The sequence below is a fragment of the Arsenophonus endosymbiont of Aphis craccivora genome (genome assembly GCF_013460135.1).
In the GTDB taxonomy this organism is placed as follows: domain Bacteria; phylum Pseudomonadota; class Gammaproteobacteria; order Enterobacterales; family Enterobacteriaceae; genus Arsenophonus; species Arsenophonus nilaparvatae.
In genome coordinates, this window is sequence record NZ_CP038155.1 from 2,302,242 (window position 1) to 2,359,912 (window position 57,671).

A 57,671-nucleotide genomic window follows, 5' to 3' on the forward strand; every position below is an offset into this window, starting at 1 on the left:
TCAATTAGCAGATAAACAGACACCCGATTCTGCTATAAATACTTCAATATCCATAGTTCCGCGCAATAAGCATCCTATTTCGCGAAGAGACATCAGTGACAATGCACTGAAAGTGCTTTATCGTCTAAATAATGCTGGCTATAAAGCCTATCTGGTCGGTGGTAGCGTCAGAGATTTACTATTAGGTAAAAAACCTAAAGACTTCGACGTTACTACAAATGCAACACCTGAACAAATTCGCAAATTATTTCGTAATTGTCGTCTAGTCGGACGCCGTTTTCGTTTAGCGCATATCATGTTTGGTTATGAAATCATCGAAGTTGCTACTTTTCGTGGTTCTCATGAGCAAACTGATACTAATAATAAGGATATGGCTCACCAGGCACAAAGTGGTATGTTACTGCGAGATAATATTTTTGGTAATATTGAAGACGATGCCATTCGACGCGACTTTACCATCAATAGCCTATATTACCGAATTAACGATTTTACCCTACGCGATTATGTTGGTGGATTTGAGGATCTAAAAAATGGCACTATTCGCCTAATAGGTGATCCAAAAATCCGTTATCGAGAAGATCCCGTTAGGATGCTACGCGCTATTCGGTTTGCCTGCAAACTGAATATGAAAATTGATGTTGAAACTGCCAAACCTATTCCACAACTGGCATTTTTATTAAAAGACATTCCATCAGCACGTCTATTTGAAGAGTCGCTCAAATTACTTCAGACTGGTCAAGGTTATCAAACCTATCAACAATTAAGGCGTTATAGTCTCTTTCAATCATTGTTTCCGTTAGTTGAACGACACTTCACCGCCAATGATGATTCACCGATGGAACTTATCATTAATCAGGTGCTGCAAAATACTGATTATCGAATAAAAAATAATAAACGCGTTAATCCTGCATTCTTATTTGCTACCATGTTATGGTATCCACTGGTAGAACATGCCGAAAGGCTTTCTGAGGAAAGTGGCTTACCCTATTACGAAGCCTTTACGATCGCAATGAATGATATCCTCGATGAACAATGCCGTTCTATCGCTATCCCTAAACGGCTTACTTCAACAATGCGCGATATCTGGCAGCTACAATTGCGACTACCACGGCGCCAAGGGAAAAAAGCAGATAAGCTACTTGAACATCCAAAATTTCGCGCAGCGTTTGATCTCCTGGAGCTACGCGCCAACGTGGAACAACGACGTGAATTAGAAGAACTGGCTCATTGGTGGGCTGAGTTTCAACCAGCCAATAATAACCTACAGCATGAAATGATCTCAGAGCTAGGAAGTATCCCGACTCATCGTCGTAACTGGACACTTCGTCGAAATCACACCAACCGTAAACCAATAAAAAACAACAGAGTTAATTAAATATGCAACGTGTTTATATCGCCATTGGCAGCAATCTAGATGACCCCTTACAACAAGTACAAAGTGCCATTAGAGAATTGCAGCAATTACCAAATACCAAACCAATTGCCGTTTCTTCTTTCTATCGCTCTAAACCGATGGGGCCACAAGATCAGCCTGACTATCTCAATGCCGTTATCGCGTTAGATACTGAGTTATTGCCCGAAACCCTACTTAAACATACTCAATCGATTGAATTAATGCATGCTAGAGTGCGTAAAGCCGATCGTTGGGGGCCAAGAACTCTCGATTTGGATATTATGTTATATGGCCAACAGGTTATTCAGACAACGCATTTAACTATCCCTCATTATGGCCTTAAAGAACGAGAATTTGTGCTTTATCCCTTAGCAGAAATTGCCCCTCAGCTACGCTTTCCGGATGGTGAATTACTCAGTGATAGATTGCATCAGGTTGCTAAAAATGAACTGACTTTATGGTAATTTAGCCAATGATTCAATTGGCTATGGGCAAGCTATATATCGATCGTAATATTTAATAATAAAATTTCATTAATAATGAAATTGTTACCGTAAATTAAACACTGCATAACTTAAAAAATAAACTTCCATTTTAAAATTGAACACGATTAGTAACCGTAGGTAATAAAATATTAGTTGTACACAACTAATATTGTCAGAAAAAATAAATAGATAACTAAAATGAGATTTAAATGAAAAAATTTTCAAAAACAAATGATTATTATCTGGTAACAGCAAAGGCATTAATGGTTGCCATTATACTATGCCGTTATTAAAAAAGAGTTGGAGTTAAATTATGTTGGTGTAACAATTTTAAATATTCACCAGCTGATAGGCTTTGTTGAATAAATCGAACTTTTAGGTGATTGGCGGAGCTGATCGCTAAATTCGTTTCAACATCAGGTCCCCATGGCAAAGCAAAAGTTTAAAATTACCAACTGGCCCGCGTACAACAAGGCACTCAGACAACGTGGTTCCCTGACGGTCTGGCTTGATGAGTCGGCCATCGCTGGATGGACTGACAGTTCTTCGCCTGAAGGTCGTGGCCGGCCGCTTTACTACAGCGATATGGCTGTTACCACTGTCCTGATGATGAAGCGTGTGTTTAACCTGTCGCTCCGGGCATTACAGGGCTTCGTTGATTCGATTTTTAAACTCATGTCTTTGCCGCTGTGCTGTCCGGACTACTCGCTGGTCAGCAGACGAGCAAAGAGCGTCAACATCAGCATAAAAACGCCAACGCGTGGTGAAATCTCGCATCTGGTCATCGACAGTACCGGTCTGAAGGTCTTTGGCGAAGGTGAATGGAAAGTCAGGCAGCATGGGGCTGACAGACGAAGAGTGTGGCGCAAGCTTCATCTGGCAGCAGACAGTGTGACTCATGAGATTATCTGTGCCGACTTATCGCTCAGCGGAACGACAGATGCGCAGGCACTGCCGGGCCTGATTAACCAAACCCACCGGAAAATCAGGGAAGTGTCAGCAGACGGTGCTTATGACGCCTGTTACTGCCACGATGCGTTGCTAAGAAAGAAAATCAGGCCCCTTATCCCGCCGCGAAGCGGAGCGAAATACTGGCCGGACAAGTACCATGAACGTAACCATGCGGTGGCGAATCAGCGTCTGAGCAGGAGTAATGATATGTGGAAAAAGAAAGTGGGTTATCACCGGCGTTCAGTGGCAGAAACAGCGATGTTCCGCATAAAAACTTTGCTGGGTGGCCATCTGAGGCTGCGTGACTATGAGGCTCAGGTAGGTGAAGCAATGGCGATGGTCAAAGCGCTGAACCGTATGACGTTGTTGGGTATGCCACACAGCGTCAGGATCGGATAACAGCTGTAGCAGAGGGAGCCATCCTGTCGGCTAATTCTGATTTATTCAACAAAGCCATTGGGATCATTACCATTACTTTTTTTATCTCAATTACCAAATAAATCATTACAATTATGGTTGTTTGTCATATTCTTTTTATTTTGGTTTATTCCATGTTATTTAACAAAATTTATTGCTATTTTAGCTATAAGTTTTTTGTGGGGATGTTGGCAGGGATATTATTTATTAGAAAAAATGAAATTATTAAGTCAGCCAGAACAACGTCATGTAGCCATTATTGAAGATAGTTTAGTTAATAGGGATAATAATATTCGAATAAAAGTAAGGTTGTTAATCAATAATAAAGAATCATTTCCGATATTGTATGCTTATCTTCAGTTTAAGCCTAATGCTCTAACTAAAAATAATTTTTTTGTGCCGGACAACAACTCATTTTTTCTAGTCGATTAAAGCCCGTTCATAGTTTATTAAATGAAGGTGGATTTGATTTACAACGTTATGCCATAAGTCAACGCTTGCTAGGTACGTTTAATGTTCAAAACTTTACTATATTGAATAAACACTGTTCTTTAAGGCAAAAGGTAATTGCAGCGTCGGTTAATGTTATCAGTAAATATCATAATCAGGCGGTGATTTATGCTTTAACGTTTGGGGAACGTGGATTATTAGAACCCGTATTAAGGCAACAATTGCAACGAACCGGTATTGCGCATTTGATGGCTATCTCAGGTTTACATATTGGCATGGCTTATTTTTTTGGTTTTTGGCTATATCGTTTGATTCAGTTTTTATTACCCATTTGTTTTATCGAGCTTCGTATACCGATGTTAGCGGGTTGGTGCTTTGCTTTAGGTTATGTTTGGTTGTCTGGTTGGGCGATACCTGCACTGCGGGCTATATTTGCCTTATCGTTATGGCTTTATATTCGGTAACAAAATTTTGTTTGTTTTCCCTGGCAATGGGCATTATGGAGTATTACTTTAATTTTAGTGTTTGAACCTCTTGCGATACTTTCTGATAGCTTTTGGCTTTCAAGTTTTGCGGTTGCGGCATTAATATTTTGGTTTTCGTTTGTCAAATTGAGTGTACAGTTTCCACACAGTTGGCTTAATTGGATATTTAAATTGGTTCATTTGCAATTAGGCATGCTGATTCTATTAATTCCTATTCAATTGGTTTTATTTCAAGGAGTTAATATTACTAGTATTTTTGCTAATTTATGGGCTGTGCCAATTATTTCATTTATAACCATACCGTTAATTATGGTTTCATATATTTGTATTTTTTGGTACGCAGGACAAAATTTATTATTTGGTATAATCGATAAAAGCATTATTTTAGCATTATGGCCCCTAGCTCATATTGAGCGTTACTGGCTTGATACTGGCCATCTTCCAATTATCATAACTGGGCTTAGTTGGCTTATTATTTTATGTTGGCAGTTTAGTTGGTTTGTGCAGTATAAATTGCTGATAATAGTGTTAATTTATTGGTTAATCACGACCATGAAACAAAACTATTTGGTTCTTTGGCGATTGATTATGTTAGATGTGGGGCATGGATTAGCAATTATTATTGAGCAACAGGGAAAAGTGTTAATTTATGACACTGGTATTTCATGGAAGAAAAAGAGTAGTGCTAATAGTACTATTTTGCCTTATTTACGATATCATCGTTTAACACCTGAAGGCATTATACTTAGTCATAATCATATCGATCACACTGGTGGGGTAGGGAGTTTATTATTAACCTATCCTGGATTAAAGATTAGAAGTCACTTTGATAAAAAAAATCATTTTCCATGCCATCGAGGTATTTATTGGCAATGGCAGAAATTATATTTTGAAGTATTATGGCCAATAATTGATCAAAAAAGATCACATAATAATGAATCGTGTGTAGTAAAAATTAGTGATGGCTATCATTCGGTTATTCTATCTGGCGATATTGAAAAAACAGCGGAGAAAGAACTCGTGCGTCTAGCAATAGCAAATTTGCCTGCTAATTTATTACAAGTTCCTCATCATGGTAGTAATACTTCGTCGACGATGGCGTTTATTCAAGCAATTAAACCGCAATATGCACTTACTTCTGTTGCACGTTATAGCCGTTGGCGTTTACCTTCTGATAAGTAGCCAACGATATGAGAATATAGGGGAAAATTGGCTGAGTACAGCGGAATCAGGGCAAATTATAGCGCAGTTCTATTTTGATAAAATTGAAATAATGCGTTATAGACAGGAAGTTTATCCTAGCTGGTATCATCAGCAGTTTGGTATTTATAGATTTCTCAAGTAAAATAAACGGCTTATTTTTATGGGTATTTAATAAGACAATGATAATGAATGATAAAGATCTTTCTACATGGCAAACATTTCGCCGACTATGGCCTATGATTTTGCCATTTAAACTGGGATTAAGTGTAGCTGCTGTTGCGTTAATTATTAACGCTGCCGGCGATGCATTCATGATCTCCTTATTAAAACCTTTGCTTGATGAAGGTTTCGGTAAAGCTGATAACAGCACACTAAAATGGTTACCCATTGCTATATTGGGGCTAATGCTGATAAGAGGGATATCGAGTTTTATCTCCAATTATTGTATTGCCTGGGTTTCTGGTAAAGTTGTAATGAATATGCGTAGGCGTTTGTTTGGCCATATGATGGGGATGCCTGTTTCTTTTTTTGATCAACAGTCGACAGGAACTTTACTTTCTCGCATAACGTATGATTCTGAGCAAGTCGCCTCATCTTCCTCTAGCGCTTTAATCACTATTGTTCGAGAAAGCGCTTACATTATCGGTCTGTTTGGGCTGATGTTTTATTACAGTTGGCATCTTTCACTAATATTAATTGTTATTGCTCCTATTGTTGCGTTAACCATTCGCTCGGTTTCTAAACACTTTAGGAATATTAGTAAAAGTATGCAAACTGGCATGGGACAAGTAACTGCTAGTGCGGAACAGATGTTAAAAGGCCATAAGGAAGTTTTGATTTTTGGGGGGCAAAAAGTTGAAACTGAGCGTTTTAGCAAAGTGAGTAATCATATGCGCCGGCAAACGATGAAAATGGTGACAGCATCTTCTATCTCTGATCCTATTATCCAACTGATAGCCTCTCTAGCATTAGCATTCACGCTTTATATCGCGAGTTTTCCTGAAGTTATGCAAACATTGACAGCAGGCACTATCGGTGTGGTTTTTTCATCCATGTTTGCATTAATGCGCCCATTAAAGTCATTAACAAATGTTAATGCACAATTTCAAAGAGGTATGGCCGCATGCCAGACATTGTTTACCATTTTAGATATGGATCAGGAAAAAGACGAGGGTAAATTAACCTTAAAAAAAGCGAAAGGTGAAATAGAGTTTAAACATGTTACCTTTAAGTATGCAACAAAAGAGCATCCTGCATTACATGATATCTGTTTTAAAATACCGGCAGGAAAATCCATTGCCTTAGTCGGACGATCAGGTTCAGGAAAATCAACTATTGCGAATCTAATTACCCGCTTTTATGAGGTTAATGAAGGTCAAATACTGCTTGATGATCATGATTTACGTGAATACACTTTAAGCTCTCTACGTAGCCAAGTCGCACTCGTTTCTCAACATGTCTATCTTTTTAACGATACTATTGCCAATAATATTGCTTACGCAACCGATGGTCGTTTCAGTCGAAAAGCGATCGAAAAAGCCGCTAAGATGGCTTATGCAATAGACTTTATTCAAAAACTGGATAATGGACTAGATACCGTTATTGGTGAAAATGGTGTAATGCTTTCTGGTGGGCAGCGGCAACGAATTGCGATTGCGCGTGCTTTATTACATAACTCATCTATATTAATTCTTGATGAAGCTACATCTGCACTTGATACTGAGTCAGAGAGAGCGATTCAGGCAGCATTGGACGAATTACAGAAAAATCGGACTTCGATTATTATTGCCCATCGTCTTTCGACAATAGAAAATGCAGATGAAATTTTAGTTATTCAAGATGGTAAAATGACTGAACGAGGTACCCATCAAACTCTACTTAAGTGCGATGGGGCATATGCTCAACTTTATAGCATGCAATTTAAACAATGATTGATAAAATATGGTTAGGTGGTTCGTGGCTATATCTTTTGCTACTACCGTTGTCGATATTATATGGCATGATTATTGGATTAAGACGCCTTGGCTATCATTTGGCAATTTTCTCTAGTTGGAAAGCGCCGATACCTATTATCGTTGTGGGTAATTTGACTGTCGGCGGTAATGGTAAAACTCCGGTTGTTATTTGGTTAGTTGAGCAGCTTTTATCACGGGGTTATAGTGTTGGTGTTGTATCCCGTGGATATGGCGGTAAAGCAACTTCTTATCCGCTATTAGTTAATGAAAGTATATCAATAAAAGAAACCGGCGATGAACCTGCGTTAATTTATCGGCGAACTGGTGTGCAAGTGGCAGTTGCTCCTAAACGAGTAGACGCAGTTAAGATGCTACTAAAGCAACAAAAACTGGATGTTATTATTGCTGATGATGGTCTTCAGCATTACGCACTACAAAGGGATTTTGAGATCGTTGTTATCGACGGTATCCGTCGTTTTGGCAATGGTTGGTTGCTGCCTGCTGGTCCATTACGAGAATGTCAATATCGTTTGAATACCGTTAATGCTGTTATTACTAATGGTGGTATGGCTAAGTATGGGGAGATTGCCATGCAGTTAACAGGCGATATTGCTATCAATATGTTGACCGGTGAAAAACGCTCAGGCTGTGAATTGGAGCAAGTTGTTGCCATTGCAGGAATTGGGCACCCAGCACGTTTTTTTTCAAGTCTTGAACAAAAAGGAGTGCCATTAATTGCAACACACGCTTTCGCTGATCACCAGTGTTATGAGTTTTCTAAACTAACAACCTTAGTGACTGAACATCAAACATTATTAATGACTGAAAAGGACGCAGTGAAATGTTTTCATTTTGCTCAATTAAATTGGTGGTATCTGTCAGTAAATGCCCAACTTGCACAGCCTGGTGCAGGAAAAACCCTTTCCGCCATTAGTGAATTGGTCAAGTCTGGTAAAAATGCTTGAAATAATAACATTGTCATGTTATATATAAGTCTATCCTAGTTAGGAATGTATTGACTTAATTTCAATTATACCACGCCAGCTATTATTTCATTAATAAAAAATCATTTAATTTTATTTAGTATCAAATCTGATTGATAAACTCTAGTAATGAATAATTTGGCATGTGTTATGTTGTTTGATGTTTAAACAGATCCTAAATAGCAACAGACACTACTGAGTTGGTGTTTTTTTAATATAATAATACTACTTTGACATTAAGGGTATTTGGTGAAAGAAAAAATGGGGTTTCTATCGAAAACTTAATAAAAGCGTAGGGAGCACTAGGAGAAAATGAAATTTTGTCAACTAGTGAACAAAAGGAGTTTTATTATGACATTACAATTACAAATGGGTCGCGTAAAATTGTTTGATGTAAAAGAAGGCTATGGATTTATCTCCCCAGTGAATGGCGGTCAAGATATCTATGTTAATCGTCGAGCTCTTGCGAACACTAAAAATAAATGGCTTAAAGAAGGCCAGTGTGTTGAATTTTCTGTTACGCGTAACGCTTATGGCATTGCTGCCGTTGATGTTATCGCTTATGAATTTTAACCTAATGTTAGCTGCCAATTTGTCAGATTACTGACAAATACATATTAGAGCAGATATTAAAGTTAACGGTGATGCATGCTTATGCTATTCTGGTTTCATCTTAAATTACGTTTTTGATGAGGAATATATGGATCACCGTCTACTTGATATCATTGCTTGTCCTATTTGTCATGGCAAACTAGTCTATGATAAACAAAATTTAGAGCTTATCTGTAAATTTGATCATCTTGCTTATCCTGTGCGTAATAACATACCGGTATTATTAAAAGAAGAAGCTCGTGAGTTGCCTTTAGATGAAGAAAAGTAACATGTTTACAGTCATTATTCCGGCCCGTTTTGCTTCTAATCGTTTACTGGGCAAGCCGTTAGCTGATATTCATGGCAAACCTATGATTATTAGAGTAATGGAAAGAGCGCTAATGTCAGATGCAACGCGAGTTATTGTGGCGACTGATCATCAGGCTGTATTTGATGTGGTGCATGCGGCCAATGGAGAGGTTTGCATGACCGACGTTGACCACCAATCAGGCACTGAAAGATTAGCGGAAGTTATTGAAAAATATAAATTCTCTGACGATGAAATTATTATCAATGTACAAGGTGACGAACCTTTAATCCCACCAGAAATAATTAATCAATTAGCTAGTAATCTGATGCTAAATAACGTCGGCATGGCAACATTAGCGGCACCGATAAACGATCCACAGGAAGTATTTGATCCGGCTATTGTAAAAGTTGTGACGGATAAACAGAGCAATGCCTTATATTTTTCCAGAGCGGCTATTCCCTGGGAACGTGATCGCTTTGCCGTCAGCAAAATGGAAATTGGCCAGCATTTTTTGCGTCATATCGGTATTTATGCTTATCGGGCCGGTTTTATTCGTCGTTATATCCAATGGTCGATAAGTCCGTTAGAGACGATAGAAATGCTTGAGCAGCTACGTGTACTGTGGTACGGCGAAAAAATTCATGTAGCCTTGGCAGTTAAAACACCAGGGCCTGGGGTTGATAATCAGCAGGATCTCGATGCTGTTCGGAAAGCATTTTTCCCTAGTTAAAATTATCCTGATGTCACCAATTATAAAAAGCTAACTATTCCACTACATTGGAACTGAGCATTAGAGGTTGGGTATTGTCAATTTTTATTGACTGCCATATTGAGCCAATAAATTCATACCAAGCGCATTCTGAGTGGGAAAAAAAGTAAATCGATGGGAAAAATTTTTCCCAGGGTTGTAATGGTGAGGTAATGGCAAGTTGATTGTCGGGTGCTGTAATGGGATGCATATTTCTAGCTATAAAGAAACGTTCAGCGCGTGCCATATGGTTAGCTGAAGTCACCAATAGAAAAGGTTGCTGGCCAACGATTTTTCTACTTCGAAGGCTTCTTCTTGGGTATCTCTGGGGGTGCTTAAGGTAATTATGGCTGTTTCTGCTACCCCTAACGATAGTGCTACTTTTGCTGCCACTTCAGTATTACTGATTAAATTGTTACCGCGCCCGCCAGTAAAAATTAATTTTGCCCTTGGATATTGAGAATAAAGGCGAATTCCTTCCGTCACTCTAGCCAGGCTATTATTAATAAGGTTAGCGCTTGGCGGCCAATAAGGGTTGTAAGTAAATCCCCCTCCAAGTACAACGATATATTGGATGTTTTCTTCTTTAGGGTGCAAAAGTTCATAGCGTTTGTTAAACACACCTTCTGACGATAGTAGTAATTTATCAGCAACAGGTTGTAGACTTAGTAACAAAATAGTTAACCAACTAAAAGAGACTAAACATTTGTCACTTTTTTGACAATGAGTGAACCAAAGTAGTAATAATCCTATAAAGCTAATTAAAATAAGAAGAGGTAATGGCATTAAAAGCGCACTAATGTATTTTTTTAATGTAAACAGCATGTTTCAATCCTAGTTAATCAATTTATCGAGTATAGTATAATTTAATCATATAGATAATAGTTAATAAATTGTTAATATAGAAATCATTTTCAATGAAAATATTATTGTTTTTTATTAACAATATGTAGGTTGAATAGATATTTTTATCGTCAATGGCGATTAAGTTTTATAATAGTGGTTATCGGGGTATTTTTTCATGGTAGATCGCAATTTTGATGATATTGCAGATAAGTTTACACAAAATATTTATGGTACAACCAAGGGAAAAATACGCGAAGCTGTTATTTGGCAGGATCTTAACTATTTGCTTGATTTATTACCCAATAAGCCGTTAAAAATATTAGACGCGGGTGGGGGAGAAGGTTTTTTTGCAAGCAAGCTGGCGGCCATGGTACATCAAGTTATTGTTTGTGACATTTCGGCAACGATGCTTGAACGCGCCAAATTATTGGCTAAAGAAAAAAAAGTAAGCCATAACATGCAATTCATTCACTCTTCCGTTCAAAATATTACTCAATATTTAACAGAAATGGGAGCAGTTGATTTAGTATTATTTCATGCAGTTATTGAATGGATCAGTGAACAAAAATCTGCAATAAAAACCCTAGCGGATATAATTAACCCAGGTGGCGCATTTTCTATCATGTTTTATAATGCGAATGGGTTGGTGATGAGAAATGCTGTATTAGGTAACTTCCATTTAGCGACACCTAATATTCAGCGACGCCGCAAACGTTCACTTACTCCTATAAATCCGTTATTACCAAAAACAGTATATCAATGGCTGGCAGAATTGTATTTTAGAATAGTTGGTAAAACAGGTGTAAGGGTTTTTCATGATTATCTACAAAGCCGTTAGTTACAAAATAAAGATTTTCCGGCATTGCTTGCTTTGGAGCAGCGTTATTGTCGACAACAACCCTATATTGATCTGGGGCGCTATATTCATGTTATGGCATGCAAGTCTATGTGAAAGGATGAATTATGGGTGAATTTTCCCAGACTGTTCCGGAATTGGTATCCTGGTCGCGTAAAAATGATTTTTCAATCTCATTACCTGCTGAGCGTCTGGCCTTTTTATTGGCTGTTGCTGTTCTTAATAGTGAGCGGCTTGATGGCGAAATGAGTGAAGGTGAATTAATTGATGCTTTTCGTGAAGTCAGTAAAGGATTCGAGCAGACCGCAGAAACGGTTACTGCCAGAGCTAATAATGCCATTAATGATATGGTAAGGCAGAAATTATTTAATCGTTTTTCAAGTGAAGTCATTGAAGGTAATGCAATTTACCGTTTAACGCCACTTGGTATCGGCATCAGTGATTATTACATTCGCCAGCGGGAATTTTCTTCCTTACGTTTATCTATGCAACTTTCGATAGTAGCTGGTGAATTAAGTCGAGCAGCGGATGCCGCAGAAGAAGGGGGAGATGAATTTCATTGGCATCGCCATGTCTTTGCGCCATTAAAATATTCGGTGGCAGAAATTTTTGACAGTATTGATATGTCACAGCGTGTGATGGATGAACAGCAAAATAGTGTAAAGGAAGACATCTCTGCTTTACTCAGTCAGGATTGGCAGGCAGCGATTGCCAATTGTGCACAACTTTTAACGGAAACTTCCGGCACATTACGTGAATTACAAGACACGCTAGAAGCGGCTGGTGATAAATTACAGACTAATTTGTTACGTATCCAAGAGGCCAATATGAATGGAGGTGGTTCAGAATGGGTTGATAAGCTAGTCTTTGATCTACAAAGTAAGCTTGATCGAATTATTAGCTGGGGGCAACAATCTATCGATCTCTGGATTGGCTATGATCGCCATGTGCACAAATTTATTCGTACTGCCATCGATATGGATAAAAATAGAATATTTTCGCAACGCCTGCGCCTCTCGGTGCAAAATTATTTTACCGATCCTTGGGCATTAACGGTAGCCAATGCTGAACGATTGTTTGATGTGCGTGATGAAGATCTGGTATTGAGTAATGAAGAAGTGACTGGTGAATTGCCAGCTGAACTGGAATATGAAGAATTTAATGAGATTAATGAACAACTGATTGAGATAATGGAGCAGGCATTGGCTGGTTATAAGAAAGATCAGCATCCATTGGATATTGGTTTAATATTACGTGACTACTTAACTAAATATCCACAGAAACAGCATTTTGGTGTTGCGCGTATTATTGTCGATCAGGCAGTTAAGTTAGGTATAGCAGAAGCGGATTTCTCAGGTATCCATCCTGAATGGTTAGCGATTAATGATTACGGAGCCAAGGTACAGGCACATGTCATCGACAAATATTGAACAATTTATGCCAGTAAAATTGGCACAAGCTTTAGTCAGCTCCCTTTTCCCTGAATTGGATAGCCAGCTTCGAGCTGGGCGTCATATTGGCATTGATGATCTGGATAATCATGCCTTTTTGATGGATTTTGAACAGGAATTGACTGCTTTTTATGCTCGCTATAATGTTGAGCTAATTCGTGCTCCAGAAGGTTTTTTCTATTTACGGCCACGTTCGACCACATTAATTCCTCGCTCAGTTTTATCTGAACTAGATATGATGGTTGGCAAAATTCTTTGTTATCTTTATTTAAGCCCGGAAAGACTTTCGAATCAGGGTATTTTTACTGCGCAGGAACTGTTTGAAGAACTATTGTCACTAGCGGATGACAGTAAACTACTGAAGTTTGTCAATCAGCGCTCAACAGGGACGGATTTGGATAAACAAAAATTACAAGAAAAGCTACGCACTTCGCTTAATCGCTTACGCCGATTAGGAATGGTTCATTTTTTACAAAATAACAGTCACCGTTTTATGATCACCGAATCTGTCTTTCGTTTTGGTGCTGATGTGTGTAGTGGTGATGATCCACAGCAAGCCCAATTACGGATGATCCGTGATGGTGAAGTTATGTCGTTAAAAGATAACTTATCGTTAACAGATAACGAAAATAATGATAATGACAAAGATGAAGCGGAGGATGAATAGCTATGTTAGAACGAGGCAAGTTTCGCTCACTCACGCTCATCAACTGGAACGGCTTTTTTGCCAGAACCTTTGATTTGGATGAGTTAGTAACGACGTTATCTGGTGGCAATGGTGCCGGCAAATCGACCACCATGGCAGCATTTATTACTGCTATGATCCCTGATTTAACCTTGTTGCATTTTCGTAATACCACCGAAGCGGGTGCAACCTCGGCATCGCGCGATAAAGGGCTGCATGGAAAATTACGCCCAGGGGTTTGTTATTCGATTTTGGACGTCATTAATTCTCGCCATCAGCGTATTTTAGTGGGGGTTCGCTTACAACAAATTGCGGGACGTGATAAAAAAGTTGATATAAAACCTTTCATAATCGAAAGGTTATCAACGGCAATTTTACCGACTCATATTTTGACTGAGCAAGTAGAAGAACGTCAAGCGCGGGTAATTAGTTTAAATGATTTAAAAGATCAAATGTATGCGATTGAAGGTGTACAGTTTAAACAATTTAATTCAATCACTGATTACCACGCCCAGCTATTTGAGCTAGGTATTATTCCAAAACGATTGAGATCATCGAGTGACAGGAGCAAATTTTATCGCTTAATTGAAGCTTCTTTATACGGTGGAATTTCCAGCGCTATTACGCGTTCATTACGTGATTATCTGTTGCCGGAAAATAGTGGTGTTCGCAAAGCCTTTCAGGATATGGAAGCGGCTTTGCGTGAAAATCGGTTAACTCTTGAAGCGATCCGCGTCACTCAATCTGATCGTGACTTATTTAGACGTTTAATCAATGAAGCAACGGATTACGTTTCAGCTGATTATATGCGGCATGCTAATGAACGCCAGGTTCATCTAGATAGTGCACTTGCTGTTCGAGCGGAATTATTTGACGGCCGTAAACAACTGATAGCTGCCCAGACCCGTCATGTTGAAATGGTACGTGAACTGGATGAACAAAATGGTTCTTCATTAGATTTAGAAGCAGATTTTCAGGCAGCAAGTGACCATCTGGGGTTAGTACAAGCCGCGGTACGTCAGCAGGAAAAAATTGATCGCTATCAGACCGACATTGAAGAGATAACTTATCGTCTAGAAGAGCAGAGTGAAGTTGTTGAGCAAGCATTAGAGCAACAAAGTGAGCTTGAAGCCAAAGTTGAGGCGGCTGAATTAGAAGTTGATGAGATAAAAAGTCAACTAGCTGATTATCAGCAAGCGTTAGATGTTCAGCAAACGCGTGCAATTCAATATCAAAAAGCCCAGCAAGCGTTGGAAAGGGCAAAGAAAATTTGTCAATTACCTAAACTAACGCCAGATAATGTTGAGCAATTTTTAACTAGTTTTGAGCAAAAAGAGCAACAGAATACCGAAAAATTACTTGCTCTGGAGCAGAAAATCAGTGTTATTGATGCGGCGACTAACCAATTTGAACAAGCTTATAGCTTAGTTAACGATATCGGCGGTGAGGTAAAACGGGATAAGGCTTATCAAAAAGCACGTGAATTATTGCGCGACTGGGCTTCACAACAACATCTTGCCCAACGCATTAAGCCGCTACAGATGCAATTAGCTGAGCTGGAGCAAAAACTTAATAGTCAGCAAGATGCCCAACGCATTTTAGCCGAGTTTTGTCAATATTCTGAACAGCAATATCAGCCAGATGAATTAACGACACTACTGGAAGAATTAGAAGCTCAGCAAGAGGAACTGAGTGTTTCTGTTAGTGAAAGTAGTGAGCATCGCATGTTAATGCGTCAAGAGCTTGAGCAGATCAAACAAAAAATTCAAACCCTAACCAAAAAAGCACCTACTTGGCTGGCAGCACAAGATGCCCTTAATCAATTAACTGTGCAGGCTAAGGATAATTTTAGCCATAGTCATGAAATTACCGAGCATCTACAGCAATTGTTGGAACAAGAACGTGAAATCACCGTTGAACGTGATGAAGTCGCCAGTCAAAAGCGTGAATTGGAGCAACAAATAGCTCATCTTAGTCAACCGAGCGGCGCTGACGATAACCGCTTACTTGGCCTAGCTGAACGGCTTGGTGGTGTTTTGTTATCTGAAATTTATGATGACATTACTATTGATGATGCGCCTTATTTTTCAGCGCTCTATGGTCCAGCAAGACATGGTATTGTTATTCCTGAGCTAGCAAAAATTCACTCACAGCTTGGTGAATTGATAGCCGAATGTCCTGATGATGTCTATTTTATTGAAGGCGATCCGCAATCTTTTGATGATAGCGTGTTTAATGCAGAAGAATTTGACCAGTCAGTATTAGTACGATCGTCAGAGAGTCAATGGCGTTTTTCTCGTTACCCTGAAGTCCCCCTATTTGGTCGGGCAGCGCGTGAAAATCAGCTGGAGATGTTGAGCCAAGAGAGAGATACCTTAGCTGAGCGTTATGCGACTCTCTCATTTGATATGCAAAAATTACAACGCGCTCATCATGCATTTAGTGGTTTTATTGGTAAACATCTGGCGGTGGTTTTTGACGCCGATCCAGAGGCTGAAATTCGTTCTTTAAATCAATGTAAAAATGAACTTGAGCGCCAATTAGCTCAATTTGAAGCACAAACACAACAACAAAAACAGCAACATACTGCGACCAAAGAACGTTTGTCGAGTTTAAACCGATTGTTGCCAAAAGTTAATTTGCTAATGGATGAACCGCTAGTCTCTCGGATTGAAGAAATCCGTGAAGCATTGGCAGAGGCAGAAGAAGCGGGGCACTTTTTGCATAAGCATACAAAATCGTTAGCAAAATTAGAGCCAATAGCCAACGTCCTACAAAGTGATCCTGAGCAGCATGAGCAATTACGTCATGAATATGAACAGGTAAAACAGTTGCAGCAACAATCTAAACAGCAATCTTTTGCTTTAATTGAAGTTGCTCAACGTCGCGCTCATTTTAGTTATCTCGACTCGACGGAGATGCTGTCAGAAAATAGCGATTTAAATAATAAACTCCGCAAGCGTCTGGAACAGGCTGAAAAAGAGCGTAGTCAGGCACGTGAACAGTTAAGGCAGCAACAAACTAAAACGGCGCAATTTAACCAACTATTAGCTTCACTGCGTAGCTCTTATGAAACTAAGCAGGATATGCTAAGAGAATTAGAAGCTGAAATAAAAGCAATTGGCGTTCAAGCGGATAGTAATGCTGAAAAACGGGCACGCGAACGCCGAGACCAACTTTATGAAGCTGTAAATGCGAATCGCTCCCGCATTAACCAATTGGAAAAACAGATCGCATTTTGTGAAGCTGAAATGGACAATTGGCAGAAAAAATTACGTAAATTAGACCGGGATTATTACCAACTTCGCGCGCAGGTGGTCTCCGGTAAATCTGGTTGGTGTGCTGTAATGCATATGGTCAGAGAAAGCGGTGTCGAGCGTCGTTTACATCGGCGTGAATTAGCTTATATGGATGGCGATAGTTTACGTTCGATGTCAGATAAAGCGCTGGGTGCACTTAGACAAGCGGTAGCGGATAATGAACATTTACGCGATGTATTACGTGCCTCTGAAGATCTTAAACGACCAGAGCGCAAAGTAGCGTTCTTTATTGCGGTTTATCAACATTTACGTGAACGTATTCGACAAGACATTATTTGTACTGATGATCCGGTTGATGCCATTGAACAAATGGAAATTGAATTAGCGCGTTTGACAGAAGAACTGACGGCCCGTGAACAAAAATTGGCCATTAGTGCAAAGAGTGTGGCAAATATTATCCGTAAAACGATCCATCGTGAGCAAAATCGCATCCGCATGCTTAACCAAGGGCTACAGTCCGTTGCTTTTGGACAGGTAAAAGGGGTTCGGCTTAATGTTAATATTCGACAAAGTCATGAATCACTACTTGATGTGTTATCAGAAGAGCACGAACATCATCAGGATCTGTTTAAAAATAAAAGTCTGACATTCTCTAAAGCGATGGCAAAGCTTTATCAACGTTTAAACCCTCAGCTAGATATTGGCCAACGCCTGCCCCAAACAATTGGTGAAGAATTACTTGATTATCGTAATTATCTAGAACTGGATGTTGAAGTTAATCGTGGTTCGGATGGGTGGCTCAAAGCTGAAAGTGGCGCGCTGTCGACGGGAGAAGCAATTGGTACAGGCATGTCAATTTTGGTGATGGTGGTACAGAGTTGGGAAGAAGAGTCACAACGATTACGAGGTAAAGATATTTTACCTTGTAGGTTCTTATTCCTGGATGAAGCGGCTCGATTGGATGCTAAATCGATTGCAACATTATTTGAACTTTGTGAACGATTAAAAATGCAATTAATTATTGCTGCGCCTGAAAATATCATTCCGGAAAAAGGGACGACTTATAAGCTGGTACGTAAGGTATTTGGCCAACAGGAGCATGTTCATGTCGTTGGTTTGAAAGGTTTTGGACAAGAAGATAAACAGTTAAAAATATCTTCTGCTGTCACTTAATTTCAAGTAGTAAAAATTTATTTTTATATTTTAACAACCGCTATTTCTTGATAGCGGTTTTTTTATTACAGCTATGTTTGAAAAGTAAATTAAGTATTGCAATTGAAAATAAAGTGATCGAAGATGATATTTTAAATAGTAGGTGGCTTTGTTGAATAAATCAGAATTAGCCGACAGGATGGATCCCTCTGCTACAGCTGTTATCAGATCCTGACGCTGTGTGGCATACCCAACAACGTCATACGGTTCAGCGCTTTGACCATCGCCATTGCTTCACCTACCTGAGCCTCATAGTCACGCAGCCTCAGATGGCCACCCAGCAAAGTTTTTATACGGAACATCGCTGTTTCTGCCACTGAACGCCGGTGATAACCCACTTTCTTTTTCCACATATCATTACTCCTGCTCAGACGCTGATTCGCCACCGCATGGTTACGTTCATGGTACTTGTCCGGCCAGTATTTCGCTCCGCTTCGCGGCGGGATAAGGGGCCTGATTTTCTTTCTTAGCAACGCATCGTGGCAGTAACAGGCGTAATAAGCACCGTCTGCTGACACTTCCCTGATTTTCCGGTGGGTTTGGTTAATCAGGCCCGGCAGTGCCTGCGCATCTGTCGTTCCGCTGAGCGATAAGTCGGCACAGATAATCTCATGAGTCACACTGTCTGCTGCCAGATGAAGCTTGCGCCACACTCTTCGTCTGTCAGCCCCATGCTGCCTGACTTTCCATTCACCTTCGCCAAAGACCTTCAGACCGGTACTGTCGATGACCAGATGCGAGATTTCACCACGCGTTGGCGTTTTTATGCTGATGTTGACGCTCTTTGCTCGTCTGCTGACCAGCGAGTAGTCCGGACAGCACAGCGGCAAAGACATGAGTTTAAAAATCGAATCAACGAAGCCCTGTAATGCCCGGAGCGACAGGTTAAACACACGCTTCATCATCAGGACAGTGGTAACAGCCATATCGCTGTAGTAAAGCGGCCGGCCACGACCTTCAGGCGAAGAACTGTCAGTCCATCCAGCGATGGCCGACTCATCAAGCCAGACCGTCAGGGAACCGCGTTGTCTGAGTGCCTTGTTGTACGCGGGCCAGTTGGTAATTTTAAACTTTTGCTTTGACATGGGGACCTGATGTTGAAACGAATTTAGCGATCAGCTCCGCCAATCACCTAAAAGTTCGATTTATTCAACAAAGCCACCACTATCTTCAATATGAACCTGAACAACATCCCCCAACACCAAATCATCGTGGCAATTTACTAGCAAAAAATACCAGCTTCTAGGCATCTGCGGCTTTAAAAAACGAAAAGCAACTAATGCATTTAAAATTACTTCCGCACTATGCTCATCAGAAAGTGATAATTTTTGCAGCTGTTCTTCAATACAATGATATAATCCCGCATCATCAATATTAAAAGTCATTTCTCCATCAGCGGATGCCACCAACATTTTTGCTGAAAAACATGAACGAAATAACATTCCATTAGCCAAAGCTAACATCATCCTTTCATGTTTATTATGGCTTTGTTGAATAAATCAGAATTAGCCGCCAGGATGGCTCCCTCTGCTACAGCTGTTATCCGATCCTGACGCTGTGTGGCATACCCAACAACGTCATACGGTTCAGCGCTTTGACCATCGCCATTGCTTCACCTACCTGAGCCTCATAGTCACGCAGCCTCAGATGGCCACCCAGCAAAGTTTTTATGCGGAACATCGCTGTTTCTGCCACTGAACGCCGGTGATAACCCACTTTCTTTTTCCACATATCATTACTCCTGCTCAGACGCTGATTCGCCACCGCATGGTTACGTTCATGGTACTTGTCCGGCCAGTATTTCGCTCCGCTTCGCGGCGGGATAAGGGGCCTGATTTTCTTTCTTAGCAACGCGTCGTGGCAGTAACAGGCGTCATAAGCACCGTCTGCTAACACTTCCCTGATTTTCCGGTGGGTTTGGTTAATCAGGCCCGGCAGTGCCTGCGCATCTGTCGTTCCGCTGAGCGATAAGTCGGCACAGATAATCTCATGAGTCACACTGTCTGCTGCCAGATGAAGCTTGCGCCACACTCTTCGTCTGTCAGCCCCATGCTGCCTGACTTTCCATTCACCTTCGCCAAAGACCTTCAGACCGGTACTGTCGATGACCAGATGCGAGATTTCACCACGCGTTGGCGTTTTTATGCTGATGTTGACGCTCTTTGCTCGTCTGCTGACCAGCGAGTAGTCCGGACAGCACAGCGGCAAAGACATGAGTTTAAAAATCGAATCAACGAAGCCCTGTAATGCCCGTAGCGACAGGTTAAACACACGCTTCATCATCAGGACAGTGGTAACAGCCATATCGCTGTAGTAAAGCGGCCGGCCACGACCTTCAGGCGAAGAACTGTCAGTCCATCCAGCGATGGCCGACTCATCAAGCCAGACCGTCAGGGAACCGCGTTGTCTGAGTGCCTTGTTGTACGCGGGCCAGTTGGTAATTTTAAACTTTTGCTTTGCCATGGGGACCTGATGTTGAAACGAATTTAGCGATCAGCTCCGCCAATCACCTAAAAGTTCGATTTATTCAACAAAGCCCATGAAAACCACAGCTATCAGAATATTTAGGATCTATATTGTGTAATTATTACAATTTTATCTTGTCCTAAATGATCTTTTTCATAAGGTTTGTTATATTTATTTAAATTAGAAAAGTAGTATTAGTCCTGATTAATAATATCTATTCTATCAGTATCATATGTATATCATCCGATTATATTCGGCGATGAGAAAGATATTTATTTAGCGAATATAAAAAAACGCCGCAATAAATTGCGGCGCGTTAAAATAACTATGGACAGACAAGGTAAATGTATAAGGGTATTTGATGCGGCAGCACGCCATTTAAGTTTTACTAAAGCAGCAGAGGAGCTTTTTGTTACTCAGGCTGCAATAAGTCATCAAATAAAAGGTTTGAAAAATTTCTTGGGTTTGAAATTATTTCGTCGGCGTAATCGTTCATTATTATTGACTGAAGAAGGGCAAAGTTATTATTTAGATATTAAAGAAATTTTTTCTTCGTTACGTGAAACTACTCGGAAACTACAGGCTCTCAGTGCAAAGGGAGCATTAACCGTCAGTTTATTACCAAGTTTTGCTATTCAATGGTTAGTGCCGCGCCTATCGATTTTTAATCGTCCTTATCCTGATATCGATGTGCGTATTCAGGCTGTTGATCACGAGGGAGCTAAAATGGCTGATGATGTTGATGTGGCAATCTTTTATGGTTATGGTAATTGGCCAGGCTTAAGAACAGATCGTTTGTATGCGGAATACTTAATACCAGTCTGTGCGCCAGCCTTATTAGCGGAGCGTTACCCATTGAAAAAACCGCAAGATTTGATTCATCATACATTGCTACATGATTCTTCTCGACGTGATTGGCAAGCTTATGAACGTCAATAATCATTACAAGACATTATTAACGTAGAACAAGGACCCATTTTCAGTCATAGTGCTATGGTTATTCAAGCCGCAATTCATGGTCAAGGAATCGCATTAATTAATAATGTTATGACAAAAAATGAACTTGATACCGGTCGTTTGGTATGTCCGTTTAATGATGTTTTAGTCAGTAAAAAAGCTTTCTATTTAGTTTGTCATGATAATCAAGCGGAGTTAGGTAAGATTGCTGCATTTCGTCAATGGATCCTCTCAAAAGCAGCTAGCGAGCAGCAAAAATGGGGATTTGTTACCGGTGAGTTGTAAACTATATGGCAAGTAAAATAATTAATTTAAAAAGAAAAGGATATTAACGTGAATGCTCGTTTAATGTTGATATTTTCAGGAATTAGTGGATTTTTTTGTGTCGCATTTGGCGCAATAGGTTCACATTTATTATCACCTCTACTAAACCATGATCAAATAGAATGGATTCTTATTGGTTTACGTTATCAGTCAATGCATACTTTAGTTCTTATGATATTAGGCGCTATCTTATTGCGTAAAGTTATTTTATGGTTTTATTGGGGGGGAGTTTTCTTCAGTATAGGCATTTTATTGTTCAGTGGCAGTTTTTATTGTATGGCACTTTTACAAGCAAAATATTTTGCCCATTTGGCACCAGTAGGCGGTTTTTGCTTTTTAATTGGCTGGATATTAATTGTTATTGGTGCAACTCGGCTTAGGAATCCAACAATACGTCATGAATAATAATATTATTTTATATTGTCGTTCAGGATTTGAAAAAGAGTGTGCGGCAGAAATTACTGATAAGGCTACCCAGATCGGCGTTTATGGCTATGCCAAAGTAAAAGATAATAGAGGTTATGTCTTATTTGCATGTTATCAGCCTACTGATGCAGATCGTCTAGCTAAAGATATACCCTTTGGTACATTAATATTTGCTCGTCAAATAGTGGTTGTTAGCCAGTTATTGAAAGATTTGCCATCGAACGATCGCGTATCGCCGATTGTTGCGTTATTGCAAGGTGTAGTTGAACGAGCCGGTGAGTTACGAGTTGAAGTGCCGGATACCAATGAGAGTAAAGAGCTACTGAAATTTTGCCGTAAATTTACTGTGCCTTTACGCCATGCGCTTCGTCAACAAAAAATATTGTTGCTGAAAGAAAACCATCAACGTCCGGTTATACATGTATTTTTTATTGCTGCCGGCTGTTGCTATGTTGGCTATTCTTATGAGAATAACAATTCACCTTTTTTTATGGGGATCCCGCGGTTAAAACTGCCAGCGGATGCGCCAAGTCGTTCAACATTAAAACTGGAAGAAGCATTTCATCTATTTATTCCTTATGATGAGTGGGAAGAGCGTTTAGCATCGGGTATGAAGGCTGTTGATCTGGCTGCTTGTCCAGGCGGATGGACCTATCAATTAGTGAAGCGCAGTATGATGGTCGATGCGGTTGATAATGGATCAATAGCCGATAGTTTAATGCAAACAGGTCAGGTACGGCATTATCGAACTGATGGTTTTAAATTTACTCCACACACTAAGAATATTAGTTGGTTGGTGTGTGATATGGTTGAAAAACCGGCAAAAGTTGCTGCTTTGATAACAGATTGGGTGTTAAAAGGCTGGTGCCGGGAAGCGATATTTAATTTAAAGCTACCGATGAAAAAACGTTATCAAGAGGTTTCATCAATTTTGAACAAAATATCACAGACACTAAACGAAAATGGTATTAATGCTCCAATCCAAGCGAAGCAACTCTACCATGATCACGAAGAGATCACGGTACATATAAGACGAGTTTGGTCAGCCTCTATACCAGAGCGGGATTAGCAGAACAGTGATGAACAATAAAATTTTTATTTTTCATTGTGTTATGGCGTAAATCTGAGTTGTGGTAAATTTCCATTTAACTGTAGATCGGTTTGGAGAGAGGCAACCTGTCGGCTAATAAAGGCTATTTTTTGCGCCGGTTAAATCCGTTTACGCCATTTTTCGGGTAAGGAATGGATATTAGCAAAAATAGCCTCTAATGTGGGATATTGCTGAAGTAAAGTTGCTGCTGTTTTAGGGCCAATGCCGGTTATGCCAGGGATTTTACTACTATTTATGCCAGTTAGTCCCCAATAATCCTGCAGCTGTTCAGGTTTAACCCCAAACTCTTTATTAACAAAGGATAAATCAAGCCAACGTTTTTGAAAATAATCACGAATATAGATCGATGATGAAAGTAGCTGACAATAGCCTTTATCTGTTGAAATGATGGTAACACGATAGCCAGCGGTGGCCACTTTAATTGCTAACGTTGCCGCTAGATCGTCAGCTTCATTTTCGATGTCATGCCAACAAGCTAATCCTTGCGCCTTAAATGCGATTTCAAGGTTTTTTATTTCGTGATAAAGATCATCTGGCATTGCTTGTCTGCCAGCTTTGTATTGAGGTAAAAGTTGTTGCCGCCAGTTATTTGTCTGATGTTCTTTGTTATCGAATATTGCTACAGCGTGGGTAGGCGAAGTATGGTTAATTAGCTGGCGAAGAGTTGAAACGCAATCTTGTTCGCAAGGGCTTCCTTGAACAGTATGAATTCGTCTGATTAGATTTAAAGCATCAACAATAAGTAAGTGGATCATAATTTTTTGTGCATAGTCTTGTCAGTTATTTAATAATTTCATAGCAGGGTATATAGGCTGCCTTGCTAGGTAGTTTCATTCTATGTTGACTAACAAACCCTCGTAATAATTTATCCATATAAGCCATAATGTTGGCATCACCATGAAGTTTATAGGGGCCATGCTTTTCAATTTCTTTCATACCTACTTCTTTCACATTACCGGCAACAATACCCGAAAAGGCTCGTCGTAAGTTAGCGGCCAATTTTTCCGGCTGTTTTGGATCACAAAATAGGTTAAGTTTTGCCATATTATCATGGGTTGGTGTAAAGGGTTTTTGTAATTCTGAATTAATTTTTATTGACCAATTGAAGCTATAGGCATCACCAGTATTGAGACGATTTTCTTTTACTTGTGGCATCTGTTTTTTCATTTCACGTGCTACAGCTTTTGGATCATCAATAATAATCTGATAATAATTGCAGGCCTGTTCACCGAGGGTATGCGTAATGAAATCATCGAGGGTGTCAAAATAGGCTTGGCTCTCTTTTGGGCCAGTTAAAATTAATGGTAATACCTGATTATTATTGGCAGGATCCATTAAAATTCCCAATAAATAAAGTAGTTCCTCTGTAGTACCAGCACCGCCAGGAAAGATAATGATACCATGAGCAACTCGAACAAATGCTTCAAGGCGTTTTTCAATATCTGGCATGATAACAAGTTCATTAACTAGAGGGTTAGGTGGCTCAGCAGCGATAATGGAAGGTTCAGTTAAACCAAGAAAGCGGCCATTTTTATAACGCTGTTGTGCATGGCCTACTGCGGCACCTTTCATCGGCGCTTCCATTGCGCCAGGACCACAGCCAGTGCAAATATTTAATTCACGTAATCCTAATTCATTTCCAACCTTGCGGGCATAAAGATATTCAATTTCATTTAGGCTTTGTTGAATAAATCGAACTTTTAGGTGATTGGCGGAGCTGATCGCTAAATTCGTTTCAACATCAGGTCCCCATGGCAAAGCAAAAGTTTAAAATTACCAACTGGCCCGCGTACAACAAGGCACTCAGACAACGCGGTTCCCTGACGGTCTGGCTTGATGAGTCGGCCATCGCTGGATGGACTGACAGTTCTTCGCCTGAAGGTCGTGGCCGGCCGCTTTACTACAGCGATATGGCTGTTACCACTGTCCTGATGATGAAGCGTGTGTTTAACCTGTCGCTCCGGGCATTACAGGGCTTCGTTGATTCGATTTTTAAACTCATGTCTTTGCCGCTGTGCTGTCCGGACTACTCGCTGGTCAGCAGACGAGCAAAGAGCGTCAACATCAGCATAAAAACGCCAACGCGTGGTGAAATCTCGCATCTGGTCATCGACAGTACCGGTCTGAAGGTCTTTGGCGAAGGTGAATGGAAAGTCAGGCAGCATGGGGCTGACAGACGAAGAGTGTGGCGCAAGCTTCATCTGGCAGCAGACAGTGTGACTCATGAGATTATCTGTGCCGACTTATCGCTCAGCGGAACGACAGATGCGCAGGCACTGCCGGGCCTGATTAACCAAACCCACCGGAAAATCAGGGAAGTGTCAGCAGACGGTGCTTATGACGCCTGTTACTGCCACGATGCGTTGCTAAGAAAGAAAATCAGGCCCCTTATCCCGCCGCGAAGCGGAGCGAAATACTGGCCGGACAAGTACCATGAACGTAAACATGCGGTGGCGAATCAGCGTCTGAGCAGGAGTAATGATATGTGGAAAAAGAAAGTGGGTTATCACCGGCGTTCAGTGGCAGAAACAGCGATGTTCCGCATAAAAACTTTGCTGGGTGGCCATCTGAGGCTGCGTGACTATGAGGCTCAGGTAGGTGAAGCAATGGCGATGGTCAAAGCGCTGAACCGTATGACGTTGTTGGGTATGCCACACAACGTCAGGATCGGATAACAGCTGTAGCAGAGGGAGCCATCATGGCGGCTAATTCTGATTTATTCAACAAAGCCTTTCATTTATTGAATGGCCTCCCCAGCAAACAATAGTATTAGGATCTTCATCGAGATGTAGTGCGCGGGCATTACGCAGAATGGTAAAAATAATATTAGTGATACTGATGCTGTCATGCAGACTTAATGCCAGCAGTTTTTCTGCTGAAATAATCTGGGTATGAACAAAAAGAATATCTCTTAACACAGAAAATAAGTTTGCTTGTAGTGAACGGATAATTCTGCCATCGACAAAAGCTTTTTCAGGCGGGTTAATTAATTCCAGTTTGACACCGCGTTCACGTTGTAGAACATTGATATCAAAATTGGGATATTTAGCGATTAATTCTTTACTATTATCTGTCTTGCTACCTGAATTAAGTACAGCTAAGGAGCAGTTTCTAAATAGCTGATAAAGATCGCTACTGGCAGTGCGTTTAAGGATACTAACTTCAATTTGAGATAGTAGATCCATTGAGCCTAACGGGCTGACATGTGTTATCAATTTAAACTCCTTACTGCCGTGCTAATCGCATCATTGTTGGCTGAAAACTCTCATTACTACGCCAAGGATTGCTGTCCAAGCCGCCCCGACGTGTATAACGGGCATAAACGCTTAACTTATCGGGTTGACATAGCTGAAGAATATCATTGAATATTCGCTCGACACATTGTTCATGAAATTCGTTATTGTGTCTGAAAGAGACTAAATAACGGAGTAGTTTTTCTCTATCAATTTTAGCGCCACAATAATGAATTTGTATTGAACCCCAGTCAGGTTGGTTAGTAATTAAGCAATTAGATTTTAGCAGATGGCTAACTAATGTTTCCTCTGCCTTTATATTCGTGTTTGCGTTGTTAAGATAATCACTATTAAATTCATAATCAGTAATTTCTATCTCTTGCTCATCAATACATTCACCAGACAGATTATGAATAGTTTGATTAGTGAACATGGTGAGTGGCTGTAATTTTACTGTCACTTCTCCTGCAGCGCATGCAGTCAAATCTTGGGTTAGTTGTTTTTCAACTTCTTGCCAGCTAATAAATTGGGTTTGATTGCAACTATTTAGATAGAGTTTAAAACTTTTAGATTCAATCAGATTTATGCTATTAGCATTAATGGTAACATGGCCGATAGCCACTTGAGGAACTCCTCGACTGTTTAGCCACGAAAGCTCATAGAGTGTCCAAATATCTGCGCCATGGAAAGGCAATCTGTCTGATGATAACCCTAAAGGTTGTCGATTTAGGCAACGAGGAACCGCTTGTAGTAGATGAGGTGCATAGTTATCTTGATATTCGGTTTTTTTTCCGAGCGTTAGGTGTTGTAGTTCATTATTATCTTGATCAAGTGGCATGGAGTTCCTTCCTAAAATAGAAAATCGGAAAGATAGTTGCTAGCATAATCAATATATTAGAGGCTTTGTTGAATAAATCAGAATTAGCCGACAGGATGGCTCCCTCTGCTACAGCTGTTATCCGATCCTGACGCTGTGTGGCATACCCAACAACGTCATACGGTTCAGCGCTTTGACCATCGCCATTGCTTCACCTACCTGAGCCTCATAGTCACGCAGGCTCAGATGGCCACCCAGCAAAGTTTTTATGCGGAACATCGCTGTTTCTGCCACTGAACGCCGGTGATAACCCACTTTCTTTTTCCACATATCATTACTCCTGCTCAGACGCTGATTCGCCACCGCATGGTTACGTTCATGGTACTTGTCCGGCCAGTATTTCGCTCCGCTTCGCGGCGGGATAAGGGGCCTGATTTTCTTTCTTAGCAACGCATCGTGGCAGTAACAGGCGTCATAAGCACCGTCTGCTGACACTTCCCTGATTTTCCGGTGGGTTTGGTTAATAAGGCCCGGCAGTGCCTGCGCATCTGTCGTTCCGCTGAGCGATAAGTCGGCACAGATAATCTCATGAGTCACACTGTCTGCTGCCAGATGAAGCTTGCGCCACACTCTTCGTCTGTCAGCCCCATGCTGCCTGACTTTCCATTCACCTTCGCCAAAGACCTTCAGACCGGTACTGTCGATGACCAGATGCGAGATTTCACCACGCGTTGGCGTTTTTATGCTGATGTTGACGCTCTTTGCTCGTCTGCTGACCAGCGAGTAGTCCGGACAGCACAGCGGCAAAGACATGAGTTTAAAAATCGAATCAACGAAGCCCTGTAATGCCCGGAGCGACAGGTTAAACACACGCTTCATCATCAGGACAGTGGTAACAGCCATATCGCTGTAGTAAAGCGGCCGGCCACGACCTTCAGGCGAAGAACTGTCAGTCCATCCAGCGATGGCCGACTCATCAAGCCAGACCGTCAGGGAACCGCGTTGTCTGAGTGCCTTGTTGTACGCGGGCCAGTTGGTAATTTTAAACTTTTGCTTTGACATGGGGACCTGATGTTGAAACGAATTTAGCGATCAGCTCCGCCAATCACCTAAAAGTTCGATTTATTCAACAAAGCCCTTTGAAATTATTAAATGTTTAATAATATAGAGGAATAAGAAAGGTAGTGTTAGGGATAACGAATGATAAGTATTAGTGCTTACACATTACTACCTCGTAAATAGTAGGAAGATACATTCAGCATGAAGCTGATAATGCAGGATGCATAAATATTCTATTTAATAGCGTTACATATTATATAACCAGTCGATTTTATAGACTGGTTTTTTTATGGTTCTATGGCTTTGCAAAAAATTGTTTTTAGCTGCAGTCGCGGATAGTAATATAACCCTATAAGTCAGTGATGTTGTGTATAATTAGTAAGTTTATTTAAATGATTATAATTTAGATAGATTGAATATTTTATATAGATTTACTAATGAGTAATAAAATTAATATCACGCGCTGCTTTTTTGTTTGATAACTAATAATGTTATGATTCATTTGTTTTTACTTATGATACTAGTGTAGGAAATGAATATTAATCTTATCGTTGCTGAAAAACTTCGTCTCATTGAAGTTGAAATGAAAAACCTTAATCTTTGGAGTAATACCCCACAGCCAGAGGAAGCTTTTGCTAGTGATTTGCCTTTTGCTGTAGACACCATGGCTGCACACGAATGGTTGCAATGGGTACTATTGCCAAAACTATATAAGCTTATTGAACAACATATTGATTTGCCAAAGGCATTCGCTATTACTACCTATTTTGAAGAAATCTATCAAGAAGAACGAGAAAGTCGCTATTACCAATTATTGGAATATTTACGTGCGTTAGATGAAGTTTTTTCACAAGGTAACTCAACAAATGCTTGAAGTGATTTATCAGGATCAACATTTGATTGCAATAAATAAGCCTGCTGGATGGCTTGTACATCGTAGTTGGCTTGATCGTCATGAAACGCGTTTTGTTATGCAAACAGTGCGTGACCAAATTGGTCAGCATGTATTTCCTGTTCATCGTTTAGATAAACCGACTTCAGGGGCGTTATTGATGGCGCTTTCGAGTGAAGTTGCTTGTCTTTTAGCGCAGCAATTTGAACACCATACAATCGAAAAAAAGTATCATGCGATTGTGCGAGGTTATGTTAATCAAGCTGATATTATTAATTATGCACTGACGGAGGAAAAAGATAAGATTGCTGATAAATACACCAGCAAAATAAGTCAACCTCAACCGAGCATTACTCATTATTCACCGTTGGCTAAGGTTGAATGTCCGATCGAGATAGGTCGTTATCCTACTTCACGTTTCTCTCTGCTAGCTCTAAGACCAATAACCGGCCGCAAGCATCAATTAAGACGTCATATGGCACATATCCGTCATCCCATAATTGGTGATACTACCTATGGTGATCTGCGCCAGAATCGCGGTGTTTCACACCATTTTGCCAGCAGCCGGTTGATGTTACATGCGAGTTATTTATCTTTTAAGCACCCAATGACAGGCGATAAATTGCAGCTAATTGCAAAGTCGGATGATGCTTGGATGCATTTGCTATCACAGTTTGGTTGGTTAGGTATAGTGCCTGAACTCGAGCGTCAACATTTATCGATGGTATGAATTATATTGTTAAACGGTTATGCGAGTTTATCTGCTTTAAAATACAAATTTGGCCTACCGGCCAGTTGGTATTAGCATAAATACGCAGCAGTGAGTTATTCAGGAAAGTTTTTTTAAATATGATTCAATTTCCGCAATTTTGCTAATTACGACAGATTCTAAATGGCACAAATCATTTAATATTTTACTTTTTAAATCATGGTTGGTTTGGTCATGTTGACAAATTTGATTTAATTCTTCGATCACATCCCGTAGGTGGAGATTAATTTCATTGATCTCTTTGAGATTGTTATCTAGATTAACCAGCTTTCGTTGCAGCGGATATTTGAATTTTACACTTTTAGCATAGTGTTCATCTTTATCTTTGCGAAAATAAATCTTTAGAATGTCATGATTTGCTTCTTGGCGAAAGGTGTAGTGATCGATATCTTCAGGTTGAGTGATCCCTAAGCTTTTTAAGTTATCATACATATTAATACCTAACGGAATAAGGTTATCTAACAATTGTTACAGATTAGCATAATAAGAAGGCTAAGCGGATATTCAATTGATAATCCGCTATGATAAATTTTAGTCTATTGTTCTTAGTAACTCATTAATGCCAACTTTCTTGCTAGTCTTGTCATCGACTTTTTTGACAATCACTGCGCAATATAGGCTGTAGTTGCCATTTTTGGCCGGTAAATTACCCGCGACGACGACCGAGCCGGCTGGAATTCGGCCATAGAGAATTTCACCGCTTTCCCTATCATAAATTTTGGTGCTCTGGCCAATATAGACGCCCATTGAGATAACCGCGCCTTCTTCAACAATGACCCCTTCAACAATTTCAGAGCGAGCACCAATAAAACAGTTATCTTCGATAATAGTTGGATTAGCTTGCAAGGGTTCTAGCACACCACCAATACCAACACCACCGGATAAGTGAACATTTTTACCAATTTGCGCACAAGAGCCAACTGTTGCCCAGGTATCTATCATCGATCCTTCGTCAATATAGGCACCAATATTAACGTAAGATGGCATTAAAACGGTATTTCGGGCGATAAACGCCCCTTTTCGAGCCGTTGCTGGTGGAACAACTCTAAATCCTTCTTGTTGAAAACGAGCATGATCATACTCAGCAAATTTCATGGCTACTTTGTCAAAATAGCGGCTTTCTGCACCTTCGATTAATCGATTATCATTGATACGAAAAGAGAGTAGCACGGCTTTTTTAAGCCATTGATGTGTTGTCCATTGCCCATCTATCTTTTCAGCGACTCTTAACTGGCCTTTGTCAAGTTGAGTGATCACCTGATTGATTGCATCACTTAGTTGAACATTGGTCGTCGTGGGTGTGATTTCTGCACGATGTTCAAAAGCATTTTCAATAATGGTTTTAAGTTGCTCCATAAAATTACTCATCCTCTGGGTTGTAATTATTTAACATGTTTACTATTTTCTTTATCTATTGCAGTCAGGGCTTGGGTCAATTTTTCTGCCAGTTTATGTTGTCTATTTTGATCGAGTGCCTGGTTGTTTTGATCAGTAAGTACAAACAAATCCTCAACTCTTTCTCCAATCGTTGTGATCCTAGCTCCGTGTAAGAGCACGGCCATTTCAGTAAATATATTACCGATCTGTGCTAATAATCCGGGTTGATCGAGGGCGACAAGCTCCATATAAGTCCGCCTGCCATTAAAATTGGGCAAAAAGTGTACTTTAGTTGGTACGTTAAAATGGCGAAATCTATGATGGGCGTTACGTGTTTTCAAGGTTTTGCTATTTGGGGTCTGAATAACTTTTAATAAGGCTTGGCGAATATTTTCATAGCGATCATGAGCCAACGGTTGTCCTTTAGGATCTAATACCACAAAAGTATCCATCGTCATATTATCTTTGTTAGTAAAGATTTGGGCGCTATGGATATTAAGATTTCGTCTATCAAGTTCTCCAGCAACCGCGGCAAATAGAGATGGTCGATCTGGACACCAGATAAAAATTTCAGTACCACCATGCACAGATACGGTACTGATCAGTATTAATGGTTCATTTAAATTGTGTTTTAATAAAGCGCTAGCGTGCCAGGCAAGTTGCTGGGGAGTATGGCGTAAAAAATAATCAGCATGGCAGCGTGACCATAATTTTTTTAGCTCACCTTGATCAATATTTTTTTCGCCTAGCTGGGTTAACGCTTGCAAGCGATTGGATTGGATCCGTTGACGTAAAGTGGGTATTGCTTGCGTATCTTGATTTAATTGATTTTTAGTTAATAGATACAGCTCTTTTAATAGACTCTGTTTCCAGCTATTCCATAAGCTATTATTGGTTGCAAATATATCGGCAACAGTCAGACACAAAAGATAATCCAGCCGGTTTATTGATTTCACTTCACTGGCAAATTGTTTAATAACAATCGGATCTTGAATATCACGCCGTTGGGCGGTCACTGACATCAAAAGATGTTGACGTACAAGCCAGGCAATTAAGGATGAATCATGTTCAGATATGCCGTGTGCTAGGGCAAATTGTTTTGCATCTTCCGCGCCCAGTTCAGAGTGATCACCTTTTCTGCCTTTAGCGATATCATGAAACATAGCCGCCAGACTTAAAATTTCAGGCTGAGCAAGCTTGGTATAAATGTCAACGCACAAAGGATGTTGGTGACTATTATTTTGGTCAGCAAATTGATCAAGTTTTTGTAATACGCGAATAGTATGTTCATCGACGGTGTAAGTATGAAAAAGATCAAATTGCATTTGGCCAACAATATTTTGCCAAACTGGCGTATAAGCACTAAGTACATCGTGTAAGTGCATGGGTACAATGGCAACTTTTACCGCTCTTGGATGGCGCAAAATAGTAATAAAAATTTCACGAGCAATTGGAATTTCACACAGAGGTTTAGTCAGTTTTTGACAAGCAAAACGCAATTGACGCAGTGTAGCTGAGTATATTCCATGAATATTTTTCTGTTCGGCCATTTGATAAAATAGCTGCAATATGGCTGCGGGTTGACGATCAAAAAGAGTGCTATCAAGCAGATCGATGAGATCTCCTCTAAGTTGAAATTGATTATCAAGTTTATGTGGCGCGGCTAGGTTTTTTTTGCTAAGGATGGCTTCATCAAACAGTTGTAGCAGCATGCTATTGAGTTCTCGCACACGTCGTGTGACACGATAATAGTCTTTCATCATTTGCTCAACGGGCTGATTGTCTTTACCTTGATAACCAAGTAAGCGGGCAACATTTAATTGATGTTCAAATAGTAGGCGATTGTCATAACGTTTTATTATTAAATGCAGCGCAAATCGAATACGAAGCAAAAAATTTAAACATATTTTTAATTCTCGATATTCTGCTTGACTTAGAAAGTCGAAATGAACTGTCTGCTCAATGGTGGTTGCACCAAAATGTCGGCGTGCGACCCATAACAGTATGTGAATATCACGTAAACTGCCTGGACTACTTTTGATATCTGGCTCAAGGTTGTAACTGGTACTATGATAACGTTGGTGACGCAACTGTTGTTCACTACGTTTGGCAGCAAAAAATTTATCAGACGGCCAAAAATTATCGCTATATATTGCTTGCTGTAATGATAGCAACAGAGCTTGATCGCCACAAATTAACCTTGATTCAAATAGATTAGTTGCGATAGACAGATCTGTTTGTCCTGCCTGTAAACATTCTTCTAATGTGCGCACACTATGGCCAACTTGAAAACCCAAGTCCCATAGTAGAGTAATAAATTGACCAATCTTAGTGGTGATAGCGGTATCTAAAGGATGTTGACTTAAAATTAATAAATCTATATCTGACAGTGGATGTAATTCTTGTCGGCCATAACCACCCACGGCAATTAATGATAATTGGGGAATTAGCTCGAAACGATTAATTTGCCAAAGACGCTGGAGCAACTTATCAAGATAATTGCTACGGACGGCAATAAGTTCAGCGGCGGTAATTTCCTCCTTAAAAGATTGTTCTAACCATTTTTGCAAGCGCTCTACCTGTTGTTTTAGTAAAGGTAAAGTAAAATCCTCTTGAGATAATTTATCAAGCGCAAGGATGAGGGGGACAGGCTGATTACTTTTCATCATGGTATTATAACCGCGAAATTGCTGGAGGAGATCTGATTATGCGATCAATAGTAAATGGTATGAATAGACAATAAAAAGCAGTAAAACAATATCATTAAGGTAAAAGCCTCCAAAATTATGGAGGCCAATATGAAAATTATCTATTCACTAATATAGCCGAAATAAATGGCTCTTCTTCTTTCCGTAAGGTAAAAATTTCACACCCATCGTCGGTGACAGCTAAAGTATGTTCATATTGTGCCGACCAACCTCGATCTTTTGTTTTTACTGTCCAGCCATCTTTCATTGTTCTAATACGATGATCGCCGGTATTTACCATTGGTTCGATAGTAAAAGTCATGCCTTTTTGCAGTATCACACCACCGTCATCAGCATCGTAATGTAATACTTGAGGTTCTTCATGAAAGACTCGACCAATACCATGGCCACAATATTCGCGCACTACAGAAAAATGATGCTGTTGAACAAATTGCTGAATTGCCTGACCTATCGTCCGTAAACGAATACCAGGTTTGACCATTTTTAAAGCAAGATAAAGGCTTTCTTGTGTTACCTTACACAACCGTTCGCCTTGAATGGTTGGTTTGCCCACAATAAACATTTGGGAGGTGTCGCCATGGAAGCCATTTTTAATAACGGTGACATCAATATTAATGATATCACCTTCTTTTAAGATTTTTTCATCACTCGGAATACCATGACAAATAACATCATTAACGGATGTACAGATAGATTTAGGAAAGCCATGATAATTTAAACAGGCTGGGATAGCTTGCTGTTTTTCGACGATATGTGAGTGACAGATGCGATCAAGTTCACCGGTGGAAATGCCCGGTTTTATGTAAGGTTCAATAATTTCTAACACTTCCGCCGCCAAATGTCCGGCGATACGCATTTTCTGAATATCTTCTTCCGTTTTAATTGAGATAGCCATGAATTATGCCTATTTATGCTGATTTAAATGAGTAAAAATGCACTTATCAGCCAATTATGTTGATTAAATATAAATACTGTATGTTGACGGTTATGTTAATCAGCGAAGCGCAGTTATGCCAACTAACGACTTAACATATCAATTTTTTTTAAAATATGAAAATAGCCAAAAAGTAATGTTTGGTTATTTTAAATTGAATTATTACTAGTAAACTGTAAAAAAATCATAAAAATTAAGATATTAGCAATAGAACACAATAAAATATTGTTAAAGTAAATTTTATTCAGAAATGAATATTATTTATTTCTGAATAAGCAATACTAATTGTCGGTGTTATTTTTTTAATTAAGCTAAATGACTTAAGCGTAGAAAAATATAACTATAGCTGGTGTTTTTGGTTATTTTATGATATAAGGCGCCGGCATTCTATGTATTTTATAATAGAAAAACATAGATTAGCTCTAACATAAACTTGACTGTGTTATAACACACACAGATCGGCACATTTTCCGGGGTGCTCTTATGTAGGAAAATCTACAGCTAATGAGTCGGGGAATGGGATCTGTGGAGGCATAACCCCAATTTACTAAATTATAGAGGTTTAAATGGCAACTGTTTCCATGCGCGATATGCTTCAGGCGGGCGTTCACTTTGGTCACCAAACTCGTTACTGGAATCCAAAGATGAAAACTTACATCTTTGGTGCGCGCAACAAAGTGCAGATCATTAATTTGGAAAAAACTGTTCCAATGTTCAATGAAGCATTAGCTGAATTGACTAAAATTGCTTCACGAAAAGGCAAAATTCTGTTTGTTGGCACTAAGCGCGCAGCAAGCGAATCGATAAAAGAAGCGGCTAATAGTTGTGATCAGTATTTTGTTAACCACCGCTGGTTAGGTGGTATGCTGACTAACTGGAAAACCGTTCGTCAGTCTATTAAGCGCCTGAAAGATTTAGAAGCACAATCTCAGGATGGTACTTTTGATAAGTTGACCAAAAAAGAAGCGTTGATGCGTACCCGTGAGCTTAGCAAGTTAGAAAATAGTTTGGGTGGTATTAAAGAGATGGGCGGTTTGCCTGACGCTTTATTTGTTGTTGATGCGGAACATGAGCATATTGCTATAAAAGAAGCAAACAACTTAGGTATCCCTGTATTTGCGGTTGTTGATACTAACTCTGATCCAGATGGTGTTGATTATATCATCCCTGGTAATGATGATGCGATCCGTGCAGTTAAACTGTATCTGGATGCAGTTGCGAAAGCTGTACATGAAGGTCGTTCTAAAGATCAGGCGATTAAACCAGAAGAAAACTTGATAAAGACTGAATAATAAGGCCAGCTCTTCGTTAGTATAGAAGAGCCCTTATGGACCAGGTATTACAATATATTGGTTATAGGGGCCTAATTGGCTCCTTTTTACTTATCAGAATGAGAATTGTCTGCATGGGATGATTTCCCATCAGATATATTGAGGAATAAATCACATGTCTGAAATTACCGCTGCTTTGGTAAAAGAACTGCGCGAACGTACTGGTGCAGGTATGATGGAATGTAAAAAAGCATTGGTTGAAGCTGATGGAAATATTGAATTAGCTATCGATAATATGCGTAAATCAGGTCAAGCAAAAGCGGCTAAGAAAGCCGGTCGAGTGGCTGCCGAAGGTGTAGTAATGGCGGAAATTTCTGCCGATGGCAAATTTGGTGCATTGCTTGAGTTGAATTGTGAAACGGATTTTGTCGCTAAGGATGCGAGTTTTGTAGCATTTGGTAATGAAGTACTCAAATTAGTTGTGGCAAATAAATTGTCCAATATTGAAGAATTAAAGGCAAAATTTGAAGAACAACGTACAGCAATCGTTGCCAAGATTGGTGAAAATATTAATATTCGCCGAGTCGAGATCCTAGAAGGTGCAAAAATCGGCTGGTATTTACATGGTGCTCGTATTGGCGTTCTTGTGTCTGCAAACGGTGCGGATGATGAGCTTATTAAACATATTGCTATGCATATTGCGGCTAGCAAACCCGAATATGTTACACCAGCAGATGTACCAGCCGATGTTGTCGCTCATGAGCATCAAATTCAATTAGATATAGCAATGCAATCTGGTAAACCTCGTGAAATTGCGGAAAAAATGGTAACTGGCCGCATGAACAAATTTACCGGTGAGATCTCTTTAACTGGCCAACAATTTGTTATGGATCCAAGTAAAACAGTTGGTACGTTGCTAAAAGAGAAAAATGCAACAGTGACTAACTTTATCCGTTTTGAAGTTGGTGAAGGTATCGAAAAAGTAGAAACTGATTTTGCTGCTGAAGTCGCGGCAATGAGTAAATAATGATACCAATTGTTAAATAGAGCCGCCAGTAGGCGGTTCTGTTTTATCTAATATCGATAATTTATTTTTATCTGTTTGATAATACATGATCAATGATAATTTATGTGTAAATATGCTACTAAATTATTTAATTCAGTATATGCTTAATTCAACGGATTAGTGTTAGTATTTAGACTAAATTATCTTTTTCTAAAGTAATGAAGAAAAGTAATTAATCAAGTATTTTACATTCAGACTTTGAACTAATAATTTTAAACCTTCAATAATTTATCTGCTCAGGACGAAACACCATGGCAACTAATGCAAAACCAGTATATCAACGTATCTTGCTTAAGCTTAGTGGCGAAGCTCTACAAGGTTCAGAAGGTTTTGGTATTGATGCGAGCGTTTTAGATCGTATGGCACAAGAAATTAAGGAACTGGTAGAGTTAGCGATACAAGTTGGTGTCGTTATTGGTGGTGGCAACTTATTTCGTGGTGCAGGGCTAGCCGATGCTGGGATGAATCGTGTAGTTGGTGATCATATGGGAATGCTAGCGACAGTAATGAATGGATTAGCCATGCGTGATGCTTTACATCGTGCATATGTTAATGCCAGACTCATGTCTGCAATACCATTAAATGGTGTGTGTGACAATTATAGTTGGGCTGAGGCGATTAGTTTGCTTCGTAATGGCAAAGTTGTTATTTTCTCGGCCGGAACGGGCAACCCTTTCTTTACAACAGATTCAGCGGCTTGTTTACGAGGGATAGAAATTGAGGCGGATGTTGTTTTAAAAGCAACCAAAATTGATGGCGTCTATTCTGCTGATCCATCGAAGAGTTCAGATGCGGTTTTTTATAATAAATTAACGTATCAGGACGTATTAGAACGCGAATTAAAAGTGATGGATTTGGCAGCATTTACGCTGGCTCGTGATCATAATTTACCTATTCGCGTTTTTAACATGAATAAACCCGGTGCGTTACGTCGAATTGTTATGGGTGAAAATGAAGGCACGTTAATATCGTGTGATTAATCTCCTGAGAGACATGGATGATTTTTGGCAGTATGATATTATCAGCATCGTTAAAATAATTGAATGGGGTTATCGGTTAGAGCCTAATATTTATAACCAGTTGCTAAGGGTTTAAATGTGATTAATGAAATCAAAAAAGATGCTCAAGAGCGTATGGAAAAAAGCGTCGAAGCATTGAAAAGTCAAATTAATAAAGTTCGTACCGGCCGTGCATCGCCAAGTTTATTGGATGGTATCATGGTTGAATATTATGGTGCTGCAACGCCGTTACGTCAGTTAGCGAATATTACCGCTGAGGATTCACGTACACTCGCCATTACTGTGTTTGCTGGTACGTTCGCAACAGCAGTGGAAAAGGCCATTATGTCATCAGATCTAGGTCTTAATCCTTCTTCAGCAGGAACCATAATACGGGTGCCTTTACCACCGTTGACGGAAGAACGACGTAAGGATTTGATTAAAGTTGTCCGTAATGATGCTGAGCAGGGACGTGTATCTGTTCGTAATGCACGACGTGATGCGAATGATAAAATCAAGGCATTACTAAAAGATAAAGAAATTAGTGAGGATGATGAACGTCGAGCACAAGATGAAATCCAGAAATTGACCGATAATTTTATCAAAAAAGTTGATGAAGCTCTGGAACAAAAAGAAAAAGAATTGATGGAATTTTAAACATTTTTATAATAAAGCCATAAGCTATATAAAAGTAAGTATGGCTTTATTATATCTTTAAATTTATTGCTCCATTTTATGTTATGCTATATGGCTGAGTTAAGAATAATTCTTTTTAATTAAATAGTAGAGCATATATATCACAATGATACGTCTGACAATTTTAGGCTCGACGGGTTCAATTGGTAAAACGACACTATCAGTAGTCAAAAAAAATCCAGCGAAATTTGAAATTATCGCATTAGTTGCACATAAAAATGTGGTTACTATGGTTCAGCAATGCTTAGAATTCCAGCCACAATATGCTGCTATGTCAGACGAAAAATCAGCCAATACTCTAAGAAGCATACTAAATAAACACGGATGTAAAACTGAAGTCTTAGCAGGCCAAAATGGAGTTTGTGAACTAGCGGCGCTTGATAATGTTGATCAAGTGATGTCCGCAATTACCGGAATTGCGGGATTAATGCCAACATTAGCTGCGATTCGTCAAGGTAAGCGTATTTTATTAGCCAATAAAGAGTCATTAATTACTAGTGGGCAACTGTTTTTCGACGCAATTAAAAAATATGGTGCTCAGGTCCTGCCTATTGATAGTGAACATAATGCGATATTTCAAAGTTTACCGACTGAAATTCAGCGGAATTTAGGTTTTGCTAATCTTGAACAAAATGGAATAACGCGCATAGTATTAACTGGCTCGGGTGGCCCTTTTCGTGAAATTCCGCTCGCTTCTCTTAAGAATATGACGCCTAATGAGGCTTGCAATCACCCTAATTGGTCTATGGGGCGTAAGATCTCGGTTGATTCTGCAACGATGATGAATAAAGGGCTTGAGTATATTGAAGCTCGGTATTTTTTTAATGCGTCAGCCGAACAAATTGAAGTTATTATTCATCCACAATCTGTTATTCATTCCATGGTACGCTATCAGGATGGAAGTGTGATCGCTCAATTAGGTACGCCTGATATGAGAACACCGATTTCCTATAGTATGGCTTATCCAGATCGTATCCCTTCAGGTGCAGCGGCCCTTGATTTTAAACAATTATCTTCATTAACTTTTATTGCTCTAGATTACCAACGTTACCCCTGTTTGAAATTAGCGATTAATGCTTGTCATCATGGGCAAGCAGCAACCACAATTTTAAATGCTGCGAATGAAGTTTCTGTTGCTGCATTTTTGGCCGGAAAGCTTCGATTTACTGATATTGAGCAAGTTAATTTGGATACAGTAGAAAGGTTAAGTTTGGCCGAACCTGATAGCATTGATGCAGTGTTAGCGATTGATAGCGAAGCGCGTCAAGTGGCAATTAATTATATTGAAACATTAGCAATATCCTATTAATAAAGAATTTTAGCTGCTCAAATGTTTTTATATTTATCTCAGATTAAACTTTTATAAAATTATAATGGGTTAAGGATATCAAAAATGAATAAAGAGCTAACTATTAACTTATTAGTAAATATGGAAATTTTTTGATTCATCTTAAGTAATTGTATTTTTATTATCCAAAATAATTAAGCGCAATAGTTATGTAAGCTTATAGTAAAGGAACTTTTTTGGCATGAAACTTATGTATGATAATGATAGCTCACAGCAACGAATTCCGAGGCATGTTGCTATTATTATGGATGGTAATGGACGCTGGGCGAAGCAACATGGAAAGTTAAGAATTAAAGGGCATCGAGCAGGCACAGAAGCGGTACAAAAAGCGGTTAAATTTGCTGTTGAAAATGAGATTCAGTCTTTAACGCTCTATGCGTTTAGTAGTGAAAATTGGAATCGACCAGAAACTGAGGTTAGTGCTCTGATGGAACTTTTTACTTGGTTCCTGGATGATGAAGTTAAAAATTTAAATATTCATAATGTTAAATTAACGATTATTGGCGATATCAGCCGCTTTAAAACTAAATTACAAAATCGTATCAAACACGCGGTTGACTTAACCGCAAATAATACCGGATTACAACTCAATATTGCCGCTAATTATGGTGGTCGTTGGGATATTACCCATGCAATGAGACTTATTGCAGAGAAAATTAAAGCGGGTTCATTATTACCAGAAAATATTAACGAAGATACGGTAAATGAATTTATTAGTCTACATGATCAACCAACCGTTGATTTAGTTATTAGAACTGGGAGAGAATATCGCATCAGCAATTTTCTTTTATGGCAGATTGCTTATGCTGAATTTTATTTTACCGATGTGCTCTGGCCGGATTTTGATGAGGAAGCTTTCAAAAGTGCAATTGGGGCTTTTAATCAGCGTGAACGACGTTTTGGTAACACTGAGCCTGATGATATTAATGAAGAATAGGGGACTCTTTTGCTAAACTTAAATGCTCGTATCATAACAGCTATCATACTTATTCCATTAGTTATCGCGGCACTTTTTTTCTTACCTCCTAACTTGTTTGGTTATGTTATCATTGTTATTTGCTCGTTAGCTGCTTGGGAATGGAGCCAATTTATTGGCTGGACAGTACAGATTAAACGAATTATATCTGCTGTTTTATTTGGTATTTGTTTATTGGGTTTACAATTGTCATTTCAGGATCTCAGTCAATTAACAACAGAGCCTTTGATTTTTTATATTTTATCGGCTGGGTTAGTTTGGTGGTTAGTTGCGATAATATTGGTTGTCACTTTTCCTACTTCTGCTCGATTCTGGTCTCAGTCAGTAATATTAAAAATTTTGTTTGGTGTTTTAACCATTTTACCTTTTTACTGTGGCATGTTGGTGTTAAAAAGCGTCGATTATCATATTGACAATTTTATCGGTGCTTGGTGGGTGCTTTATGTCATGCTATTAGTTTGGAGTGCAGATATTGGCGCTTATTTTTTTGGACATTTATTTGGTAAACATAAATTGGCGGCGAAGGTTTCTCCTGGTAAAACCTTGGAAGGTATGCTTGGTGGAATGCTGACAGCAGGTATTATAGCCTGGCTATTTAGTTTATTTGTTCCTGTTTTATTAATATCCAAGAATGTACTATTTTGTTCTGTTATTGTTGTAATTATTTCTGTTTTTGGTGATTTAACGGAAAGTATGTTTAAACGTCAGGCAGGCATCAAAGATAGTAGTCATGTAATTCCAGGACATGGTGGCGTATTAGATAGAATCGATAGTTTGACCGCGGCTATACCTGTTTTTGCAGGATTGACATTGTTATTTTTTTAGTTTTTAAGGTATATCATGGGATTTGTTTGGAGTTTAGCGGCATTTATTATTGCATTAGGTGTGCTAATTATCGTACATGAATTTGGCCATTTCTGGGTGGCTAGGCGCTGTGGTATTTATGTTGAGCGTTTCTCCATTGGTTTTGGCAAAGCCTTATGGCGTAAAGTCGATCGTCATGGTACAGAATTTGTTATCGCCCTGATCCCGTTAGGTGGCTATGTTAAAATGCTAGATGAGCTAGTAGCCGCTGTAGCACCAGAGCGTCGCCACTTTGCTTTTAATAATAAAACAGTAGGACAACGTGCTGCAGTGATTAGTGCAGGGCCAATAGCCAATTTTTTATTGGCAATATTTGTTTATTGGTTAGTTTTCATTATTGGTATCCCTTCCGTGCGCCCAGTCATTGAAGATATTCAGTCAAACTCGATTGCTGAGCAAGCAAATATTTCACCAGGTATGGAACTAAAATCAATAGATGGTATCGAAAACCCTGACTGGAACGCAGTTCGTCTCGCCTTAATTAGTAAAATTGGTGATGAAGAATTAAGCATGAAGGTTTTACCTATTGGAAATTCAACGCCGATAAAAAAAGTGATTGATTTGCGGGAATGGCATTTTGATCCAGAAACTCAGGATCCGGTTTTATCTTTAGGAATTATGCCAGTTAGTGCCAGGCAAGATCCCATTGTGCGTAATATTCAACCTGGTTCAGCGGCGGCATTATCAGGTTTACAAGTAGGAGACAGAATTGTAAAAGTGGGTGATCAGATAATAGATGTTTGGCATCCATTCACCTATTTTGTTCGGCAAAGTCCTAATATTCCATTGTTATTGACGATCGAAAGACAAGGTGAACAGCAGCAATTAACGTTAACACCAGAAGTAAAAACGATAGCTAAAGGGCGGCAAATTGGATTTGCCGGGCTTGAATTATCAGTAATACCACTTGCAGATGAGTATAAAATCACTCAGCAATATGGTCCGTTTTATGCGTTGTACCAGGCAACGGATAAAACTTGGCAGTTGATGAAGTTGACAGTTAGCATGATAGGTAAATTGGTCACTGGTGATATTAAACTCAATAATCTTAGTGGGCCTGTTTCTATTGCAAAAGTAGCCGGCATTTCCGCTGAGTCTGGGTTAGTGTATTATCTGATGTTTATTGCATTAATTAGTGTCAATTTAGGGATCATTAACCTGTTTCCTTTGCCTGTATTAGATGGTGGGCACTTACTTTTCTTGTTAATCGAAAAGATTAAAGGAAAACCAGTGTCTGAGCGTGTACAAGACTTCAGCTATCGTATTGGTGCTATTGCATTGATATTATTAATGGGGCTTGCACTTTTCAATGATTTCTCTCGTCTTTAAGAGAGAGACTAGTTAGGAATACTCGTAACAACAATGGCGATGAAAAAGTTGCTCATAGCATCGCTGCTATTTGGCAGCGCCACTGCATACGGTTCAGACGGGTTTGTAGTTCAAGATATTCATTTTGAAGGTCTTCAACGCGTCGCCGTTGGTGCAGCACTATTGAATATGCCTGTTCGGGTAGGAGATACGATTAATAATGACGATATAGGTCGTACTATTCGAGCGCTATTTTCAACGGGTAATTTCGAAGATGTTAGAGTTTTGCGTGATGGAAATACGCTTATAGTGCAAGTAAAAGAGCGGCCAACTATTGCAAGCATTACATTCTCTGGTAATAAGTCGGTTAAAGACGATTTATTAAAGCAAAATCTTGAGGCTTCCAATATTCGCGTTGGTGAAGCCCTCGATAGCACAAAACTGGCGAATATCGAAAAGGGTCTGGAAGATTTTTATTACAGTGTTGGTAAGTATAATGCGACAGTTAAAGCAGTAGTCACACCGCTACCGAGTAATCGTGTTGACTTAAAATTAATCTTTTCTGAAGGCGTTTCAGCTAAGATCCAACAGATTAATATCGTCGGTAATAAAGCATTTACCACGGGTGAATTGGTAAATCGTTTTCAATTACGTGATGATGTACCCTGGTGGAATTTTATTGCTGATCAAAAATATCAGAAACAAAAACTGGCAGGTGATTTAGAAACCCTACGCAGTTTTTATCTCGACCGAGGTTATGCCAAATTTAATATCGACTCAACTAATGTCAGTCTGACACCTGATAAGAAAGGTATTTATGTCACTATCAATGTGACAGAAGGCGATAAATATACCATATCCGGCGTTGAATTAAATGGCGAAACTGCTGGCCATTATGATGAAATCAACCAATTAATCACCATCAAACCTTCTTCGCTTTATAATGGTACTGAACTTACTAACATGGAGAACAAAATTAAGGATCTTCTGGGTCGTTATGGTTATGCTTATCCTCGTGTTATTACCCAACCTGAAATCAATGATGAAGATAAAACCGTTAAACTGCATGTGAATGTTGATGCAGGTAGCCGTTTCTATGTTCGCCAAATCAGTTTTGTCGGCAATGATGTTAGTAAAGATTCTGTTTTACGTCGTGAGATGCGTCAGATGGAAGGCGCTTGGTTAGGCAATGATTTGGTTAACCTAGGCAAAGAACGATTAAATCGGACCGGTTTTTTTGAAACTGTTGATGTTGAAACGCAACGTGTACCTGGTACACCTGATCAAGTTTATGTGGTCTATAAAGTTAAAGAACGTAATACCGGCGCGATGAACTTCGGCATTGGTTTTGGTACTGAAAGTGGTATCAGTTTCCAAGTCGGTGTTCAACAAGAAAACTGGCTTGGTACTGGTAATGCTGTTGGTATTAGTGCAAGCAAGAATGATTATTCGACTTATGCGGAATTATCATTAACCGATCCTTATTTTACCGGTAATGGTGTCAGCTTGGGTGGCCGATTATTCTATAATGATTTTAGTGCCAAGGATGCTGATCTTTCACGCTATAATAATAAAACTTATGGTGTTGATAGTACCTTGAGTTTTCCTTTTAATGAAAATAATGCGTTTCGAATTGGGGCAGGTTTTGTTCATAACTCCCTGTCTGATATGAAAGCTCAAGTTGGAATGTGGCGTTATTTACAAAGTATGGGCGAAAATCCTAATTTTGATGATAAAGCGCGCTATAATGCTAATGATTTTACCCTTAATTTAGGTTGGACTTATAATAACCTAGATCGTGGTTTCTTCCCGACAGCGGGCAATAAAACTTCATTAAATAGTAAAATCACCATTCCCGGTTCTAATAATCAATACTATAAGATTCGGTTTGATACATCGCAATATTATCCCATTGATGAGGATAACAAATGGGTATTATTAGGCCGGGCACAGTTAGGTTATGGTAATGGTTTTGGTGGAAAAGAATTACCATTTTATGAAAACTTTTATGCTGGTGGTGCTGGTACGGTACGTGGTTTTCGTTCTAATAATATAGGCCCTAAAGCAATTTATCTTGAAAAAGATAACACAACTGGGGAAATCAACCCAAAATCTGGTAGTCCCTCAACGGATGCTGTTGGCGGCAATGCAATGGCAACAGCGTCCTTGGAGTTAATTACGCCAACCCCGTTTATTGATGAAAAGTATGCTAATTCGATCAGAACTTCTTTCTTTATTGATGCGGGTACTGTTTGGGATTCGCATTGGAGTAACACCCCCGCAAGCTGGAGAGCAGGAATGCCTGACTATGGTAAGGCATCCAATATTCGAGTTTCGACAGGGATTGCATTACAATGGATGTCACCACTTGGTCCGCTGGTCTTTTCTTATGCCAAGCCAATAAAAGATTATGAAGGTGACAAATCTGAAGATTTTCAGTTTAATATTGGTAGGACGTGGTAAAACGTCAATTCAATTCATCGATTCGCTTGTGGTCAGATCATAAGAGATAAGGAGTTTAGTGTGAAAAAATTGTTGTGTGCAGCAGGTTTAGGTTTGATTTTATCTGTATCTGCCAGTGCTTATGCAGAGAAAGTTGCCGTTATTAACGTCGGTGAAGTTTTTCAGAACATAGCAACCAGTAAAGCGGTAACTCAGCAACTTGAAAAAGAGTTCAAAGGACGCGCTAATGAGTTGCAAAATATGGAAAAAGATTTACAGGCTCGGGCAGAAAAATTGCAAAAAAGCGCCGCTAAGCCTAATGAAAAAGATCTTCAAGCGTTTGAGGCGAAGCGGAAAGATTTTCTTCAAAAAGCACAGCAATTTGAAAAAGATAACCAACGTCGTCAGCAAGAAGAGCGCAATAAAATATTGCAAACGATAAAGACCGCAACTAAAGCGGTTGCAGAAAAAGAGCGTTACGACGTGGTTGTTGACGTAAATGCGGTTCTCTATCCGGAAAACAGTTCTAGCCTGAAAAATATTACTGATCTGGTTATTAAGAAGGTTAAATAATAGATGGTTTCTATTCGATTAGCTGATTTAGCCCAGCAATTGGACGCGCAGCTACATGGTGATGGTAATATTACCATTACCGCTATTGCGCCTATGCATTTAGCGAAGGAAGGGCAAATTACTTTTTTATCGGATAGCCGTTACCTAACGCAATTGGCAAAATGCAAAGCTGCTGCTGTGGTATTAAAGCAAGAGGATCTAGCCGAGAGTAAAATAGCCGCATTAGTGGTTAAAGATCCTTATCTTGCCTATGCTCGATTAGCTCAAATTTTGGATACCACGCCAAAACCTGCACAAAATATCCATCCTTCAGCGGTTATTGCGGAAGATGTTAAGCTCGGCGAAGATGTTGCCATTGGTGCTAATGCCGTTATGGAGTCAGGGGCGACATTAGGTAATCAGGTTATTATTGGCGCAGGTTGCTTTATTGGTAAAAATGTCAAAATCGGTCAGTCTACGCGTTTATGGGCAAATGTTTCTGTCTATCATAGTGTCGAGATAGGTGAACAGTGTCTTATCCAATCTGGAACAGTTATTGGTTCAGATGGTTTTGGCTATGCAAATGAAAAAGGCCAATGGATAAAAATACCTCAATTAGGTACAGTTATTATTGGAAATAATGTTGAAATTGGTGCTTGTACCACCATTGACCGCGGTGCACTAGAGAATACAATAATTGGTAATGGGGTGATCATTGATAACCAATGTCAGATTGCTCACAATGTGATTATCGGTGATCATAGTGCTATTGCCGGTGGTGTTATTATGGCCGGTAGCCTGAAAATAGGCAAATATTGTATGATTGGTGGTGCCTGCGTGATTAATGGACATATGGAAATTTGTGATAAAGTTACTATAACCGGAATGGGAATGGTAATGCGTCCAATTAGTGAGCCGGGAATTTACTCTTCTGGCATCCCATTACAGCCAAATAAGGTTTGGCGAAAAACAGCCGCTTTAGTCATGAATATTAATGAAATGGCCAAGCGTATGAAGGCACTAGAACGTAAAGTATTTAAGGTATTTAGTAAAGATAACTAAATACTGCTGTGTAGATTTGTTAATTGCGGCCTGCAGATTACCTTATTGAGGGTTAAAGCAGGCCGTATTATTAATATATAATTTTTTAAATTTAAACAAGAAGAGTCTTTTCTATGAGTGATAAACATACTCTGGATATAGAAGAAATTTTAGGTTTGTTACCCCATCGCTATCCTTTTTTGTTAGTTGATCGTGTATTGGATTTTGAAGAAGATAAATTTTTACGAGCAGTAAAAAATGTCTCTTTCAATGAACCTTTCTTTCAAGGTCATTTTCCTGGTAAACCAATATTTCCGGGGGTATTAATTCTTGAGGCAATGGCTCAGGCGGCTGGTATTTTAGCTTTCAAGAGTGTGGGACAATTAGAGCCTGGCGAACTTTATTATTTTGCTGGTATTGACGAAGCAAGATTTAAACAGCCGGTGCAACCTGGTGATCAGATGATTTTTGAGGTAACGTTTGTTAAAACTAAGCGTGGTTTGACGCGTTTTAAAGGTATTGCAAAAGTGGATGAAAAAGTTGTTTGTGAAGCGACAATGATGTGTGCTCGCAAGCCAAGAAGCGTAAAAATGAGGGCTGATATGATTAATAAAACAGCGATTATTCACCCCTCTTCTATTATTGAAGAAGGCGCGATTATCGGTGCAAATGTCCACATAGGCCCGTTTTGCTATATTGGTTCTCAGGTTGAAATTGGTGCAGATACCACACTGAAATCTCATGTGGTTGTCAATGGCAATACCAAAATTGGTTGGAATAACCAGATATTTCAGTTTGTCACGATAGGTGAAATTAATCAGGATCTAAAATACCAAGGAGAACCAACTCGAGTTGAGATAGGTGATCGCAATCGTATTAGGGAGAGTTGTACCATTCACCGTGGAACCCTACAAGGCGGAGGTTTAACCAAAATAGGTCATGATAATCTATTGATGGTAAATACCCATATAGCCCATGATTGTGTGCTAGGCAATTATTGTATAATTGCTAATAACGGTACGCTTGGGGGACATGTTAAACTAGATGATTATGCCATCATTGGTGGTATGAGTGCGGTGCATCAATTTTGCCAAATTGGTGCTCATGTTATGGTTGGTGGCTGTTCTGGTGTTGCCCAAGATGTTCCGCCTTATGTCATTGCGCAAGGTAATCATGCGACTCCTTATGGTGTGAATATTGAAGGTTTAAAACGTCGTGGTTTTGATAAAGAATCACTACATGCGATTAGGAATGCGTATAAAATCCTTTACCGATGTGGTAAAACGCTAGATGAAGCCAGACAAGAATTGGTCGTGCTAGGTGAAAAAAATAAACAGGTAAAAATACTGAGTGATTTTTTAGAAAATTCAGCGCAATCTAACCGCGGGATTATTCGTTAACAAGCAACCTGAATAGGAGAAATCTTTGGCGAATAGTCATCAAGTTGCAATTCAACAACGACCTTTGACTATTGGTCTCGTTGCAGGAGAAACATCAGGCGACATACTTGGTGCAGGTCTTATTCGTGCGCTAAAACAGCAAGTCCCTAATGCGCATTTTGTCGGTGTCGCAGGCCCATTAATGCAAGCTGAGGGCTGTGAAGCCTGGTATGAAATGGAAGAGCTTGCTGTGATGGGGATTGTTGAAGTTTTGGGTCGACTAGCGCGATTATTAAAAATTAGAGCTGACCTAACTAAACGTTTCACTAAATTGCGACCTGATGTATTTGTTGTCATAGATGCGCCTGACTTTAATATCACCCTTGAGCGAAAATTAAAGCAAACAGGGGTCAAAACCATTCATTACGTCAGTCCTTCTGTTTGGGCGTGGAGACAAGATCGTGTTTTCAAGATAGGGGAGGCGACCGACCTGGTGCTTGCTTTTTTACCCTTCGAAAAAAGGTTTTATGACCGTTACAACATTCCCTGCCGTTTTATCGGCCATACGATGGCTGATATCATACCGCTAAAGCCTGATAAACAGGCTGCCAGAGCACAACTAAATATAGCCCATGATGCTAAGTGTTTGGCCATTTTGCCGGGTAGCCGTCGGGCCGAAGTTGAAATGTTAAGTGCAGATTTTTTGCACGCAGCCCAAATTTTGCTAAAAGACTTTCCTCATTTGCAAATCTTAGTTCCTATCGTCAATCAACAGCGCCGGCAGCAGTTTGAAGCGATTTATCGTGAGATTTCGCCAACCTTACCACTGAAAATTTTAGATGGCCAAGCGCGGATAGCTATGATCGCAGCCGATGTAACTTTATTAGCTTCGGGAACAGCTTCATTAGAATGTATGTTAGCAAAATGTCCTATGGTAGTTGGATATAGAATGAAATCAGTGACTTATTGGCTAGCTAAACGTTTGGTTAAAACCCCTTTTATTTCATTGCCTAATTTATTGGCGGGCGAAGAATTGGTTAAAGAATATATTCAGCAAGATTGTCAACCAGAACAATTAGCTGGCTCACTTAAGTCTTTACTAATCGACGAAAAAAAGGTTGAGCAGCTAAAACAAACCTTCTTGCAACTACATGAAAGTATCCGTTGTCATGCGGATCAACAAGCGGCAGAGGCTGTCTTGGAGCTAAGTATAAAATGAATAATTTTATTTATCCTAAAGCAAAATTTATTGCGGGTGTTGATGAGGTTGGTCGAGGACCTTTAGTTGGAGCAGTAGTGACAGCCGCCGTGATTTTAGATCCCAAACAGCCAATAATAGGATTGGCGGATTCAAAAAAAGTAACCGAAAAGCGGCGTAATGCACTTTATATTGAAATTCAAAACAAAGCATTGTGTTGGAGCATTGGGCGTGCAGAGCCTGAAGAGATTGATAAAATCAACATATTGCAGGCAACTTTTTTAGCCATGCGCAGGGCAGTGGCGGCACTTACCACTATGCCTGATTTTGTTGTGGTCGATGGCAATAAGAGCCCAGGCTTTGCTGTACCTTCTAAGGCGATTATTAAAGGTGATAGTTTGGTGCAGGAAATTAGTGCCGCGTCAATATTAGCGAAAGTGACCCGAGATAGGGAAATGCGCGAGTTAGATATCCTTTATCCAGAATATGGTTTTGCTCAACATAAAGGCTACCCAACAGCATTTCATTTAGAAAAACTGGCTCAGCATGGTGCAACACAGTTTCATCGCAAAAGTTTTGCGCCTGTTCGCCGAGTACTGAGTTGCAAAGAGTATAGCTAAGAAAATGGCCGAACCACGTTTTATACACTTACGCGTACATAGTGACTATTCCATTATTGATGGATTAGCAAAAATTAATCCACTCGTTAATCGAGTGGCAGAATTAGGTATGCCTGCAATGGCAATAACCGATTTTACCAATCTTTATGGTTTAATAAAATTTTATGGTGCGGCACATTCTGCCGGAGTGAAGCCAATTATTGGTGCAGATTTTTATCTAGAGAGTGAATTACTCGGCGATGAAGTTGCCCATTTGACTATCCTGGCCAGGGATAATAAAGGTTACCATAATCTAACCATGCTTATTTCCGCAGCCTATCAAAAAGGCTATGGCGCGATCGGACCAACTATCAAACAAGACTGGCTAGTAACCCATAAAGATGGACTATTATTACTCTCTGGTGGTTGCATGGGAGATGTGGGTAAATTTTTGTTGCGCGGAAAGCAGCAACTAGTTGAACAATGTTTGGATTTTTATCAAACCCATTTCCCAGATAACTATTATCTAGAAATTGCCAGAACTGGACGGCCTGATGAAGAGAGTTATTTACATGCCGCTGTCCAATTGGCTGCACAAAAAGGTGTGCCAGTCGTTGCCACCAATAATGTACGCTTTATTAATGGCGATGATTTTGCTGCCCATGAAATACGGGTCGCGATCCATGATGGTTTTACACTCGCTGATCCGAAAAAACCAAAAAATTATAGTCCTCAGCAATATCTACGCAGTGAACAGGAAATGGTTGAGTTATTTGCCGACATTCCTGAGGCGTTGGAAAATAGTGTCGAAATTGCTAAGCGCTGTAATGTAATGATGCGTTTAGGCGAATATTTTTTGCCGCAATTCCCGACCGGCGATATGGTAACGGAAGATTTCCTGATCAAATGTGCAAAAGCCGGGTTAGAAGAGCGTTTACAAGTTCTTTATCCCGACGAGAAGGAGAGAGCTGAGCGACGGGTTGAATATGATCAACGTTTAGATATCGAGTTACGAGTGATTAATCAGATGGGATTTCCTGGTTATTTTCTGATCGTAATGGAATTTATTCAATGGTCAAAAGATAACGCTATTCCGGTAGGCCCGGGACGAGGATCCGGCGCAGGCTCATTAGTCGCTTATGCATTAAAAATTACGGACTTGGATCCGCTTCAATTTGATCTGCTATTTGAGCGTTTTCTTAATCCTGAGCGTGTTTCCATGCCTGACTTTGATGTTGATTTTTGTATGGAAAAACGCGATCAGGTCATTGAACATGTGGCGCAAATGTATGGTCGTGATGCTGTCTCACAAATTATTACTTTTGGTACCATGGCCGCAAAAGCGGTTATTCGAGATGTTGGTCGGGTACTGGGGCATCCGTATGGATTTGTTGATCGTATCGCCAAATTAGTTCCGCCGGATCCCGGTATGACGCTTGAAAAAGCATTCGTTGTAGAACCACAATTGCAAGAAATTTGTGATGATGATGAAGAAGTTAAAGCATTAATAGACATGGCGCGCAAACTTGAAGGTGTGACACGTAATGCAGGTAAACATGCGGGTGGCGTAGTTATTGCACCGACCAAAATAACAGATTTTGCCCCCCTTTATTGTGATCCTGAAGGACAAAATCCGCTTACCCAATTTGATAAAAATGATGTTGAATACGCCGGGCTGGTAAAATTTGATTTTCTTGGTCTAAGGACTTTGACAATTATTAGTTGGGCGTTAAATATGATTAATCAACGTCGGGCAAAACAAAATTTAGCGCCCATTGATATCGCGACCATCCCTCTCGATGATCAAAAATGTTTTGAACTATTACAACGGGCCGAAACGACAGCGGTATTCCAACTAGAATCTCGGGGTATGAAAGACTTGATTAAGCGATTACGCCCTGATTGCTTTGAAGATATGATTGCTCTGGTTGCACTTTTTCGTCCCGGCCCATTACAGTCAGGGATGGTGGATAATTTTATTGATCGTAAGCATGGACGAGAAGCCATCTCTTATCCTGATGTTGAATGGCAGCATGAATCATTACAACCGGTTTTAGAGCCTACCTACGGTATCATTCTTTATCAAGAACAAGTTATGCAGATTGCTCAGGTGCTTGCTGGTTATACTCTAGGGGGAGCAGATATGCTCCGTCGGGCGATGGGTAAGAAAAAGCCTGAAGAAATGGCACAACAGCGCTCAGTTTTTGAAGCAGGGGCGGTTAAAAATGGTATTGACGGTGAGTTAGGCATGAAAATCTTTGACCTGGTAGAAAAATTTGCCGGTTACGGATTTAATAAATCACATTCTGCTGCTTATGCCTTAGTTTCATACCAGACCCTTTGGTTAAAAACACATTATCCGGCTGAGTTTATGGCAGCAGTGATGACAGCGGATATGGATAATACTGAGAAAGTGGTTGGTTTAGTTGATGAATGTTGGCGTATGGAGTTGAAAGTATTGCCACCGGATATCAACAGTGGATTATATCATTTTCATGTCAATGATAGCGGTGAAATTGTTTATGGCATTGGCGCCATAAAAGGTGTTGGTGAAGTCCCAATAGAAGCTATTATTGAATCACGTCAAAAAGGTGGTTATTTTAAAGAAATTTTTGATCTTTGTGCACGGGTTGATACTAAAAAGCTTAATCGTCGCGTGATGGAAAAATTGATTATGTCCGGTGCTTTTGATCATTTAGGTCCGCACCGTGCTGCATTAATGTCTTCATTAGAAGATGCCTTAAAAGCGGCAGATCAACACGCTAAAGCTGAAGCAATTGGACAAACTGATATGTTTGGCGTATTAGCTGAAGCGCCTGAGCAGGTTGAACAATCTTATGCTAGTGTAGCTAAATGGCCTGAACAGCTTATATTAGAAGGTGAACGCGAAACATTGGGTCTCTATTTAACGGGACATCCTATTACCGCTTATTTGTCTGAAATTGAACGTTATACTAGTGGATTAAGATTAAAGGATGTTAATCCAACGCCTCGAGGACAGATGTCAACGGTGGTTGGTTTAGCGCTGACCGCTAAAGTAGTAACCACTAAACGTGGCAACAGAATAGGTATATGTACTTTGGATGATCGCTCTGGACGCTTGGATATAATGTTATTTTCAGATGCGTTAGAAAAGTATCAGCATCTACTTGATAAAGATAAAATATTAATTGCCACAGGTCAGGTCAGCTTTGATGATTTCAATGGTGGTAATAAAATGTCTGTTCGTGAACTGATGGATCTTAGTGAAGCTCGTGAGAAATATGCTAGATGTATTGCTATTTCATTGACAGATAGACAAATTGATGAACAATTATTAAACCGTATTCGTAGCACATTGGAACCTTATCGTTCAGGAACAATACCGGTTCATCTTTATTATCAGAAGAAAGACGCTCGCGCTAAATTAAAATTAGGCGTCACTTGGCGGGTTACTCCGACCGATAATCTTTTGACTGAGCTGCGAACTCTGCTAGGTAATCAGCAGGTAGAATTAGAATTTGACTAAATAGGAATATTATGAGCCTTAATTTTCTGGATTTTGAACAGCCGATTGCGGAGTTGGAAGCAAAAATAGACTCGTTAATGGCAGTAAATCGTCAGGATACCAAGCTAGATATTGACCTAGATGAAGAGGTCGCTAGACTTCGCGAAAAGAGTTTAGAGTTAACACGCAAAATTTTTTCTGACTTAGGTGCTTGGCAAATAGCACAACTTGCTCGTCACCCGATGCGACCTTACACTCTGGATTATGCTGGACGTATATTCACGCATTTCCAAGAGCTAGCGGGTGATCGTGCTTATGCTGATGATAAAGCCATTGTTGGTGGATTGGCTCGATTGGATGGGCGTCCAGTAATGATTATTGGTCATCAGAAAGGACGTGAAACTAAAGAAAAAATGCGGCGTAATTTTGGCATGCCAGCACCGGAAGGATACCGTAAGGCTTTACGATTAATGGAAATTGCTGAGCGTTTTAAGTTACCGATTATTACCTTTATCGATACACCGGGAGCTTATCCAGGAGTTGGAGCGGAAGAGCGCGGTCAGTCCGAAGCTATTGCCCGTAATTTACGTGAAATGTCCCGGCTCTCTGTTCCTATTATCTGTACGGTAATTGGTGAGGGCGGCTCTGGAGGGGCATTAGCGATTGGCGTTGGTGATAAAGTCAATATGATGCAGTACAGTACTTATTCTGTCATTTCACCCGAGGGTTGTGCTTCTATTCTTTGGAAAAGTGCGGATAAAGCCCCATTAGCTGCAGAAGCGATGGGGATCACTGCTTCACGTTTAAAATCACTTAATCTGATTGACAACATTGTTGAAGAGCCGTTGGGTGGCGCGCATCGTAATTATGAACAAATTGCGCATAATCTTAAACAGCGTATTTTAAATGATTTGAGTGATATCGATGTATTTAGTCCTGAAGAGTTGAGAAACCGCCGTTATCAACGTTTAATGGAATGTGGTTATTGCTAATTTTACGCTAGCTAAGGTATAAAAATGGAAATAACTATCAATGGTTATTTCCATTTTTTAATATTTAAAATTTTTTCATCTTTGATCATCATCAGATATCATGATTAAAAAATTTATCCATCAATTTATTTTTTAAATAAATTTTACTTAATACATTAAATTATATTAATACTAGTAATATAATTAGTAGAAAATAGAGCAATAAATGATTACGACAGAGGTAGTTATAATAATTATGAATGTTGATGAGGCTGCATTACTGAACCAAATTATAAAAACCATCGGCTCAACACGCCGAATATTGGTAGGCTTCAGTGGTGGACTAGATTCAACAGTTTTATTACATGCCTTAGTGTCATTACGTCAAACCACAGTGCCAAACCTTAATATCCGTGCGGTTTATATTCATCATGGACTTAATGATAAAGCTGATGATTGGGCTATCCATTGCCAGAAAGTTTGTTTCGACTGGCAGGTAGAGTTTTCTTCACAGCATGTTTATATCGACCCAACTAAAAAAGGGATAGAAGCAGCGGCGCGGGATGCACGATATCAAGTGTTTCGTGAAATACTATTACCTGAAGAAATTATTGTTACTGCCCAACATTTAAATGATCAAGCAGAAACTTTTTTATTAGCATTAAAACGGGGCAGTGGGCCAGCAGGTTTATCTGCGATGCCAATTTCTATTCCGTTTGCTGATACCAATTTAATTAGACCACTATTATCATTCAGCCGTCAGCAATTTGTTGTTTATGCTGAAAAAAAATCGCTTTCTTGGATAGAAGATGATAGTAATCAAGATGAGCGCTATGATCGTAATTTTTTACGTTTAGCTATAATGCCTCATTTTAACCGGCGTTGGCCGCATTTTTCACAAGCAGTGGCCAGAAGCGCCAGTTTGTGTGCAGAACAAGAAGCTTTACTCAATGAATTACTACAAGATTATTTATCTCAGCTAGTAACGGCAGAAGGAGCCTTGCAGCTTGATACTTTAGCAAATTATTCTGAAATGAAACGTAACGCACTATTACGTCGTTGGGTGAGTTTACATCGAATTTTGATGCCTTCTCGTGTTCAATTAAAACAAATTTGGCAAGACGTGATCTGCGCGCGTCCAGATGCAGAGCCGCAATTTATATTAGCTAACAACAATGTTATTCGGCGCTTTAAACAACAGCTTTGGTTGCTGCCACAATTTAACGATCTCACTAAAATTTGTTTAGCGTGGCAGCTGCCTGCCTCGGTTAAATTGCCTGATAACTTAGGCACGCTAATAGTCACAGATAAGGGAACCGGATTACGGGCGCCGTTACCACATGAGCAGGTTACTATTCGATTTGGATTAAAAGGAAATATTAAAATTATTGGTCGTCAGCACGCCAGACGGAGTAAAAAGCTTTGGCAGGAGTTAGGTGTAGCGCCTTGGTTAAGGGAAAGAACGCCTTTAATTTATTATAATGATGAACTTATTGCGGCCGTTGGTGTATTTATTACTCAATCAGGAAAATCTATTCAAGGCCAGTCTGAATTGAAAATAAAATGGATAACGGATAAAAAACCCTGACTTTTCAAGTAAGGGGTATTATTGTGCAAGTATAATCAAGATTTCTTTTATGAACCAGTATGATCAATAACGATGTCGCCAATTTCCGGATGACTAAAACTAACAATATGATCTAATCGCAGTTGTTTTTTTTCACTAGCAACATCAACAACCAGATATTCAACCTGTTTTTTTAACAGCAAATCAATTGCTTTGCCTTTAATAATTTCTCCATTATCCAGTGTTATGGTTAACTGAAGACTATGCTGACAAGCGAGTTCTAAATAATCATAGTCATCGCAGTTAATTGGTTTGTATTCAGTATCTTTAGACATAATCCCTCACCACTATTGTTAAGTGGCGGTTATTGCCGCCTTTGAATATTTGTAATTATAAGCATTTACTGATTAAAGCGCATAATAGCACCATACTTTTTTTCAACCGAAGAGAGAAAAATTAGCATGACGCTTGCTAATATTTATTGTTCGTAATGAAAATCAATAAATGGTTTTAAATATTGTGTAACTAGGTAAAATGATTTGGTGAAAATAACC

At 39.6% G+C, this 57,671-nt stretch carries 45 protein-coding genes and 9 pseudogenes; 39 read left to right on the top strand and 15 right to left on the bottom strand.

Features of this window, described 5'->3' with window-relative positions:
- The first annotated feature begins 34 nt into the window (after window positions 1-34).
- Together pcnB and folK are read left to right on the top strand one after the other, a co-directional pair.
- Entirely contained in the window at window positions 35-1,375 is a 1,341-nt protein-coding gene (pcnB, locus tag E3U36_RS11660; RefSeq protein ID WP_439647297.1) for a polynucleotide adenylyltransferase PcnB, read from the top strand.
- A gap of 2 nt (window positions 1,376-1,377) precedes the next feature.
- Window positions 1,378-1,857, top strand: coding sequence for a 2-amino-4-hydroxy-6-hydroxymethyldihydropteridine diphosphokinase (gene folK / locus E3U36_RS11665; RefSeq protein ID WP_180816629.1), 480 nt, complete (start codon window positions 1,378-1,380; stop codon window positions 1,855-1,857).
- A 310-nt stretch (window positions 1,858-2,167) separates the two neighbouring features.
- Here folK and E3U36_RS11670 read toward each other — a convergent pair whose 3' ends face one another.
- Window positions 2,168-2,311, bottom strand: coding sequence for a hypothetical protein (locus E3U36_RS11670; RefSeq protein ID WP_180816630.1), 144 nt, complete (start codon window positions 2,309-2,311; stop codon window positions 2,168-2,170).
- Between E3U36_RS11670 and E3U36_RS11675 the strand changes: the two genes are divergently transcribed.
- The 8 genes and pseudogenes from E3U36_RS11675 (at window position 2,305) to kdsB (ending at window position 9,953) form a co-directional block, all read left to right on the top strand.
- A complete protein-coding gene (locus E3U36_RS11675; RefSeq protein ID WP_180816040.1) occupies window positions 2,305-3,228 on the top strand; it encodes an IS5 family transposase in 924 nt (307 codons plus the stop codon). The two genes, E3U36_RS11670 and E3U36_RS11675, sit on opposite strands and share 7 nt — an antisense overlap.
- 57 nt (window positions 3,229-3,285) lie before the next feature.
- On the top strand, window positions 3,286-3,678 hold the full coding sequence (locus E3U36_RS11680) for a hypothetical protein (RefSeq protein WP_180816631.1): 393 nt from the start codon (window positions 3,286-3,288) through the stop codon (window positions 3,676-3,678).
- Between the two features lie 179 nt (window positions 3,679-3,857).
- Window positions 3,858-5,363, top strand: a pseudogene (locus E3U36_RS11690) (DNA internalization-related competence protein ComEC/Rec2).
- Window positions 5,364-5,566: 203 nt separating this feature from the next.
- Window positions 5,567-7,315, top strand: a complete 1,749-nt coding sequence (gene msbA, locus E3U36_RS11695; RefSeq protein WP_180817652.1) for a lipid A ABC transporter ATP-binding protein/permease MsbA — start codon at window positions 5,567-5,569, stop codon at window positions 7,313-7,315.
- Window positions 7,312-8,304, top strand: coding sequence for a tetraacyldisaccharide 4'-kinase (gene lpxK, locus E3U36_RS11700; protein WP_180816634.1), 993 nt, complete (start codon window positions 7,312-7,314; stop codon window positions 8,302-8,304). The genes msbA and lpxK overlap by 4 nt, the downstream gene beginning before the upstream one ends.
- 369 nt (window positions 8,305-8,673) lie before the next feature.
- Window positions 8,674-8,895: a cold-shock protein gene (locus tag E3U36_RS11705; RefSeq protein ID WP_180816635.1), complete on the top strand. Its 222-nt coding sequence runs from the start codon at window positions 8,674-8,676 to the stop codon at window positions 8,893-8,895.
- A 127-nt stretch (window positions 8,896-9,022) separates the two neighbouring features.
- A complete protein-coding gene (locus E3U36_RS11710) occupies window positions 9,023-9,202 on the top strand; it encodes a Trm112 family protein (protein ID WP_032116333.1) in 180 nt (59 codons plus the stop codon).
- Between the two features lies 1 nt (window position 9,203).
- The gene (gene kdsB / locus E3U36_RS11715) at window positions 9,204-9,953 is read left to right on the top strand and encodes a 3-deoxy-manno-octulosonate cytidylyltransferase (RefSeq protein WP_180817653.1); all 750 of its coding nucleotides are present in this window, start codon (window positions 9,204-9,206) and stop codon (window positions 9,951-9,953) included.
- Window positions 9,954-9,987: 34 nt separating this feature from the next.
- Here the strand turns inward: kdsB and elyC are convergent.
- A pseudogene (gene elyC / locus E3U36_RS11720) lies at window positions 9,988-10,796 on the bottom strand (envelope biogenesis factor ElyC).
- A 196-nt stretch (window positions 10,797-10,992) separates the two neighbouring features.
- Here elyC and cmoM point away from each other — a divergent pair.
- The 4 genes and pseudogenes from cmoM (at window position 10,993) to mukB (ending at window position 18,242) form a co-directional block, all read left to right on the top strand.
- Window positions 10,993-11,769 (top strand): annotated as a pseudogene (gene cmoM / locus E3U36_RS11725) (tRNA uridine 5-oxyacetic acid(34) methyltransferase CmoM).
- Between the two features lie 11 nt (window positions 11,770-11,780).
- On the top strand, window positions 11,781-13,103 hold the full coding sequence (mukF, locus tag E3U36_RS11730) for a chromosome partition protein MukF (protein ID WP_180816636.1): 1,323 nt from the start codon (window positions 11,781-11,783) through the stop codon (window positions 13,101-13,103).
- Window positions 13,084-13,791, top strand: a complete 708-nt coding sequence (gene mukE, locus E3U36_RS11735) for a chromosome partition protein MukE (protein ID WP_180816637.1) — start codon at window positions 13,084-13,086, stop codon at window positions 13,789-13,791. Before mukF ends, mukE begins: the two co-directional genes overlap by 20 nt.
- A 2-nt stretch (window positions 13,792-13,793) precedes the next feature.
- A complete protein-coding gene (gene mukB, locus E3U36_RS11740) occupies window positions 13,794-18,242 on the top strand; it encodes a chromosome partition protein MukB (RefSeq protein ID WP_180816638.1) in 4,449 nt (1,482 codons plus the stop codon).
- A gap of 203 nt (window positions 18,243-18,445) precedes the next feature.
- Here the strand turns inward: mukB and E3U36_RS11745 are convergent, their stop codons facing one another.
- Window positions 18,446-19,366: an IS5 family transposase gene (locus E3U36_RS11745; RefSeq protein ID WP_180816639.1), complete on the bottom strand. Its 921-nt coding sequence runs from the start codon at window positions 19,364-19,366 to the stop codon at window positions 18,446-18,448.
- Between E3U36_RS11745 and E3U36_RS13310 the strand changes: the two genes are divergently transcribed.
- On the top strand, window positions 19,360-19,527 hold the full coding sequence (locus tag E3U36_RS13310; RefSeq protein ID WP_369412945.1) for a hypothetical protein: 168 nt from the start codon (window positions 19,360-19,362) through the stop codon (window positions 19,525-19,527). The genes E3U36_RS11745 and E3U36_RS13310 overlap by 7 nt on opposite strands.
- 22 nt (window positions 19,528-19,549) lie before the next feature.
- Here the strand turns inward: E3U36_RS13310 and E3U36_RS13315 are convergent.
- Together E3U36_RS13315 and E3U36_RS11755 are read right to left on the bottom strand one after the other, a co-directional pair.
- Window positions 19,550-19,777: pseudogene (locus tag E3U36_RS13315) on the bottom strand (cell division protein ZapC); the annotation flags it as partial.
- Between the two features lie 43 nt (window positions 19,778-19,820).
- Entirely contained in the window at window positions 19,821-20,744 is a 924-nt protein-coding gene (locus tag E3U36_RS11755; protein ID WP_180816509.1) for an IS5 family transposase, read from the bottom strand.
- A gap of 330 nt (window positions 20,745-21,074) precedes the next feature.
- Here E3U36_RS11755 and E3U36_RS11760 point away from each other — a divergent pair.
- The 3 genes and pseudogenes from E3U36_RS11760 (at window position 21,075) to rlmM (ending at window position 23,523) form a co-directional block, all read left to right on the top strand.
- A pseudogene (locus E3U36_RS11760) lies at window positions 21,075-21,989 on the top strand (transcriptional regulator GcvA).
- A 48-nt stretch (window positions 21,990-22,037) separates the two neighbouring features.
- A complete protein-coding gene (locus E3U36_RS11765) occupies window positions 22,038-22,433 on the top strand; it encodes a DUF423 domain-containing protein (protein ID WP_180816641.1) in 396 nt (131 codons plus the stop codon).
- Window positions 22,426-23,523 (top strand): 23S rRNA (cytidine(2498)-2'-O)-methyltransferase RlmM, encoded by a 1,098-nt coding sequence (gene rlmM / locus E3U36_RS11770; protein WP_180816642.1) that lies wholly within the window; start codon window positions 22,426-22,428, stop codon window positions 23,521-23,523. The genes E3U36_RS11765 and rlmM overlap by 8 nt, the downstream gene beginning before the upstream one ends.
- Window positions 23,524-23,564: 41 nt before the next feature.
- Here rlmM and xni read toward each other — a convergent pair.
- Together xni and ppnN are read right to left on the bottom strand one after the other, a co-directional pair.
- Window positions 23,565-24,323, bottom strand: a pseudogene (xni, locus tag E3U36_RS11775) (flap endonuclease Xni).
- Window positions 24,324-24,345: 22 nt separating this feature from the next.
- Window positions 24,346-25,245, bottom strand: a pseudogene (gene ppnN / locus E3U36_RS11780) (nucleotide 5'-monophosphate nucleosidase PpnN); the annotation flags it as partial.
- Window positions 25,246-25,316: 71 nt separating this feature from the next.
- On the opposite strand from ppnN, the gene E3U36_RS11785 reads away from it, so the two are divergent.
- Window positions 25,317-26,240: an IS5 family transposase gene (locus tag E3U36_RS11785; protein ID WP_180816643.1), complete on the top strand. Its 924-nt coding sequence runs from the start codon at window positions 25,317-25,319 to the stop codon at window positions 26,238-26,240.
- Between the two features lie 57 nt (window positions 26,241-26,297).
- On the opposite strand, the pseudogene E3U36_RS11790 reads toward E3U36_RS11785, so the two are convergent.
- The 3 genes and pseudogenes from E3U36_RS11790 to E3U36_RS11800 all read right to left on the bottom strand — a co-directional run.
- Window positions 26,298-26,780: pseudogene (locus E3U36_RS11790) on the bottom strand (pyrimidine/purine nucleosidase domain-containing protein); the annotation flags it as partial.
- Window positions 26,781-26,790: 10 nt separating this feature from the next.
- Window positions 26,791-27,636, bottom strand: a complete 846-nt coding sequence (gene queF, locus E3U36_RS11795; protein WP_180816644.1) for an NADPH-dependent 7-cyano-7-deazaguanine reductase QueF — start codon at window positions 27,634-27,636, stop codon at window positions 26,791-26,793.
- A gap of 117 nt (window positions 27,637-27,753) precedes the next feature.
- Window positions 27,754-28,677, bottom strand: a complete 924-nt coding sequence (locus E3U36_RS11800) for an IS5 family transposase (RefSeq protein ID WP_180816645.1) — start codon at window positions 28,675-28,677, stop codon at window positions 27,754-27,756.
- A 529-nt stretch (window positions 28,678-29,206) separates the two neighbouring features.
- On the opposite strand from E3U36_RS11800, the gene E3U36_RS11805 reads away from it, so the two are divergent.
- Together E3U36_RS11805 and truC are read left to right on the top strand one after the other, a co-directional pair.
- Complete coding sequence (locus E3U36_RS11805; protein WP_180816646.1) at window positions 29,207-29,548, top strand: YqcC family protein; 342 nt, start codon at window positions 29,207-29,209, stop codon at window positions 29,546-29,548.
- Window positions 29,541-30,296, top strand: a complete 756-nt coding sequence (gene truC, locus E3U36_RS11810; protein WP_180816647.1) for a tRNA pseudouridine(65) synthase TruC — start codon at window positions 29,541-29,543, stop codon at window positions 30,294-30,296. The genes E3U36_RS11805 and truC overlap by 8 nt, the downstream gene beginning before the upstream one ends.
- Before the next feature lie 99 nt (window positions 30,297-30,395).
- On the opposite strand, the gene E3U36_RS11815 is transcribed toward truC, so the two are convergent.
- The 4 genes from E3U36_RS11815 to map all read right to left on the bottom strand — a co-directional run bounded on the left by E3U36_RS11815 (window position 30,396) and on the right by map (window position 35,315).
- Window positions 30,396-30,767, bottom strand: a complete 372-nt coding sequence (locus E3U36_RS11815; RefSeq protein ID WP_180817654.1) for a DUF3461 family protein — start codon at window positions 30,765-30,767, stop codon at window positions 30,396-30,398.
- A gap of 99 nt (window positions 30,768-30,866) precedes the next feature.
- Window positions 30,867-31,691 (bottom strand): 2,3,4,5-tetrahydropyridine-2,6-dicarboxylate N-succinyltransferase, encoded by an 825-nt coding sequence (gene dapD / locus E3U36_RS11820; RefSeq protein WP_180816648.1) that lies wholly within the window; start codon window positions 31,689-31,691, stop codon window positions 30,867-30,869.
- Window positions 31,692-31,717: 26 nt separating this feature from the next.
- Window positions 31,718-34,378 carry a bifunctional uridylyltransferase/uridylyl-removing protein GlnD gene (gene glnD / locus E3U36_RS11825; RefSeq protein ID WP_439647298.1) on the bottom strand — a complete coding sequence of 887 codons (2,661 nt, stop codon included), beginning with the start codon at window positions 34,376-34,378 and terminating at the stop codon, window positions 31,718-31,720.
- Window positions 34,379-34,517: 139 nt separating this feature from the next.
- A complete protein-coding gene (gene map / locus E3U36_RS11830; protein WP_180816650.1) occupies window positions 34,518-35,315 on the bottom strand; it encodes a type I methionyl aminopeptidase in 798 nt (265 codons plus the stop codon).
- Between the two features lie 605 nt (window positions 35,316-35,920).
- On the opposite strand from map, the gene rpsB reads away from it, so the two are divergent.
- From rpsB to tilS, 18 genes and pseudogenes are all read left to right on the top strand, one after another.
- Complete coding sequence (gene rpsB, locus E3U36_RS11835) at window positions 35,921-36,646, top strand: 30S ribosomal protein S2 (protein WP_180816651.1); 726 nt, start codon at window positions 35,921-35,923, stop codon at window positions 36,644-36,646.
- A gap of 154 nt (window positions 36,647-36,800) precedes the next feature.
- On the top strand, window positions 36,801-37,652 hold the full coding sequence (gene tsf / locus E3U36_RS11840) for a translation elongation factor Ts (RefSeq protein WP_180816652.1): 852 nt from the start codon (window positions 36,801-36,803) through the stop codon (window positions 37,650-37,652).
- Between the two features lie 290 nt (window positions 37,653-37,942).
- Window positions 37,943-38,671, top strand: a complete 729-nt coding sequence (pyrH, locus tag E3U36_RS11845) for a UMP kinase (RefSeq protein WP_180816653.1) — start codon at window positions 37,943-37,945, stop codon at window positions 38,669-38,671.
- Window positions 38,672-38,788: 117 nt separating this feature from the next.
- A complete protein-coding gene (gene frr / locus E3U36_RS11850) occupies window positions 38,789-39,346 on the top strand; it encodes a ribosome recycling factor (protein WP_180816654.1) in 558 nt (185 codons plus the stop codon).
- Between the two features lie 145 nt (window positions 39,347-39,491).
- A complete protein-coding gene (gene ispC, locus E3U36_RS11855; RefSeq protein ID WP_180816655.1) occupies window positions 39,492-40,694 on the top strand; it encodes a 1-deoxy-D-xylulose-5-phosphate reductoisomerase in 1,203 nt (400 codons plus the stop codon).
- Between the two features lie 220 nt (window positions 40,695-40,914).
- A complete protein-coding gene (gene uppS, locus E3U36_RS11860; protein ID WP_180816656.1) occupies window positions 40,915-41,670 on the top strand; it encodes a polyprenyl diphosphate synthase in 756 nt (251 codons plus the stop codon).
- Window positions 41,671-41,679: 9 nt separating this feature from the next.
- The gene (cdsA, locus tag E3U36_RS11865; protein ID WP_238337464.1) at window positions 41,680-42,534 is read left to right on the top strand and encodes a phosphatidate cytidylyltransferase; all 855 of its coding nucleotides are present in this window, start codon (window positions 41,680-41,682) and stop codon (window positions 42,532-42,534) included.
- Between the two features lie 12 nt (window positions 42,535-42,546).
- Entirely contained in the window at window positions 42,547-43,902 is a 1,356-nt protein-coding gene (gene rseP, locus E3U36_RS11870) for a sigma E protease regulator RseP (RefSeq protein ID WP_180817656.1), read from the top strand.
- A 33-nt stretch (window positions 43,903-43,935) separates the two neighbouring features.
- On the top strand, window positions 43,936-46,344 hold the full coding sequence (gene bamA / locus E3U36_RS11875; RefSeq protein ID WP_180816657.1) for an outer membrane protein assembly factor BamA: 2,409 nt from the start codon (window positions 43,936-43,938) through the stop codon (window positions 46,342-46,344).
- Window positions 46,345-46,404: 60 nt separating this feature from the next.
- Window positions 46,405-46,896 carry an OmpH family outer membrane protein gene (locus E3U36_RS11880; RefSeq protein WP_180816658.1) on the top strand — a complete coding sequence of 164 codons (492 nt, stop codon included), beginning with the start codon at window positions 46,405-46,407 and terminating at the stop codon, window positions 46,894-46,896.
- A 3-nt stretch (window positions 46,897-46,899) separates the two neighbouring features.
- Window positions 46,900-47,937, top strand: coding sequence for a UDP-3-O-(3-hydroxymyristoyl)glucosamine N-acyltransferase (lpxD, locus tag E3U36_RS11885; protein ID WP_180816659.1), 1,038 nt, complete (start codon window positions 46,900-46,902; stop codon window positions 47,935-47,937).
- 113 nt (window positions 47,938-48,050) lie between these two features.
- A pseudogene (fabZ, locus tag E3U36_RS12365) lies at window positions 48,051-48,488 on the top strand (3-hydroxyacyl-ACP dehydratase FabZ); the annotation flags it as partial.
- 30 nt (window positions 48,489-48,518) lie between these two features.
- Window positions 48,519-49,316 (top strand): acyl-ACP--UDP-N-acetylglucosamine O-acyltransferase, encoded by a 798-nt coding sequence (gene lpxA, locus E3U36_RS12370; protein ID WP_202881835.1) that lies wholly within the window; start codon window positions 48,519-48,521, stop codon window positions 49,314-49,316.
- 49 nt (window positions 49,317-49,365) lie between these two features.
- Complete coding sequence (lpxB, locus tag E3U36_RS11895; protein ID WP_180817657.1) at window positions 49,366-50,514, top strand: lipid-A-disaccharide synthase; 1,149 nt, start codon at window positions 49,366-49,368, stop codon at window positions 50,512-50,514.
- Window positions 50,511-51,113 (top strand): ribonuclease HII, encoded by a 603-nt coding sequence (gene rnhB / locus E3U36_RS11900; protein WP_180816661.1) that lies wholly within the window; start codon window positions 50,511-50,513, stop codon window positions 51,111-51,113. Before lpxB ends, rnhB begins: the two co-directional genes overlap by 4 nt.
- A 4-nt stretch (window positions 51,114-51,117) precedes the next feature.
- Complete coding sequence (gene dnaE, locus E3U36_RS11905; RefSeq protein ID WP_180816662.1) at window positions 51,118-54,600, top strand: DNA polymerase III subunit alpha; 3,483 nt, start codon at window positions 51,118-51,120, stop codon at window positions 54,598-54,600.
- Window positions 54,601-54,611: 11 nt separating this feature from the next.
- Window positions 54,612-55,571, top strand: a complete 960-nt coding sequence (accA, locus tag E3U36_RS11910) for an acetyl-CoA carboxylase carboxyl transferase subunit alpha (protein ID WP_180816663.1) — start codon at window positions 54,612-54,614, stop codon at window positions 55,569-55,571.
- 235 nt (window positions 55,572-55,806) lie between these two features.
- Window positions 55,807-57,138, top strand: coding sequence for a tRNA lysidine(34) synthetase TilS (gene tilS, locus E3U36_RS11915; RefSeq protein WP_180816664.1), 1,332 nt, complete (start codon window positions 55,807-55,809; stop codon window positions 57,136-57,138).
- A gap of 47 nt (window positions 57,139-57,185) precedes the next feature.
- Here tilS and rof read toward each other — a convergent pair whose 3' ends face one another.
- Entirely contained in the window at window positions 57,186-57,452 is a 267-nt protein-coding gene (gene rof / locus E3U36_RS11920; RefSeq protein WP_180816665.1) for a Rho-binding antiterminator, read from the bottom strand.
- Window positions 57,453-57,671 lie beyond the last annotated feature (219 nt).

What these genes read in the sequence shown, in the direction of transcription:
- ispC (WP_180816655.1), top strand. Translation starts at nt 39,492, where the DNA reads ATGATACGTCTGACAATTTTAGGCTCGACGGGTTCAATTGGTAAAACG.
- tilS (WP_180816664.1), top strand. Translation starts at nt 55,807, where the DNA reads ATGAATGTTGATGAGGCTGCATTACTGAACCAAATTATAAAAACCATC.
- uppS (WP_180816656.1), top strand. Translation starts at nt 40,915, where the DNA reads ATGAAACTTATGTATGATAATGATAGCTCACAGCAACGAATTCCGAGG.
- map (WP_180816650.1), bottom strand. Translation starts at nt 35,315, where the DNA reads ATGGCTATCTCAATTAAAACGGAAGAAGATATTCAGAAAATGCGTATC.
- E3U36_RS11785 (WP_180816643.1), top strand. Translation starts at nt 25,317, where the DNA reads ATGGCAAAGCAAAAGTTTAAAATTACCAACTGGCCCGCGTACAACAAG.
- E3U36_RS11710 (WP_032116333.1), top strand. Translation starts at nt 9,023, where the DNA reads ATGGATCACCGTCTACTTGATATCATTGCTTGTCCTATTTGTCATGGC.
- rof (WP_180816665.1), bottom strand. Translation starts at nt 57,452, where the DNA reads ATGTCTAAAGATACTGAATACAAACCAATTAACTGCGATGACTATGAT.
- tsf (WP_180816652.1), top strand. Translation starts at nt 36,801, where the DNA reads ATGTCTGAAATTACCGCTGCTTTGGTAAAAGAACTGCGCGAACGTACT.
- dnaE (WP_180816662.1), top strand. Translation starts at nt 51,118, where the DNA reads ATGGCCGAACCACGTTTTATACACTTACGCGTACATAGTGACTATTCC.
- mukE (WP_180816637.1), top strand. Translation starts at nt 13,084, where the DNA reads ATGTCATCGACAAATATTGAACAATTTATGCCAGTAAAATTGGCACAA.
- rnhB (WP_180816661.1), top strand. Translation starts at nt 50,511, where the DNA reads ATGAATAATTTTATTTATCCTAAAGCAAAATTTATTGCGGGTGTTGAT.
- lpxK (WP_180816634.1), top strand. Translation starts at nt 7,312, where the DNA reads ATGATTGATAAAATATGGTTAGGTGGTTCGTGGCTATATCTTTTGCTA.
- E3U36_RS11815 (WP_180817654.1), bottom strand. Translation starts at nt 30,767, where the DNA reads ATGTATGATAACTTAAAAAGCTTAGGGATCACTCAACCTGAAGATATC.
- E3U36_RS11705 (WP_180816635.1), top strand. Translation starts at nt 8,674, where the DNA reads ATGACATTACAATTACAAATGGGTCGCGTAAAATTGTTTGATGTAAAA.
- mukB (WP_180816638.1), top strand. Translation starts at nt 13,794, where the DNA reads ATGTTAGAACGAGGCAAGTTTCGCTCACTCACGCTCATCAACTGGAAC.
- folK (WP_180816629.1), top strand. Translation starts at nt 1,378, where the DNA reads ATGCAACGTGTTTATATCGCCATTGGCAGCAATCTAGATGACCCCTTA.
- dapD (WP_180816648.1), bottom strand. Translation starts at nt 31,691, where the DNA reads ATGGAGCAACTTAAAACCATTATTGAAAATGCTTTTGAACATCGTGCA.
- rpsB (WP_180816651.1), top strand. Translation starts at nt 35,921, where the DNA reads ATGGCAACTGTTTCCATGCGCGATATGCTTCAGGCGGGCGTTCACTTT.
- glnD (WP_439647298.1), bottom strand. Translation starts at nt 34,378, where the DNA reads ATGAAAAGTAATCAGCCTGTCCCCCTCATCCTTGCGCTTGATAAATTA.
- queF (WP_180816644.1), bottom strand. Translation starts at nt 27,636, where the DNA reads ATGCCACTTGATCAAGATAATAATGAACTACAACACCTAACGCTCGGA.
- E3U36_RS11675 (WP_180816040.1), top strand. Translation starts at nt 2,305, where the DNA reads ATGGCAAAGCAAAAGTTTAAAATTACCAACTGGCCCGCGTACAACAAG.
- E3U36_RS11805 (WP_180816646.1), top strand. Translation starts at nt 29,207, where the DNA reads ATGAATATTAATCTTATCGTTGCTGAAAAACTTCGTCTCATTGAAGTT.
- E3U36_RS11745 (WP_180816639.1), bottom strand. Translation starts at nt 19,366, where the DNA reads ATGTCAAAGCAAAAGTTTAAAATTACCAACTGGCCCGCGTACAACAAG.
- mukF (WP_180816636.1), top strand. Translation starts at nt 11,781, where the DNA reads ATGGGTGAATTTTCCCAGACTGTTCCGGAATTGGTATCCTGGTCGCGT.
- rlmM (WP_180816642.1), top strand. Translation starts at nt 22,426, where the DNA reads ATGAATAATAATATTATTTTATATTGTCGTTCAGGATTTGAAAAAGAG.
- accA (WP_180816663.1), top strand. Translation starts at nt 54,612, where the DNA reads ATGAGCCTTAATTTTCTGGATTTTGAACAGCCGATTGCGGAGTTGGAA.
- pyrH (WP_180816653.1), top strand. Translation starts at nt 37,943, where the DNA reads ATGGCAACTAATGCAAAACCAGTATATCAACGTATCTTGCTTAAGCTT.
- E3U36_RS11800 (WP_180816645.1), bottom strand. Translation starts at nt 28,677, where the DNA reads ATGTCAAAGCAAAAGTTTAAAATTACCAACTGGCCCGCGTACAACAAG.
- lpxA (WP_202881835.1), top strand. Translation starts at nt 48,519, where the DNA reads ATGATTAATAAAACAGCGATTATTCACCCCTCTTCTATTATTGAAGAA.
- bamA (WP_180816657.1), top strand. Translation starts at nt 43,936, where the DNA reads ATGGCGATGAAAAAGTTGCTCATAGCATCGCTGCTATTTGGCAGCGCC.
- E3U36_RS11755 (WP_180816509.1), bottom strand. Translation starts at nt 20,744, where the DNA reads ATGGCAAAGCAAAAGTTTAAAATTACCAACTGGCCCGCGTACAACAAG.
- truC (WP_180816647.1), top strand. Translation starts at nt 29,541, where the DNA reads ATGCTTGAAGTGATTTATCAGGATCAACATTTGATTGCAATAAATAAG.
- kdsB (WP_180817653.1), top strand. Translation starts at nt 9,204, where the DNA reads ATGTTTACAGTCATTATTCCGGCCCGTTTTGCTTCTAATCGTTTACTG.
- lpxD (WP_180816659.1), top strand. Translation starts at nt 46,900, where the DNA reads ATGGTTTCTATTCGATTAGCTGATTTAGCCCAGCAATTGGACGCGCAG.